Raw genomic sequence first — 57,671 nt, forward strand, 5'->3', positions numbered from 1 at the left:
AATCCGCCCTTTTTAAGGACAACTTATGAATACGAGCGAACGCTTTGCAAGTAGCGAAGATGCATATATCACGCTTCCAAGAAAAGCTTCTAGGGTTAACTATTTGTTTCCAGTACCGAGAACGAACACACGTGGTCAAGGAGAAGATCCTAAGGTTAGCGAGTGAACTATAGCTAAGGAACTCTGCAAATTCATCCCGTAAGTTCGCGAGAAGGGATGCTCAATGTAAAAGTTGAGCCGCAGTGAAGAACGAGGGGGGACTGTTTAACTAAAACACAGCTCTATGCTAAATCGCAAGATGATGTATATGGGGTGACACCTGCCCAGTGCTGGAAGGTTAAAGAAGGGTGTTAGAGCAATCGAAGCTCCCGACTGAAGCCCCAGTGAACGGCGGCCGTAACTATAACGGTCCTAAGGTAGCGAAATTCCTTGTCGGGTAAATTCCGTCCCGCTTGAATGGTGTAACCATCTCTTGACTGTCTCGGCTATAGACTCGGTGAAATCCAGGTACGGGTGAAGACACCCGTTAGGCGCAACGGGACGGAAAGACCCCATGAAGCTTTACTGTAACTTAATATTGGGCAGAGTTTAGACATATAGAGAATAGGTGGGAGACTTTGAAGCAACTTCGCTAGGAGTTGTGGAGTCACCAGTGGAATACCACCTTTGTTTACATTCTTCTCTAACTAGTTGCTGTTATCCAGCAATAGGACAGTGTTAGGCGGGCAGTTTGACTGGGGCGGTCGCCTCCCAAAAGGTAACGGAGGCGTGCAAAGGTACCCTCAGCACGGTTGGAAATCGTGTTAAGAGTGTAATGGTATAAGGGTGCTTGACTGTGAGACTAACAGGTCGAACAGGTAAGAAATTAGGTCATAGTGATCCGGTGGTTCAGTATGGAATGGCCATCGCTCAACGGATAAAAGCTACTCTGGGGATAACAGGCTGATACTGCCCAAGAGTTCACATCGACGGCAGTGTTTGGCACCTCGATGTCGACTCATCTCATCCTCGAGCTGAAGCAGGTTCGAAGGGTTCGGCTGTTCGCCGATTAAAGAGATACGTGAGTTGGGTTCAAACCGTCGCGAGACAGGTTGGTCCCTATCTATTGTGCCCGCAGGAAGATTGAAAAGATTTACTCTTAGTACGAGAGGACCGGAGTGAAGACACCTCTTGTGCTCCAGTTGTAGTGCCAACTGCACCGCTGGGTAGCAACGTGTCGAACGGATAAACGCTGAAAGCATCTAAGTGTGAAACCGACTTTAAGAATAATCTTCCCTTCCAGCAATGGAGTAAGAATCGTTGTAGACTACGACGTTGATAGGCTAAAGGTGTAAGTGCCGCGAGGTATTTAGCTGATTAGTACTAATAATTCGAGGACTTAGATTTGATCAAAAAACATTAGTTGTTTTTTATCTAAAATGATTTGTTGTATTTAGTTTTTCAAAGAGCAATGGTGTGTGTGATATCGATATCGTGATGGAAACACCTGGTCCCATTCCGAACCCAGAAGTTAAGCATCATGGAGCCGAAGGTAGCGCAAGCAAGAATAGGAAAATATCACGCAAACAAAATAATAACACCAGATTCAAACTGGTGTTATTTTTTATTTTCACTAATAAGTAAACAGGTATGAATGGTGATTTTGAAAATAAATAATATTTATTTTACTTATTTTTATTTAATATAACTTGCCAAAATCATTAATTTATGTTTATAATTAAAAGTTAAATTAAAAATGATTATAGCGCTTCTTAAATCGATTTTAAGAAGAATTTTGAAGCAATATTTAATGCGTAAAACTAAACAAATTAAAAAAATCTTAATTTTTGCAGGGATTCCTGCTAGTATGATTTTTGGTTCAGTATTAAATGGTTGCTCGTTAATTGGAATTGTTAAGAAAAGTAGTAGTGCAAATCCAAATATAGATCCTACTCCTGATCCAAAACCAGTTATTCCAGATGAAAAAATGAACCAGTTAATCCTAATGATTTAAATAACGTTAATAATGGTGGAATTTGTACTGGTGATGAGGATCAAACAATCACTCCAAAAGAAGTAAAACCAATCGAATTAAAATACGTTAGTGATCAACCTTGATATAAAACATCAAGCACAGATAATGTTTATTTCGTTGATGAATCAGCAAAAACTAAACGCTTTTATTCACGTGCTAATAAGGTTAATAATAATAACTATGAAACTGAGTTATTAAATACTTATGGTAGTCAAGGTTTTAGATATCCAATTTGGGACTATAATTACGAAACTGGTAGAAACGCCTTTTTAAAATTGGCTGATGGCAGTGAATTAAATATGTCTAATGCTGTGTTTAATGAAACTGTGCTTCCAAAATATACAGGTGGAAATGAAAACGTTAGATTTAGTAATGCCGATTGAATTAAAGAACAAATTAAAGCTAACAGTCTAATGAAACATCCTTCAGCTATGTCTTGGTATCAAACAATGCCAACAGCTGATACATTAGCAGTAGAACAAGAAATAAAGATTAACACCAGAAGAGTTGGTTCGGTAATGACCGGTGTTTATGTTGTACCAGGTGAAGTAGCTAAGATTAAGTTAGGTGAAAAGACCTTCAATTTTTTAAGAGAAAATTACACAGATACAATCCAAGTAGTTAATAAATATTTAGGTGCAATCAATGATAGCGCTAATTACTATGGTTCTTGAATAGTTGAAGATAATAACACTTCATTAGTAAAGGGCAGCTCACTAACTACTGATAAAGTTAATGATTATCTTGAATTTTCTAAAAAGATGAAAGCGTTTGTTCTTTATGGCAACACGTCTAGTCAACCAGTCATTGTAGATATTTATGAAGATGGAAAATTAATTAAACAAAACTATAAGATTTCATCAACCTACACAATGAATGGTGTGAAGTTGTTTGTAAATAGATTTGCTAGTTATGATCAACATACAATTAAGATCGTTAACAAATCATCTACACCATTAACAATTGATTATTTTGGTTACGAGGATAATTAAATAGAACCAAATTTAATACAAAATAAAATGAACATGCAAATTGTTTTTAGCAGTATGCATGTTCATTTTATTAATTTTAACCGATTATTTTGGTTATTTATATGAAATGAATTGCTTAGAAAATTAAGTTAATTTGTGGGTATTGAACATATGGAAGCGCGGTAAAATTGTTTTCAAAATTTCCAATGTCAAAATGAGTTAATTTTTCGGGATTTTTTTCCATAGCATCCAATGTTTCTTGTGGGTCAATATTTCCAACAGCACCCGAGAAAAAAATCGCTTTTGAATCTATAGAAATTTTGTTATCAGTTGAAACATAAAGTTTGAAGATAACATTTGATAAAGATACATACATAACTCTGTATCCTTCTTTTAATTCTGAGTCAACCAACATAGAAGTCTCTAGATCAGTACCAACAATGTTTACGCGAGTGATGCTGCGGTTGTATCTAAAATGGATATGAGCTGTAGGATTATCATTAGCAAATTCGTTGTTAACGTTTAGTGCAAAATGTAGATAACGACCTGAGTGGTTTTCTGAGTTATTTTTAAATGGATCTGTTAATAAAGCATAATCATAAAAATTCATTCTGAAATTATAAATATACTTAAAGAAAGCCATAATATTAGCACTTAATAAAGCTGAGTTTTTATCAAACAAAGCTAAAATTTTTTGATGTTTTTCTAATTTAACTTCAGCTGATATTGATGTGTCAGCAATTTGTTTTTGCAATCGATAGATTTCGTTCGCATTTTTAGTTAACTGGCTGTCTAATTGATTAAACCTTTCAAGATCAAATTTTTCAACATTTTCTTTTTGTTCATAAGAAAAACTTAAATCATATTCAGCCAAAGCAGCTTGTAAATCATCAACATACTCAGCTTTAGGGAAAAATAATCTAGGTAACGGACTATAAGACACTTTATCATCAATTTTCATCTTAACTTTTTCAGAACTATTGTCATTAGTACAAGATACTACAGCCGTAGGTAATAAAGCGGTTAACAAACCTAAATTTAATAGTTTAAATATCTTTTTCATTTAATTAATATCTACTGCAGTGTATTGCAATAAGATTCCTCCATAAAAGTCTTTATATAAAACCTCAGCAGTTCGATTATTAGAACTTAAACCAAATGAAGCATATAAGTTTACATATTTATTTAAATTAAAAATCTCGTTAATTTGATTAGTCTCTAATAATCTTGGATATGTTTTAATATATCCAAATATAATATCTCTAGTTGATTCTTCTGGATCTTTACGTATTTGGATTTGTAAAATATAACCATCCTTATTTAATAGATAAAAAGTAACATTATTATCTGAATCAACTTGTTTAACTTCTTGGATAAAAATGTTGCTTTTTAAAGTTACAAAATTACTGTAAAGTAGTTTGTTTTCGTTATCACGAATCGCAAAAGCTGCAGCAGATTCATTGTTTTGTCTGGTAAAATTAGATTTTTGCATAAAAACTAAATTAGTTAAATTGTAAAGATATCATAACCAATTTTGGTTTTGTGCTTCATCGATAACCTCAATAGCTTGTTTGATTGGATAAGGGTATGAAATACCACTTAAAAAATTGAATTCAGCAGTTGGTGGTCTTGTAATTAAATTTGCATATTTAAGCGCAGATTTTAATTTAATTTTGTATGGTGAATTGATCAGATCAAATTGACTTTTAATGTATTCATCTTTTGCTTGATTGTTATCACCAAACATTTCATCCAAAATATTAGTAATAGCGGTTTGATTTAAAAAATTTCTTCATTTTAAATCAAGATCAGGAGTTAAGTTAATTTGATCTAAGTTTTGACTCACAACTTGACTTTTAATACCATAAGATGGAATTGTGACTAAAGCAAGGCTAACAAAAGCTGAGCTGATAATAAATTTTGAAAAAGCTTTTTTAATTTTCATTAGTTTTATCCTTCTTTAAAAAATTAAAAACAAAAGCCGGATAGCCATATCTTTGTTTTATTGGCATATCAACTTCGTATTGTTGCAATCCTGTCTCATAACCGTGAATAAATCCGCTATGAATAACTGACGAAATTAAATTTAATGAAATGTTTTTTGCTCTTGAAGCTCCAAAATATATTGGTAAATAACTTAGAACAGCTCCACTAACAGGTGCTGAAACGGTACGAATTAAAAATCTAAAGACTAGTTTATCTTTTTTAAGATAATAAACTTCATTATCACCAATTTCAGGACTTTCATCACCAAGTTTAATATCATCTAAATAAGTGTTGATAAAATTCAAACTATTAAATGGTCTTAATCTTTTAACTCTGTTTTGATATTGTTCAGATACTAAGATCTCTTTTGATTCAGGATCATAAGGATTAAGCGCTCAGGTTATAAAGTTTCAATCAAAGATATTTAAGTTGTTAAGAATAAAAAATCAATTTCTTGAAACAAAATCTTTATATTGAACGAAAAAATCAATTGGATTATCATCGTTTTTAGCACTAGCAATTAAGCCCTGAAGTTCTTGAATTCTTGCTCTTATTTCAGCAGCTTTTTCAGGGTTAAATCCGGCAAAAATTAATTCCTCACGTTTTTGTTTTAACTCTTCTTCTCACTGAGTTATTTCTAAAATTTTGAATTGTTTATTAAACTTTTCTTCAATTTGTTTAAATTGCGCTTTTATATTATCAGCATTCGTTTCTTGTTGATGAATATAAACTTCTTTAGCATTTTGAGCTTCAGGGGTATTTTTATAGATTAAATTAAGCAAAGTATCAATAATATTCTTATGAACTAATTCTTCTTTACTTGTTGTTCTTAAAGAAATATCCTTACTGTGATCAATATGTGAACTTAATTTTGATTTTTGGTCATAATCAGCACATGAAGTAGCGCTAAAAGCAAACGGAATAACTAAAGATAAGCTGGTTAATTTAGTTTTTAATTTCATTGATTTCTCCTCACGTATACCTTAAAAGTTTTAATTGATCGTTGTTTACTAGATCTAAAGCCCTATTAAAAATGCTTGCGTAATTGTTTCTTGTGTATAAGCTTAAAAGAACGTTATCAGCATGTTGCTTGTAAGCTAGATCTTCAGGATTTTCTTCTTCTAACACAGTGTAATAATTAGTTATTTGTTTAATTACATTTTCGTAAGCAGAAATAAAACTTGTATTAAAAGCATTAATTAAAGCATCCAGATCTAAATTTTCAACATTTTTAACAAAAACATCTGGAGTAAATAAAATCTCTTCTTTATTATCTTGTTTGTATCTAAAAAACACGATGAAAGCATCTGTTCCTAATTTTAAATAATTAGCTGTTTTTACCGTATAAACATCATGTTTTTGGTTTGATAACTCAAATGTTTTAATCCCTTCAAAAGTTAAGTTTTTTAAGTTATAAGCATACGATTTATATTTTTCTTGAACGTAGTCAAAAAGACTTTTGGTGTTCTTTGGATTATCTGGCGTTTCTTCATTACCTTTGATGTCAGTGTAATCATCGTTAAAGTAATTTAAAACGTATATGTTTTGATTAATATTTCACAAGTATCAAAATCAGTTTTTAGTTAATGTGTTTTTGATTGCATTAATTGAGTTAGTTACTTGTAATGAGTTTTCTGAACCCGATTTTGATAAGACGTTAATGTTTGAAGGACTAGCTGTGATTAATGCTGCTTTTAATTCATCATAAAAAGCATTGGGGATAGTTAATTGAGTTATTTTGTATAGATCAGCTAATTTCTTATCAGGTTGAATTTGATTCAAATAATTTTCAACAAACATTTCATTTGCTATTAAGGGTTGTTTTTGTTTTAGTTTAATAGTTACTTCACTTTGATCTTTTGGCTTTTTTTCATTAACACAACTTGATAAAAGTAAGCCAGGAAAAATACTAAAACTAGCGATAAAAACAACTATTTTATTTATTAATGACTTCTTCATAAAAAATGCTTTCTAATGATTTTTCCTTCTTACCCGATGAAACTATTTTACCCTTATGAATTAAAGTGTAAGAATCAACGTATTTATCAATTTCACTAAGAACGTGTGAAGAGATAAATATCGTCTTACCTTCGTTATGTAATTGGCTTAATAATTTAAATAATTGATATCTAGCGGTGGGGTCTAAGTTAGCTGCTGGTTCGTCCAAAATAATTAATTCAGGATCGTTAATTAATGCTTGCATTAATAATACTTTTTTCTTTTGCCCAGATGAAAAAGAATATGGTTTTAAATTTACTAAATCGATAATATCAAATTTTTCCAATAATTCATTAATTTTAGTTTTAGCTTGAGTTGAACTTAGACCACTTAATTTAGCCAAAGAAAACAAATATTGTCATGTTGTTAGTTCTTTTGGAAAAATTGCATTTTCAGGCACATAACCTAACTTAGCTTTAGAAGCGGCTTCTCGTGAGGAAATGCCATTAATTAAGATCTCACCTTCATATCGACGATATGAACCAATAATTGATTTAATTGTTGTAGTTTTTCCTGCACCATTTTCACCAATAAAAGCGTGAAATGCCCCTTTTTCAACGGTAAAATTTAAATCAAAAACTCCTCTAGAGTTTTTCTTATCTTGATATATTTTATTTAAATGTTTAACTTCCAAGATATACATTATTTGTAATCCTTTCTAATGTATAAGATATTGTTTGCTACTACAAATAATGATGCAATCACAGCTCATAGTAAAATGAATGAGTATTTATTAATAATCTCTTTATTACGCGCCATTTGCATAATTTCTGTCACTGGTTGAAAAACAAAATTGTTAGATTGCTTTAAGTCGTAACGAATGATAACTTTATTATTTTGAACTTCTTGCTTAGTTGAGTAATTTGCATACCCACCAATATGGTAAGTATAAGCACCATAATTAAAACTTAATTGTTTTGGCGTAAAGTTGTTTGAATTATCATCTAGCTTGTTATTAAATAATAAAGCAGTCGTTAATAGATCGTTATTTTGATTAAAGTAAATGTAATAAACTAAAGCAACAGTTAGATAGATCTGTCTTTCAATATTAGATTTAATTGTTTTGTTGGTAATTGATGAATCTTCTAAAACAGTTATATTATCATCTAAATTGTTAAATTTAGATTGTTCATCACTTATCTCGTTTTGAATCTTATTTATAAGAAGATTGTGATAATAAGTTAAATCGCTTGGATCTCCGTTTATATAATCATCTAACTTCATTAAATTACTAATAAATTGTTTAGCATAAGCATTAAAGACTTTTGAGTCTAGTAATTCTTTAATATAAGTCCAGTTCAATTTGCCGACAATATCATTAGCATTAGTATTGTTAAATTCATCTTCAGGAAAAGTGATATCAAAATTATCAGCATCTTGTCGAGCGTAGATAATTTTAGTGTTATTTAGTTCGTCTAAACTTGGATTTAAATTATTTTTTAAAGCTCCTGGAACTAAATAAACGTCTTGATAATTAGGTGTTTTATCATCGCCCATATTAACTAAATATCTTGGTAAAACATTATTCTCATTTAATTGATAAGAATATGTTAGCGCATCCAGATTGTTGTAATATAGGTAGTTATCTAAATTAGTAGTATAGTTATTTGCAAATGTATTAAAAATATTTTGGTTTTTGAAGTTAAAAATATCAATCATTTGATAAGGAGTAACTAGTCAAGAATATATCTGTCATTCAGTAGATGAGTTTTTTACTAAATTATAAGCAGTTCTTAGATATTCGGTTTGTTTTTCACTAAACGTTGGTTCGTCATAACCATTTGGCAAGATATAAAAGTTATCCTGATTATTGTTTAGATAAAATGTTTCGACATTAGCTTCATTTCCAGCTGGTTGTAATAATCTTTCGGTATTAAGATAGAAAGCTAAATTGTTTGCTGATGAAGTAGATTGTGAGCTTACAATACTACCACCAATAATTAAAGGTGAGATGATTGTTAATGGGATTGCTAAAGCAATCTTGCCATTGAACTTATAACCAATGATTGAAGCAAATAACCCAAAGATTAAAAAAGCAAAAAAGAAAACTGTAAATGAAAGTAACACAATCAGTGTTAAGTTTGTTTGCTTTAGATTTAAAGCTAGAATTAGATTGCTAACCATCATTAATATTGCTCAATAACAATCAAAAATAATAAAAACGATAAATTTAGCAATAAAAATATCCCTTCGGTTAATCGGTTTACTATATGTAAGTAATTCTAATCCTTCTTCTTCTAAATCTTTATAAACATTTAATGCTTTTAAACCCGCATAAAAGATTGTTAGAACCATTTCAGCAAAGATAATTGCATAAATAATAAAGTTCTTAAAACGATCTGGAATCGAAACTACTGATAATGTAATGCTAAAGATAATTGCTAAAGCAAAAAAGACAATTGGTAAGACGTAACTGCTTTTCTTTTTTAAGACAATTTTATGTAAAAAATATACATAACTTTTTACTGATTTCATATTAACTACTAAATGATAATAATAAGCGCAATAATCAACGATTGCGTTTGTTTTAAACGATTAATAGTTTAGTGGTTTTAACTACCAAACTATTATCTAAATAAATCCAAATTAAAAAAATTGGATTTTATTAACCCTCACAAAAAATTTTTATTCGGGCTTAGGGGTATAGGATTAACTTTTTTATATTATATATTAATTTATTAATTGGATAAGTTTTTAATTAACTTTTTACTTAACTAAGTAAGTAAATCAACAAAGGTGTTTTTGGTTCTGATTTGTTGTTGCTACAATTTGCATTCAAGTTAGTTGGTCTTCATGCTTAGGTTTTGTGTGTTTTTTATAAATTATTTTTTTGCGTTGTTTTTTGCGAATATTTAAAAGCTAATGCTACTTTCAATAAAAATTATTTTAGTTTTATTTTTTATGTTAATCCTTTTAAATAGGTTGATTTTTAAGTAAAAAAACTAAAGTATAAGCACATTACTTAAAGCATTTTATGGCAAAATAAATTGACAAATATTGGAAATGATATATATATATTAAAGAAGAATATACATACGTATATATCGACTTAGGAATAATATCTACTAACAAGAGGTTTTATGATGGTAAACGAGTTGAAGATGCAAAAGCAAAGTGAGCTAGATTACCAAAACTTGACGGTTTAAAATACACTGATGCAGATTTAGATACAAGACCTCAATACATTGATACTTTTAAAACCGCTGCTGATGTGTATCCTTCAAGTACTTATGCAGTAGTTTATAAAGGTAAAGATCCAAACAGTTACTACGATTCAATATTTAGTAATCAACAAACTATGGCTGTTATCAATAAATATTGAAATAAGTTTGCTGATGAAATAAGAGAGGGTAGAGGGGAATTTGATCCTGAAAAATTGGCTCAAGTAACTTTAGATGATGCTGATATTCCAACGTTAAAACCACTGATTACTTTTTCTGATTTCTATACAAAATCTCAAGTAGCTAAATATAACGCAGTAAGAGCTAAATTAAGTATTCCAACATTAACTGATCTATCAACAGTGTTAACCGAAAGAGAAAAAGCACAACTAATGTTACAAGCTATTTTAGCTGTTGTTAAGGGTCATTTCATTAGACAAAGAATAACTATAAATGGTCATGGTTTATCTGGCCACAGCTATAATATTGAAACTAGAAAATTTGCTCAATCTCGTGGTTGATTCTACACTGAAAACTACTATGGGTTGTACAACGCTCCAGTTGAAGCTCCTAAAACGCTTGGTTTCCCAGCTGATTTTGCCTCATCAATCTTCTTTAAAGCAATTATGGGTGAAAGAAGAGGATTTGAAAAATATCGTGATTCATCAGATTTCACAAGCTCACAAAATGAATGAGGTCATTTATTGGTAAGTGTTGATGCATCTCAAAGTAAATTCTATGGTGGTGTTGTGGTTGTTAAACAACAACCAAAAGATGGCGACCAAGATTCACCATTTAACAGCTATAGATTTAATTCTATCGACATGATGTTTAAAGTTGGCAATAACAATAAAAGTTAATAATTATTAGTTATTTAAAAATTAAAAAAAAATAGATATTTTTTAAAACTTATTCATAAAAGTTTTCTAGCTTATATTTAAAAAATATATTTGTTATAATTTCATTAGACTATAAAAACCTGTGAGGCTATTGATGGATTCTAATAATAAAAAAAGCAAAACTATCCGTTTTAATACATCTTCTAAAGATCTAGAGAAGTTCGAACGTGTTAAGTTAGAAGACACCAAAGTTTTTAACATGGAAGACAAGCTTCTTAAGATTGAATTACAAGAAAAAATTATTAACCTAACAGCTGAGTTAGAGAATTCAACGGATAAGCAAGCTCGTAAAGAACTTAAACAAGAAATCAAAGAATTACAAAAGCAATTGGCTAAATTGAACGAACGTAAATAGTAGATGTTTGTCAATTTAAATACGCGATCTTACTATTCGTTATTAAGTACTAATTTAAGCATTAGTGAGATTATTGATTTCGCCATTAAAAATAAACAAACACACGTTTGTTTAACTGATTTCAATGTTTTATATGGCGCTGTTGAGTTCTATAATTTAGCTAAAAAAAATCATCTAATCCCCATCATCGGATTAGAAATTTTTGATTATCATACAAATTCTGAATTAGTCTTAATCGCTAAAAACAATGATGGATATATTAAGCTGATTAAGATTAGCAGTTTTGCTTCAAGTAATCAAGAATTTAATCTTCATGAATATTTAGACGATAATCTTTTTGTCATCGTTAAATCAGGTAATTTTAAAGGAGATCATGATAACTGTATAGATCAAAAAGATTTAGCCTTTAACTTTGTTAATTGTTATGATTTAGATAAAAAAGTTGGTTTGAATGTGATCAACGCAGTTAGCATGAAGCAAGCTGGCAAAAAATCTAAGTTTGAGATTAATGAGTTATACAACTCTGATGTTGTGTCTGCAAGCTGTTTTTTATCTACTGAGCAAGCTAAAAAACAGTTCTCTAAAAAACAACTAGATAAGTTAGAAGACTTAGTTCAGCAATGTTCAAATTGAGATCTTGATAATTTAAAAAAGAATTCAATTATCAAATACGACGCACCTAAAGGTTTTGGTAGTAATCAATATTTGGTTGAGCTTTGCAAGAATGCATTTAATCAGTTATTAGAGCAAAGATTGGTAAAACCAGCCGATCAGAAACGTTTAATCTACGAATTAGAGATCATTAAAAAACTGAATTTCAGTGATTACTTCTTGTTTGTTTATGATTTTATTAATCACGCTAAAAAACAAGGGATTGTAATTGGTCCTGGAAGAGGTTCGGCTGCGGGATCGTTTATCTCTTATCTTTTAAATATCACTACGATTAATCCAATTACTTACGGATTGATCTTTGAACGGTTCTTAAACCCTGAGCGTAAAAGTATGCCTGATATCGATGTTGATATCATGGATTCACGCCGTGAAGAAGTTGTTGATTATCTATTTAGCAAATATTCTAAAGATAAAGTTGCGCACATCATTACATTTCAACGAATCAAGGTTAAAAATGCGATCAGAGATGTTTGCCGGATTTTAGATCTTAGAACAAGTGAAACAGATGAAGTCATTCGTTTTGTTTCTTATGATGAGATTGCTGATTGAGATAAAAATCAGAATGCAGCAGCACTGAAAAAAGTGCTTAATTGTAGTGAGTGTGATCTTGAACAAAGGAAATGTAAGCGTTCGGGAACAGTAAGTTGTTATATGATTGCTAAGATCTTTGATCTTGCACAAACAATCTTTAATATTCCAAGACAAACAGGTTTACATGCTGCTGGTGTCGTTTGTGGTAATGAGCCTCTTAATGAAACGATCCCATTACAATACCTAAATAATCGTTCGGTTTCCCAATTTTCAATGGAATATCTTGAACAATTTGGGTTAATGAAGATCGATTTATTAGGACTTAAAACCTTAACGATTATTGATGAGATCAACAGTTTAGTTAAACTAAACTACGATCGTAGTTTTGATATAAACAATGTTCCTTTAAATGATAAAAACACCTTTAATTTATTAAAAAAAGCTTACACTAAAGGCGTTTTCCAATTAGAATCATTAGGAATGCAAAACGTACTTAAAAAGGTATTACCAGAAACCTTAGAAGATATTTCAATTATCTCAGCGCTTTATCGACCAGGTCCACAAGACAATATCGATGAGTATGCTAAGCGCAGATTCTCAAATAATGATTTTGACTATTTAAGCGAAGATCTTGTGGATATTTTAAAACCAACACACGGAATTATCATCTATCAAGAACAAGTTATCAACACAGCAATGGTGGTTGCTAATTTTAGTGCTGCACAAGCTGATTCATTTAGAAGAGCGATCTCTAAAAAGGATGAAGCTTTGTTATTAAAAGATAAAAAAGTTTTCATCCAACAAGCAATCAAGAACAATTACTCTGAACAAAAAGCGCTAGAAATCTTTGAATACTTACATAAGTTTGCTGATTATGGTTTTAACCATTCGCATTCGTTATCATATGCTTTTCTAGCTTATCAGATGGCTTATTTAAAAGCCAATTACCCTAAAGAGTTTTATCTTATCTTATTAAAGAATAATATCGACTCTAAAGTTAAATTGACCGATTATTTCATTGAGATTATCGAACGTAATATTGGAATAATTAAACCTAATATCAATCAATCAGATTGATCATTTAGTTTAAGTCATGATAACCAAAAGATTATTTTAGGTTTTAATATGATTAATGGTCTTGGTAATGAAAATGCTAATAAGATCGTTCAAGCGCGAAATAATCAACAATTTGAAACTTTTGCTGATTGTTTAATTAATTTAGCAAAAAACGGCATCACCAAAAGTTTATTTGAAAAATTAATTAACGCGGGTGCTTTTGATCAGTTCAAATTAGATTTATCTAAGAAAGCAATGAGTGCTTTAGTTAAGTCTTATTTTGATAATAATGTTGGTTTTAAAAATGATGATGATTTGATTTCAGATGAAGAGAAAAAAGAAATTATTAATTCAAGTTTGTTCTTTTTAACAAAAGAACAACCAGAATTATTTATCGCTTTATCTAAAGATGAAGTGATAGCCAAAAATGAGTTAGCGGATTCGTTATTAAAGGTTTCATTCGAAGCAATTAAAAAGAAGATATATAAACCAAATATCTTTAAAAAAGAAATTGCTTTTTTAGAAAAACAAATTAAAGATCTAAAAACGATTAAGCAATTAAAAGGATCACTACAAAAAGAAGTGTGTACGATCTTAGTTCAAGTTAAAAAGGTTGAACTAAAAAATAAGATCTGAAGATTCACTTTATTTGATGGTGCATATGAGATTAATGCTAAGGTGAGAATTAAAAAATTAAGTGATTATTTATCTAACTTTATTAATCAAGATGTTAAGCTTTTAATTCGCTTAGAACACGATCTATTCCGAGGACATGATTCGTATACGATTTTAGATCTATTAGACGTACTTAAGTAAATAGATAAAAGATATGAACAACTCAAAAAAAGCGCTAATAATCGACGGCAATTCCTTAGTTTTTCGCGCATTTTATGCAACACTTGGAATGTATAATTATGCGATCGAACATAATATTCGACCAAACAACGGAATTAAGACAAGTTTGATGATGATTGACAAGATTCTTAATTCCCAAAAATTTGATTATGCGCTAGTAGCTTTTGATTCAAAAGAAAAAACTGATCGCGCAAAAGTTTATGAAGGTTATAAAGCAACCAGAAAAAAACCAGCAGAAGGATTAATTGAACAATTAGTTGCGCTACAAGATGGTTTGAAATTTTTAGGTCTAAATGTTTTATCATCACCAGGAATTGAAGCAGATGATTTGGTTGGCTCGTTTAGTGCACTTGCTAACAAGCATGAAATCAATTGCCATATTTACACATCAGACCAAGATATCTTTCAATTAGTTAATCAATATAATGTCGTATATCAATTTGTTAAAGGAGTAAGTGTATTTAACCAAATTGATATTGATAATTTCAAAGAATATTTTCATGATTTAAAACCTTTGGATGTGATCCAATACAAAGCTCTTGTAGGTGATAGTTCAGACAATATCCCAGGCGTTAAGGGGATTGGTCAAAAAACTGCAGTACAATTAATCAAGGATTATCAAAATATTGATAATATCTATAATAATCTTGATCGAATTAAACGAGCAGTTTCAGAAAAACTAATTGCGAACAAGGATAATTGCTATCTTTCAAGAGATTTAGCAACGATCAGAACAGATTGTTTAAATGATCAAGATATTGAAAACTTTAAACTAAAACCAATGGATTCGCAAAACTATTTTGCGTTTTGTGAATACTATAAGATTAGCCATTTAGATTAAAAATAAGATTATGCCAGAATTACCAGAAGTCCAAACAGTCATTAATTATCTAAAAACTAAGATCATTGATCAAAAAATTAATGATGTTGTTGTTAGTGCGCTTAAAGTATTAAAAAACTCAACAGCGCAAAAATTTAAGAAGTTCTTATTGAACGAACGTTTTGTTGACATCAAAAGAATTGGTAAATACATCATTTTTATTTTGTCAAACAACAAAGTGTTAGTTTCGCACTTAAGAATGGAAGGTAAATACAAGATTAACCAATTTAAAGCCAAGTATGACCAACGTCATGTGTTGGTTCGTTTTATCTTGGATGACTTTGAATTACACTACCATGATACGAGAAGATTTGGAACATTCCATATTCATAGTGTTTTAGATTATCAAGATCAAGATTATTTAAAGAAATTAGCAATTGATCCAACCCAAGAAGGCTGGGATTGAAAATATCTTAAAAATAATGCGCAAAAATCTTCACGCGCAATCAAATCAGTGATATTAGATCAATCTGTGGTTGCTGGAATTGGAAATATATATGCTGATGAGATCTTATTTTTATCAAAGATCAATCCTGCTAAAAAAGCTAGTGAGATTACTGATAAGCAGTTTAAAGAAATTGCTAAGAATGCTACAAAAGTCTTATTAAAAGCAATTGAATTAAATGGAACAACGATCTTTTCTTACCAGTTTAAAGAAGGTCATGCTGGTTCATATCAAGATTATTTAAATGTTCATTTACAAAAAGATAAACAATGCAAGGTTTGTGGTTCTATTATTAAGAAAACTAAGGTAAACAACCGAGGTACTTATTATTGTGAAAAATGCCAAAAGTAAGATTCTAGTTTGTTTGTCTGGTAAAGCTTCATCAGGAAAAACAATGCTAATTGATAAACTAAAACAAGATGGATACTATACGATTGTTTTAGATCAATTAATTCATCAATATTATCAAAAAGGCAAGGAAGGTTACCAATTTGTTTTAGATAATTTTGGGTCTGAATATGTTGATGAAAATCAAGTAATTCGTCAAAAATTAGGGCAATTAGTTTTTGGAAATCCTGAGAAACTTAAACTTTTAAGTAATTTTGCTGAAAAAATTGTGAAAAACCACTTAAACAACCTTAATTATAATGGCTTAGTTGTGGTAGAAGGAGCGGCTATTTACAACGCTCAAGAGAAATATTTAAATCTGTTTGATTATTTCATTTTAGTTAAGCGTGATAATAAACTCATCCAGGACTCAATTATGCAGAAATTCGCTTATTTAAAGGATTTTGATTTAAAAAAATGAAATCCAATTAAAGAAAATACGAATTTTAAAGCTGATATTTGCATTGAAAACAATGGAGATATCAACGATGCTTACAAAGAATTAAAAAAATTCCTTGAAAAAATTTCTGGCTAATGTGAATTATAATCCCCAAGTTGGGGAAAACTTTATAAAAATCCCTAATTTTCGGACTCGAAAATGGGGATAATTTTTTATTGTTTTATTATCTTTTTGTTATTATATTTTTTTCATATCAAAAATCTCAATCATCAATTTTTTAGTTGCTTATACTTTTATTGTTAAAAGTATTAAGCTTGCAGCCAAAAGCATATAAAAAAAGGGGAAAGATATGGTTGACTATGAAGAGTTATATGAGATTCACAAAATGAATGGAGGAGTTAGTGATTTTGGTTTGATCACTAACGTGTATATTCATATCTTAGGACCGCAAGCGACGATGTTTTATATTTGGTTATTAAACGATCACCAAGTATATTTAAACGAACGTTGAAAGAAAAATAACTTACCGTTATCTAGAATTCTTACAAGTTTAAATATCTCTAAGAAACAATTAATTGATTTTAGAAATTTACTTGAAGGAATGAGTTTGATTAAAACTTATAAAGAAGAAAAGAAACTAGAAAAACAATTAATTTATAAGTTTTGCTTAGCTAAGATGCTTGACTGAGATAGTTTAGTATCTCAAGAAGAAATTAAAAATCGAATTATTACTAAGATTGGTCATGAAGAATACTTCAGATTAAGTAGTTTATATTCAAATAAAAATATTGGTGGTAGCAACGTTAATGTTTCATCAACTTTTCACCAAGTTTATAAAAATAATAATACAGACGAAATTAATCATATTGTTAAACCAACTAAGACATTAGTTGATATTGACAACTTAAATTTTGGTGATTTTGAATTTTCACCAGAAACTAAAACCGCGCTAATTAATCTGTGTGAAAGATATAATCCAACTGAAGCTGAAATAAAAAAGATTATTAATACAACTGATGATATTAATGATGCTTTTGAATTAACTAGAGCAATTAGTAACTATACTAATGAAGTAGATCAAGTTGAAGATGATTCAATTCCTAAAAATATGGCACGCAATGAAAGTTTTTACAGTTCATTTTGTCCAAGTGATTTAGAGATTAAAATCTTAAGAGAATACCGCACTATGAACAGCGAAAAATATTTAAGAGGAATCTATCGTCGTAATTTATTTGCTAGAGAAGTGGAGTTGGTTGAAAAAATTAAGAAAGAACAAAACAATCGTGAACATATTGTTAATGCGATCTTAGATTTTGCAGCTCACTTTACTTTAACTGATCAAATTCAATTTGAATATGTAGAAAAAATTTCTAATACTTTAAAATTAAAGAACATTTCAAAATTAAATGACGCAGTTAAGTTTTTTAGAAAAACTTATTACAGTAAAAAGAATGCTAGTCTAAAATTTGAACTACAAAAAAATAACTAAAGATCATAACGATCATTATGGATACAATTAAATCTCAAATCGATAAGAATGAACTAAAAGAATTAAAAAAGCAGATATCTAACCACTCTAAAGAGTTGGTTAATTTATATTCTGATTGAGCTAATCAACTTAAAAGAATAAAAGATCTTAAAGAAATTCATAAACTGTCTTTAAAGTTTGGTAAGGAAATAGTTATTTTAAATCAAGAAATCTCAAAACTAACAGTTCCTAACAAGATAAAAAGACCAGATTATTCAAAATATACTAGACCAAGAATTGATAGCATTAATACAATCTTAAAGAAAAAGTTAAATAAAACTAATTACGACTATATTTTTCAAAATAATTCAAGGTTTGCTTTTATTCAAGAAGAACATAAGTTTAATACCGATCGCTCACTTGAAAAATTAGAAAAAAGTATAAATTCTCATTTGATAACTGATGACTATAAAGACAAAAGATGTCATTTGTACTTATTAGATTGGTACGCAAAAACTTTTAAGATAAATTCTAGAGAACTTTTAAAAAATAAAGATTTTATAAAGTGTTTTATTGAATCTTGTATTGATTATGAAAGTTGTTACGACTTACATTTTGATAAAAATAATCAATTGAAAAAATTGGAATATTCAACATGCACAGAGCTTAACCACAAACATAATAAAGTTGAATTTTCTAACCAAGGCTTTAGTTTAACTAACGTCAACTGCATCTTTTATTATCAAAAATCAATTAAGAAATTCTATTGAAATATTCTCTACAAATATTTAATTGAAGATTCATGAATTTTTGGTGAAAATAACGAATCACAATTAATTAAAATTAATCAACTATATAATGGTTATTTAAAAAACCAATCAAATTTAGAAAATTTAAAAATTATCGGTAAAAACGAACAAAAAGTAACCGAATTTAATTTAAATAAAAATAGTTTATTAAACTCAAAACAAGAATCTGAAATACAAGAATTTATTCAGTTCTTTTTGATTCATCAAGCTAAATGACATAAAAAAGTTTCATATTTAAATTTTGAATATATCTTTAAAAAAGAAATGATTGATTTAGTTATTGAAGAAATTGATTTAAAAAAACTTGATTATTTAGTTATTTATTTAGACAACTTAAACGGAATTAACTTTCTATACGAAAAGATTTGACAAATAATTGATTTTTTTAAATCTATTAATAAGAATTTAAATAATGAATCTAAAACTAAGATTGTTTTCTTTAATAATATTCATCCCGATAAGGTAATTTCAAGATTAAAAAGATGAAACCCTCAATACGACTTTAATGAATTAAAACAAGCTATTAACGAATCTTTTTACGATAATAAAAAAATATTTAATTTCGTTTTTAAACACAAGCAAAATAATGAAAAAAACGACTTAATTAATCAAAGTCAAAATAATTTAAATACAGTTGAAAAAAGCGGCAAAAATTATATTTTTCAGTTGAGAGAGTACCTAAATAAACAAGAGGATTTTTTTACTGAATTATCTGATTGAATAGTTAAAATTCAACCATCAAAAATTAATAAAACACAATTAGTTAAATTTGTTAATTATGCAATTAAAATAGTTAACGAAATAAGTAACTTCATGATAAATCAAAAAATCAATCCTAATCATGTGCAAGGAGATGATTTTATTTGAGACAAAATCGAGTTAATTTATCGATTAGCTCTTTTAGATAAAAATGTTAGCAGAAAACTGGGTGAAACATTTGATAACTCACCATTAGGTTGCTATTTTGCTACATTATGAAATCAAATGAAGTAGCAAATTTATTTTTTTTACATATAAAAAAGTAAAATATAGGCATTGTATTTTAAAAATACACTAAATTTAAATATATACATGTCGGACAAAAAAATTGGATTAAGTAGTTCTGAAGCTTTAGAACGATACCAAAAAGATGGCCCAAACACAATTAATATTGAGAAAAAGAAAAACTATTTCTTAGTTTTCTTATCGCAATTTAAGGATTTGATGATCATCATCTTGTTAATTGCTACTGTAGCATCATTTGTTGTAGCAATCCTAACAGGAATCAAGCATAAATGAGATTTTAATGCTGATAACGGAACATTAAAGATTGAGCTTGTTCAACCTTTTATTATTTTGTTTGTTATAGTTATTAACTCACTTATTGGTACTGTTCAAGAGATTAAATCAGATCAAGCAGTAAAATCGCTAAATAAATTAAATCTAACCAAAACAAAGGTTTATCGAGATAATAAATTAGTTCAAGTTGAATCTAGTGAAATCGTTGTTGGTGATGTAATTATGTTAGAAGCAGGTGATGTTATTCCTGCTGATTGTAAGATTATTGAATCGAGTAATTTATATTCAAATCAATCAATTCTTACGGGTGAATCACTTCCGGTTAAGAAGTATGAATACAAAATTAATGACGAATCGAACCTGCCAATAATCGAAAGAAATGATTATTTATTTTCTGGTGCATCAATTACTAATGGTCACGCATTATGTGAAGTTATCGGTATTGGGATTAACACTGAAATTGGTAAGATTTCTTCGTTAGTTAATAAACAAAAGAAACAACTATCGCCATTACAAATAAAGTTAGAAAAACTATCAAAAGTTTTTGGCTACACGGGAATCGCTTTATTTGTTGTTGCATTTATTATCCAAATCGTCTTAAACGGTATCGGAAATATTGGTTCAACTTGACCAGCTGCTTTAGCAGCTGCTATTTCATTAGCTGTAGCAGCTGTTCCAGAAGGATTAAGTACGTTTGTATCAATCATCTTAGCGCTAGGAATTAAAAATATTGCCAAACAAAAGGCAATTGTTAAAAAACTTTCATCAATTGAAACGTTAGGTTCAGCTGCTGTCATCTGTTCAGATAAAACTGGAACAATTACTAAAAACCAGATGACTGTTGTTGGGTTATGAACTAAACAAGTTGACGGAGTCAGGCAATTAACAGATGATCATAAGAAATTACTAATTAATTCAATCTTATGTTCAACCGCTAAGATCAATTTTGATCATGACAATAAGATGATTGAGGTTGGTGATCCTACTGAAACTGCGCTAATCAGATTTGGGATTGAAAATAAATTTTATAATGCTGATGATTTCAGACATTATCAGATTAAGGTTCATCCTTTTGATTCAGTTAAAAAGATGATGTCAGTCCAAATCTTTGATAAAAATACAAACACCGGTATTTTAATTGTTAAAGGTGCGCTTGAATCAATCTTGAATATTTCTAATAAAAAAGATCAAGATATTTTTATTAATCAAACTAAAGCCTATGCTGATCAAAGTTATCGCACTCTAGTAGTTGGTTCAAAACCAATTGATAAGATCTATGATCATTTCGAAGATGTCGAAAAAGATGTCAATCTTGATGGGATTATTGCTCTGATTGATCCACCTCGTGAAGAAGTAATTAATTCAGTAAACTTAGCTAAAGCTGCAGGAATTAAACCAATTATGATTACTGGTGATGATTTAAATACAGCTAAAGCGATTGCTAAACAAGTGAATATCTATGACGAAAAAAACGATTTAGCAATCTCATCAATGGAATTAAGTGAAATTGATGATGCGACCCTTAAAAAAGATATTGAAAAATACTCAGTTTATGCAAGAATGTCGCCTAAAGATAAGATGCGCATTATTGATGCATGGCAAGCAAACAATCAAGTTGTTGCAATGACTGGTGACGGAGTAAATGATGCACCAGCATTAAAGAAAGCTGACGTTGGTTGTGCCATGGGAATTACAGGAACTGATGTTGCTAAAGAAACTGCTGACATGATTATTGTTGATGATAATTTTGCAACAATCATCAACTCGGTTGAAGCAGGACGTAAGATTTATCATACAATTAAAAAAGTGATTCAAAATCTGTTAATTTCATCAGTGGCTGAGCTATTAGTTTTTATTATTGGTTTAATCGTAATGGTGCCTATCTACCGCCATATTATTAGTACAAATCCTGATATTGCTAATAAATTAAAACTGATTAACCAAACTCCGCAAGACTTATTTGCAAAGTTTAGTTTACTATCTGCAGCCCAACTATTGTGGATTAATATCTTAACTCACGGTTTTCCTGCAATTGCTTTAGGAATTCAAAAATCTAAAAACGAAGTAATGAACGTTCGCCCATACTATAAGTATGAAAATATCTTTGCTAGAAGAATGGGAATTGATCTATTATGACAATCGGCATTCATTGCATTAATGTCACTAATCGCTTATAGTATTGGAATTAATTACGCGATTTATTCAGATAATATTAAAGTATTTGAATCTTTTAATCAGATCGGTTCATCAATGGGCTTTATCGTTTTAGGGATAGCGGCTTCAATTCACTGTTTAAACTTAATGTCTGATAAATCTATCTTTTTAAGTTCAATTAAGTATTACTGATTAATTTATGTAAGTACGTTATTTTCAGTTTCATTAATCTTATTAGTAGCACTAGTAGGTCCGATTGCTTCAGTATTTAGAATGGACGATCAATTTATTAATAAGCCTGATTTAATTGGAATCAGTTTAGCGATGGGGGTTGCAATTATTCCTGCAATGGAAGTCTTTAAGTTTTTTGTTCATTTTAGAACTAATCATCGCCCACCAATTAACGAATTCAAAATGATTACCAAATAGGTAATTTCTTAAATAAATAAAGATTTTTAACTTATAAAAATAGCTTAAATTATAATTTAGAATACATTTTAATGATCAAAACATATAAATAAAATTAAAAATTCAAAGAGAAAATTATGCAACTTATTGAAATCAAAGAATTGTTATCATCGCACTCAAAAAGAGAGGATGAACAAGTCGTATTAGTAGGAACATTTAGGTCGATCCGCTCTTCAGCAGCAATTGGTTTTATCGCTTTTAGTGATGGAACTGCACTTGAAACGATTCAGATCGTATTTAAAAAAGAAAATACCCCTAACTTCGAAGAAATTATTAAATTACCATTATCATCAATGATTTTGGTTAAGGGTGTTGTAAGAAATACCCCTGGTAAGAAACAACCATTTGAGATCCAAGCATCTAAAATTGTTGTATTAAAAGAAGCTGATCCTTCTTATCCTTTGCAAAAGAAAGCTCACGGTCCTGAATTCTTACGTGAAAATGCTCACTTAAGAGTGAAAACTAACAAGTTCTACGCAATTATGAAGATTAGAAGTGAGCTAGCTAATGCGTTCTTTGAATTTTTCAAAAATAATGACTTCTTATATGTTCATGCACCAATTATTACTTCAAACGATAGCGAAGGTGCTGGTGAATCATTTGAAGTAAGTAGTCCTAATGATCAGAATTATTTCAACACTAAAGCAAGCTTGACAGTTAGCGGTCAGTTTGCTGCTGAAGCTTACGCTCAAGGATTCAAACGCGTATTTACTTTTGGACCAACTTTTAGAGCTGAAAAATCACACACTTCAAAACACTTATCAGAGTTTTGAATGATTGAACCTGAAGTTTCATTAATGGATCTTGATAAATTAACAATCTTGATGGAACAATGCGTAAAACACGCAATTTACTACTTATTTGATTATGCAAGACCTGAACTTGAATGATGTAATGAAAATCTAGAACCTGGTTTAATCGATAAATTAAATAATGTGATTAATAACGACTTCCCAAGAGTTGAATACCGTGAAGCAATTGAACTACTTAAAAAAGCCGTTGAACAAGGTGTAGAATTTGAAGTTAAAGATATTCATTTTGGTATGGATCTAAAATCTGAACACGAACGTTATTTATGTGAAAAGGTGTTCAAACGTCCAGTATTTATCATTAACTATCCAAAAGATATCAAAGCATTCTACATGAAGCTAAATGATGATAATCAAACAGTTGCAGCTACTGATCTATTAGCACCTGGAATTGGTGAGATCTGTGGTGGTTCACAACGTGAAGATAGTTACAACAAATTACTAAGACGTTGTCTAGATCTTGATATCGATCCAGAGCTAAATAACCTACAATGATATCTAGATCTAAGAAAATATGGATACTACCGTTCAGCTGGTTTTGGTCTAGGTTTCGATCGTTTACTAATGTATGTAACTGGTTGTGATAACATCCGTGACACAATTCCATTCCCACGTTTCCATGGGCAACTTGATTTTTAGAAATATTCCCAACATCCTTACCACAATTCGGATTATTATCTTAATCCCAATTTTGGTATTATTTTATTTTAGTCAATTTGATAAACACACAGTTTATCAAATTAATTTTTTTAAATTAGCAACTCTTAAGATAAATCTGTATTTCTTAATTATTGGGATCTTGTTTGTGATCGCTTCATTCTCTGATTTTTTAGATGGGTATTTAGCAAGAAAATATAAGATTATCTCAAATTATGGAAAAGTGTTTGATCCGATTGCTGATAAGTTATTAATTAACTCTGTATTAATATATTTTGCTTATCTTGGGATCGTTAACTTTTATCTGGTAATTTTATTAATCCTAAGAGATATTTATGTTGACGGATTAAGGGTGTTTGTATCAACTAAAAAGATTGTTGTGCCTGCTAATATTTTTGGCAAACTAAAAACCGTAGTTCAGATGATCGCGATCATCATTACGTTTTTTATTGCAGGTCAATTTGTTATGAAAAACACGATTGCTTATCACGTGTTTAACATTGCTTATTATATAGCAACATTCTTCTCATTATTATCTGGTGGTATTTATTCATATCAAATTTACAAGAAATACCAACAATTGACTAAACAAGAAAATCAAACACAAAAAACCTAACTAGTAAAAATGATTGATTATAAAGATATAATAATTAGCTATTTAAAAAAACATAATTGAACAATTGCTGTAATAGAATCACATAGTAATGGCATGGTTACTAATGCTTTGTTAATTAACAACCAATTAAATCAGTTATTCAAAGGTGCGATCATTTTTAAAAATCCTGATAGTGTTAATAATTTCTTAAAGCTTAATCACTACCAATCAATTGATCAAAATCAACTTTGATCAACAGATGATCACAACCATTTATCTCAAGCTGCTAACAAATATTTTAATGCTGATCTTTTAGTTAATTTTGTTCATTTTGATCAAGATAAAACTAAACAATTAGTTTTTAGTTTGATAATTAAAGATAAGATTATTGAACACACAATTGATCTATCAAAATATCAATTAGATAACTATATTCACCCAGTGAGTATGATCGTTTTAAATAATTTAGTTGAAGAACTAGTTGCATACCATGAAATCAACTAAAGTTGTCGGAATCATCCTAGCTAGTGGATCATCAACAAGATTGAATTTATCCAACCAATTAAAACAGTTTTATCTTGTTAATGACAAGATGGTCTACGAGTACAGTTTAGATCAGTTTGTAGCTTCTAATCTATTTGATCAAATTTATCTGGTAGTAAATGAAGAATATTTAGACAAATTAAAAGCTAAGTATAAGAATATTTCCGTGGTCAAAGTAATCCAAGGATCAAAGATTAACCGCCACCTTTCATTCATTAATGCGGTGAACGATCTGATTGCAAACAATTATGACGATTACACAAAAATCCTTGTTCATGATTCTGCACGAGCTAATATCAACCAAGAAATATTGATTGATTGTATCAATGCATTAGATCAACACAAATGCGTTTCGCTTTATCAAGATATATCATCAGCACTAATTCAATTTAATGATCACAATCAATTTGTTAATCATGTTGATCGTAATCAAATTAAAATGATCTACACTCCTCAAGCAACATGGTTGCATAAGATTAAGAATTTAATCAACGATCAACAAAATCATTTAGATTTAACTGATTTTTTATTAAAATTAAAAGGAGTAAAAGCTCATTGGATCAAAACTAAAATTGATTGTTTTAAGATCACAACAAGTGCTGATTTAGAGCACTTTAAAGCATTAGTTAATAATAGAAAAGATGAATAACGCTTATAAAACCAATTTTGATTTAGTCGTAAGTGAAAATAAGATTTTTCACTACGACAACATAAAAGTTCAAAACAACCAAATTATTGGTAGTTGTTATGTTACTAATTACCAAGAACTATTTGAACTGACGATGAACTGTTCTTATGAAATGGATAATATTAATGCTTATGTTGATCAGTTTTATCTGGTTTTAGAAGATGAAAACCTATATGATGACTTAAAGATGATCTTAGCGATCTGAAAACAAAAAGCGCCATTAATTGATAATATTGGTTTTATGATCCATGATAAGATGATCTATCAAGCAAATAATCATCCTTGTGCTTGATATCATGCTTATATGAAAAATCAGTTAATGAAACTGATCGTAACTCGATCAAGATGAGATGATGAGAATGATCTTACTTATCGTTCTCAATACAAGAATATCGATCAGATCAATCCAAGTTTTGAGCCCGATAAGTTAAAACAAGAATATCAAGCTGCAAAAATGCGTGAAGAATATTCTTCACAACGTAAAGAAGCAAATCAGTTTGATAGTAATAGACTAAGAAGTGAAGAAAAAAATCAACGATCAAATCAAGATGGTTTTAGTTCTATTAGAAACAAAAAAGAAGAATATGCTTCGCCCAAAAAACAATATGATAATCTAAGATCTTTTAACCAACACCAAGTTGATGATTTTGATCTATTTGACGATCGCGATCAAATAGGAGAAATTAAGAACAATTCACTTAACTATCAGCCTAATTTAAAATCTTTTAACAATTCTTTAATTAATGATAATAACAACTTCTATCTAAGTGGTTATGAATCTAAATTTAATGATTCTAATATGGCTGTAGCAAAATTAGGTGCAGTCGGTTTTAATGATTCATTAGCATCATTAAAACAACGAATGGATGACATTGACCAACAGATTGGAAATTATGAAAGTATTACTCGTGAACTAAGCGATTTGGCTAGTGATAGTTTTAGCTTTGATTATGCTAATCAATCAAGTAGCCCAACACTTGAAATTAGCGACTATAGCTTAAATAGCAGTTCAGCCATTACTGATACTAGTGGGTTTAAAGACCTAAATTCATATGAATTTAACGATTCAACAAAAGATCTCTTGCTCAATCACTCAGATGACTTCAACGATTAAAATCGTGCTATAATAAGAGTGTAGATATGATGGTTGATTTTTAAGTTTATCAACAGTTTTTTAACATATGGATATTAACTAAATGTCCCTGACTGTTTATCAAGCTGATATATATATATATATATAGATGAAGCCAAAAAGTCTAAAGAAATATAAGAAAGCCTTAATTTGAATCTTCTCAGCAGTTGGGATAATTTCTGTCCTTCTAGGTGGAATTATCTATACTTCTGTTAAGATTTCATCTTCACAATTTAATAAGCAAATTAGTAATCCGATTGAAGTTCCAAAAAGAAATAATACGCTTATAGGTTTTCAAACGCTTGCAAGATTCAAAATCGAAAATTTAGACTTCGAATTACAAAAAAACATTTACAGTCAAAATGAAAATGCATTAGTTAATAAAGCAGCTGTTGTACAAGACAATTCAATCATTAATCATGACGGCGAACCTACTGGTCAAAATGAACGCCAAGTGCCAGCTCCTGTTAAGATTCTAGCTAAAGAACAAACTGGCCATACTAGTGATTTTATCTCTGGTTATACTGATAACAACAGTTATTACCAATCACCATTTTATTACAATGATCGAGTGTTTATGCCGATCTTAGATTCACATAGCATTTATTTAAAAAATGAACGAACTTCTAAAGAAATTGGTTTAGATAGTTACGAAGGTTGAGATAAAATTGGGTACAGTACTATTAATAGTCGTGTTAGCTTTGTTCAATATCGAGCTACAGATCAATTAATAGCTAAATTTAACCCATCTAATAAGCAAATTTTTGCGATGATGATTAATCTGTATCAAGCAGATCCAGCAGTAATCAACAACACACTTAGGAATTATTTACCCGATTTTGTAATCTTGTCTAATGCTGATAATCAGATTATCAAGCGATTGGTCTTTCCTTCATCAGTTAAAAAGTTAACGATTAAATCAAACTTACTTGATCGTTTTGATTTTAGTTTGGCAAATTCTAATATTCAAGAGTTAGAACTATACACACCAAACCTAACTGAATACAATCCGTTAGCCTTAAATCCAGATACGCACTTAATTTTTGATACTGCTTATTCTAAGCCGTTTACATCAATTAATTTATATGGTGCTAAATTAACAACTCAAGAAACGCAAGAGGCATTTAATGATATTTTTGTAAGACGTTATTACGAACGTTATTTGCAAGGGGCTTTTGTAGGTGGGTATATTAGTTTATTAGATTTATCTAATACTGGAATTAACTCAGTCAACGATTATGTTGTTAAAAACATTAATCCTGCTTATAGTAGTTACACTTTAAGTGTTACTTACAATCCAGGTGATCCTGGTCAAATCTCAATTTTAAGAACAACAACTTCAATTCCATCAGAAACACAGCCAACAAACCCATCAAACAATACACCATCTCAACCAACTGACCCAAATATTACTACTCAGATTGATGCTAAAGAAAAAGATTTGAAATTAGTAGTTTCATCTACGATTCAAGTCGATACTCAGGTTGTAATCAATGTTGTTGGAAAATACCTATTAAACAACCCTAGAGTTAATAATGTTGACATCTCTAGAATTCAATTAAAATCTGGTACTTTAGTAGATATTGCTAACAATTTTAAAACCAAAATGAGTTATTTAAACGTCTCAGTTTAGACTTGGAATTTTTTGGTTTGACTTTAATAATAATAATTGAATTATATTAACTGTTAATTTGGTCGATTCTTTTATAATTCAATTGTAATTATGAAGCTAATCAAAAAATTATCATTTGCACTACTAACAGCAGGGTTATCTGGAGTAGTAGTTACATCATGTGGATCATTTAATAATCCAAATAATAAACCTGAAAAAACAGTTTTGTTTCAAAGCGCGCAAAACAGTAGTTTTCCTTTAGATCGTTTGATGCAATCTCTTGTTGATACGTATAATAATGAACATAAAAACGATTCAGATTTTTTAAAGGTTGTGTATCAAAACTCTGATATTAATCATTCAACATCAGAATTCAATTTAGCAAACTCGGTCATTAATAAAATTAAAAGTAACGCAGATAATATTCCTAACATTATTTTAAGCAGTTTATCAGCTTCTTATTTAATTAATCAATTTGAACGGTTATTAGATGTAACAACTGATAATTTCTTTGCTTCAAAGCCTTTTATTAATCAGGTCAATGAAGTAACTAAAAATATCATTGGTGCTAATCACATAACACAAAACGCATTACCATTTGATTTAACTGATTTAGATGCACTTTATTTCAATAAACCAGTGATGAAAAAGTTGTTTGCTTTATTCAAACTGGGTGGTGGAACGGTTGATGAAAATTCAAAGATTTTCAATAATTTAAAAACAGAAACTACATTACCAGCTGATAATTTCTGGTCTACATTAACCGTAAAAAGTAATGAAGTTTATAATGGTCAAACAATTAATGATCAAACATTTGATAATTTAGAATCAATCTTTAAGTTTACTAAATTGTTATATAGTGGTTTGAATCTAACTAACCTTACTCCAGCGTCTGATAAATCTATTTTCGAGATTGATTATGATCGTAATGTCTTAACAAAATACTTATGAAATAAATTGGGAAACAGTGAAAATGATTTCTTATGAACGTTAAAAGCTGATCCTAATGATCCTAAAGATTTTGCGGTAAATTTTGATAATTTATCAAAGGAATCAACAATTAAAGCAACCAAAGATGCAATTCAATTTTGATATGACAATATTAAAGTAACTAGAACATCAACTAATAAAGATATTCGCTCAATCAAATTAAATAATAGTGGGCGATATGGTTTTAGTTTTAATGATATTAGAAATAACAATGCTGCATTTGCTTTAGGTCCTACTGTAACTTTAGGACAGGCAACAATATCAAAATATACAATCGATACATTTATTGATAAAACTAACAAAACTGATGAACAAATAATCCAAGAAGCAGAACAAAAATTTGTTCATCCAGATGATGTTTATTGATCTGACCAACTTACTAAAATGGATAGTAGCTATAAACATTCATACATAATCGGTGGATCTTATTTAGTTCCAATTTCTTCAAGTGATCAAGCAGTTAATAAAGCTACAATAAACTTTTTGAAGTATTTATATTCAAGCAAAAATGCTGCTACTAACAACTCTAAGCCAGTTATTGAAAAAATTGAAGATGGTAGCGGATATTTCGTTCCGTTAAAAAACAATTTTTCTGAAGTGATAAATTCTCAAAGACAAGATCAGTTAGGTGAGCTAGCTAAACAATACAATTTTTCAATGTTGGATATGACTAGAAAAGTTTTTGTATATAAGAATAAACCAGAAGAGTGAGATAGTTATTACTTTACTCAAGCTGGTTTAATAACTAGAAATGGGCTAGACAGTTTTTTAAAGAATAGTGAAAACTATTCGTTAGTTGATGCAAAAAACGATAGTAAAACTGCAGCAATCTTTAAATTAATAAGTGATAACGTTTTAAATTCAGCAGTATATAACTCAAAAGTTAAAACACCAGATGAAATTATGAGTTTGATTGCTCAGGAATTAGATAATAAGTAAACAATATAAAAATTGGTAAGTAAAAGTGTCTAATACGATTCTAAAGATTGAAAACCTTAATGTCTCTTATAATAAAAAAGTTGTCCTTACTGATATAAATGCTGACATTTATGAGGGTGAGTTGGTTTCTATTTTGGGACCAAGTGGTTGTGGTAAAACCACACTATTAGGCGCTATAGCAGGATTTATCAAGCCTCAAAAAGGATCAATTAAGTTTTCTGGTTTTAGCAATAACGCTGATATCGAATTGGGTTTTGTTTTTCAAAACTCAATTTTATATGATGAAATCAGTGTTTATAAAAATATTTACTTATCACTAATAAATTCATTTAATCAATATTATTTAATCTATTTAGATTGTTATTTACAAACTAAAGTGATTGATCAAAAACAATATGATGAATTAAAATCATTATTAAAATTATCACTAAATAATAAAAAAGAAAAAAGACAGTTTAGATTTAAATTGTTTTTAATCAATTTTGCGCTGTTTTTTAAAAGAAATAAGACTTATTTTGATTTTTTAAAAGCTTTAAAATCAGCAATAAAAAACAGAATTAATGAAGTTGCTAATAAACTAAATATTAAAGATATTTTACACATGAAAGCAGCCAATTTATCGGGCGGTCAAAGACAGCGTGTTGCAATAGCTAAATCATTGATAAAACATGTTAAATTAATCCTATTAGATGAACCGTTCGCTTCATTAGATGCTAAGATTAAAGAAAGTTCAAGAGATTGGTTAAGAAAAATTCAAAAAGACTTCGGAATTTCAATGATTTTAGTAACTCATGATCAAAACGATGCGATGTTAATTAGTGATAGAGTTATGTTTATCCACAATAATACAATTGCTCAATTTGATAAGCCAGAAATCATTTATAATTCACCAATTAATTTAGCTACTGCTAAATTTGTTGGTTTTCCTGAGATTATTAAATTAGCTAATTCTAAAAATAAATACATTAGACCTAGCAAATTAAAGATTGAAAAAGATAAAGATTCATTACTAAAAATCACTAATATTCAAAGTATGGGATCACAGGATATTATTGAATTTTCATCTGATCATCTTGAAGGTTTATCAAAAGTAATTGTTAAAGCTAACGAATTTAATTTAAATGATCATATCAAGATATCATTTGATGAAAAGGATGTGATGACATTAGAATAGTTATGCTGCTTGATAAATTTAATAAAAGTAAGACAAAAATTAAGAGCAATACAATCGGATTATTTTTATTAATTCCGATTATTTTACTTTTAATTTTATTTACGTTTTTACCGATTGTTTTATCATTTATCGAGTCATTCAAGGTGTATGCTAAACACAGCATGATTAACTACAATTTTGGTTTTGAAAACTTTACTAATTTAGTTTCAGATACTGAATTTAAAGATGCATTTTTAAACACTAATTTGATGATTTTTCTAGGTACACCTTTAGTGATTGTTTTAGCTTTTATTTTTTCACTAATTTTTTGTGAAATATCATCAAAAATCTTTAAGAATATTGCTGTTGTATGTTTATTTTCACAATTCTTTACTTCAGCGTTCGCTGTGGGGATTTCATTCATCTACTTTTTTAGTACAAACAACGATGGTTTTAATAGGTTGTTTCATACTAGAATTAGGTTTACAAATGACTTTGAAGGTAGAACAATTTTAATCGTTTATTTTATTTATTATGTGTGAAGATTACTACCATTTAATGTAGTAATGATTAGTTTCAGTTTTTCAAATTCGCTAGAAAAATATAATCGAATTATTAAGATTGATCGTATTAAATTTTGACATAAAGTTTGATATGTTTATTTAAAAAACTTTAATACAGTTTTTTGATTGCTTTTATACGTTAATTTTGCTAATGCTGGATTGTTTTATCCTGGAGCGATCGTGAATGCCAATTTGCGTCTAACAAAAGGTAATACGTTAGCAAGTTATTTATACGATCATATTAATCCAAACGAGAATTCATCAGCCCAGCTAAATTACTCATTAGCAGCAGCTGCTAATATTGTAATCATTGCTTATTTATCACTATTATCAATTAGTTTTTTGATAATTAAAAGATTAAAGTTTAATCGATTGTTTAACAAGATTAGAAAAGTTATGAGTAAGAAGGGAGAGAATTATGAAAATATTTAAAAATATAATTTTCACCTTAATAATCGTCGCGTTAATCATAATTGTTTTATTCCCTTTATATTACTTGATTGTACTGTCTTTAACCTCTAACAATCAGATTACTAGTGGGATTACAAGATTATTACCAGATGGTTTTCATTACAGAAACTATTCAGGATTAATTAACGAGCAATTTGCTTTATCATTTTTATTAACATTCCTATCAGTTTTAATTCTAATTGTTCTTAAGTTAACTGCTACGTTACTAGCCGCTTTTGGATTAAATAAAGTTACTGATAAATTTAGGAAAATTTTATTCTTATTTTTTTTAATAACTTCATTTATTCCTGAAATTTCAATTTATCTTTATTTGTTTAGTACACTGAACCAATTTAGATTCATTAGCACAAACTCCCTAGCTTTTGTTTTAGGTTTACCAATCTTATTCTCATTTTTTATGTTGATGTTGTTTTATAATGCAATCAATAAAGAATATCAACTAAGAAGAAACTTAATGCGAATTGATCGGATTAAACCCCTACAGGCATTTTGATACGTTTATTTACCTAAATTAAAGGTACCAATCTATCTATTAATTATCTTTACTACAATCGAAGCATGAAACTCATTTTTATGACCACAACTAATATTATCAGGTCGAGTTTATGAAAATAATACGCCAATTAATACGATCAGTACATGGTTTTTAAAATTAGGCTTTGTTGACAGACTAGATCTAATTAATGTTAGAGCAGCTGGAGCATTTATCTCGACTTTGATTCCATTATCAATCTACATAATTTGTTCAAGAATTATTAATAAAAGAATGTACAAAATGGTAGGTTAAAAAAATCGCATATGACTAATCTTATGCGATTTTTAGTAACTAAATAATTAATTATCCTTAACGCTGTTAAGAAATTCTTGAATTTCTTTATCTCGATCTTGGTTTAGTTCATACTCTCCAAAGCCATATGAACCTACTACTTCAGCACCAAAAAAAGTTAAAACATCAGTTAAGATCGCTCTTACCATTGGTGCACCTTTAGCTCCAGGTGTTGCTGCAACAATATAAGCTTTTTTATTGCTTAATCATTTCTTATTAATTGAAAGTCAATCTAATATGTTTTTAGCAAAAGCCGGGATATAACCATTAATTTCAGGGGTTACAAAGATCATCTTTTCATATGGTAATAATTTTTCATTAAGTTCGTTGATCTTATCAGGAACTTCATGAGCGGTATCACTTGAAATGTAATCGACATGATAATCAGCTAGATTAACAAAATCAAAAGAACCTAATTTAGCAATCTTAGTTGCTAGTTCGTAATTAATTGATTTGCTAACGTGACTGTTAGAACAAGATAAAACGATAGTGTTATTTTTCATATTACTAATCATTAAATTCAGAAAAATGTTTTCTGTTTATTTCACTAAAATCTTTTTCAAGTTGGTCGCGAATTTCTTTGTACTGTTCTTTGTAACTCTCAACAAACCTGTTGAATACATCATAAAGCGTTCTAAAAATAATATCTGATTGTTGCTCCTCATCAAGAGGTGATACCTCTAAATGAAAATTAGAATCATTATTTCAATCTTGTTTAATGTAACTTGCTAATTTAACTAAACCGTCGTCAAAATTAGGTCTTTCACTTTTTTCTGAAAAAACAAAATTGACATTCTCACGATTATGTTTATCATCACTAATCAAGTTTACATGATAATCATTATCAACTTTTTTAAATACTAGTTTATTCATTGTTATTGTCATCTCCGTTTTGTTTTATAAGAATTTTGTGTCGTTTTTTAAATGCTTGAATACCACCTTCAAGATAGTGAGCTGAAGGGTTTTCATTAACTATTTCATCTTCAATGATATCTAACTGTTCGCCTAAATTTGATTGGCGATAAGAATTTTTAATATCGTTAGTTCTAAACGAACATACTGTTGTTGTGCTTGGATTGGTTAAGATTCCTGTGTTAGAGTTATGAGTAACGATAAATAATTGCTTAATATATGGGTTCTTTTCAATCTCTGGAATCAATGTTTTTGCAATAGTGTAACTATCAATATTATCTTCTGGTTGATCCAGGAATAAGATTGGTGATTTACAATTTCTGATTACGCGACTTACACCATAACTTGATCTAGTTCCTAACGATAGTTTTTCATAATTGGAACCATCTAATAAAACAGTTACTTTATTTTTTAATGCTTTTTGAAAATGCTCTTTTAATTTTTCTAATAGCGGATCGTCATGCTCTTTTTCATATATATCATTCTTAAATGAATTATCTTCTAAAAAACGATTTAGTCAATTTTTTTTGTTGGTAAGATCAGTACCACTAGGTGTGTATAAAAACTTTTTTAAAAATTCGTATAATGGTGTACCATCTTCGCTTGTTCTAAGCAAATCGTATTTGATGTTAATTTCATACCTGATATCGGGATCTATTTTACTTTCGCCTTTATTGCTAATTGGAATTTGTGAAAACTTCTCATCTAAGAAATTATCAAAGTAAGCAAAATTTGTTGCAATTGATTTTGCAATATTTTCAAAGTAATTTTTTAAGCTAGCACTAAAAGACGCAATTCTACGATCGGTATCTTGTGATTCTTGCAATCGTTTAGTGTAATATTCATTTGTTAATTTAGCAGCTTTATACTTAACATTATCTAATGATCTTTCAGTAATTGAACTAGCATGCAATCTCAGTAGTGTTAATACAGCATCAGAAATTTTTTGATATTCTTCTGAACTTATAAATTCAATTTCATTAAACTCATTGTTATATTTTTTTATCTTGTATAGATAAATTTTTAAATGATTATATAGTTCGCTGTGACGCTCAATAAAAGCATCATTTAGTCTTTGTTTTTTTGTATTTAATGAACTGTGTAATAATTTCTGAATTTGCTCTAATAAATGTTTATTTTTAACATTTTTCAGTTTAAACAGATCATTTATATTAAACTCATGTAATGCTTTAAAACTTTCGCTAGTATCATAAAAAGATGTAAAGTAACCTTTAAAAAATTTTTTTAAATCTTCTGCGGCAAATTTGCAACTTTCTAGTAAGAATTTTTGCTTTTCTTTTTCAAAATTTTTAGCAGTATCTAATTGAGTTTTAATTCGATCATTCTGAACGACAATATCATCTCTATGTTCAGTTATGGTATATTTAGTTCTTTTGTCTTTTCAAAGCTTTGTATCGTTATTTGAATATACGATCTTATCAATATTAAAACCAAAAACTTTAGCGGTATCTTCTATATCTTTATCATCATTACTATAATTAGCATGCATCGCGTAGAGAATTTTTAATAACGACGATTTTCCACCACCCTTAGTGCCAATAATCACATTAACACCGGGTTTGAAATTTAATATATGTTCACCAGAACTATTACTTAAAACAAGTTGTTTAATGTATTTCTTATCGTTTTCAACCATACCTAATAATCCTTATTACCATAATAATAGTCAACTATTATTATAATACATCATCGTTATTACAAATATAGTTTTGTTTTTAAATCTTCAAAAGTTATTAACTGATCTTTTGCAATATTAATTTTTGTTTTTGATGCTTTCTCATCATAGTCTTTAATATCATGGCAATCACTAAAAAATACTTGCTGATAATCAACACCTAAACGTTGTTTAATTGCGTTTGCTAAGCGACTTTCGTTTCCTTTTGCTACCTCAACATATTTAACATATTGAAGAACGTTTTCAATGTCTTCATATGAACATTTACCTGATTTGCCAACATCGGGTATAATGAAAAAATCAAAGTTGGCTTCTTTAAATGATTTAACTAATAAATTAATATCAACACCGATATTACGATTTTGTAAGCGTCTTACTAATAAATTTAATTCTCATAACCGATCTTTAGCAAGATTATTGTTAAAAATAAAGTTGCAATCTGCTTTATTATTAGTTGATTTAATCCGAAATTCTACGCCTGGAAAGATCGCAATTTTGCGATCATCAATCCGATCAATCATACTTTTTAGATCAAGATAAAAGTCATAGCTAAAAACATCGTGATCGGTAAAACTAAATGCACCAACATTATTTTGTTTCAAAACGCTTAAATATCGATCAGTACTATAAGGGTTCTTGGGTACTTGTTTTTCGCCTATTTGTCGAGAATGGTGGCTATGAATATGTAAATCTACTAGTTGATAATTATTTTCCATGGTTGATTAAAAAAAAGAAAAAAATTAATAAGTTAATACCTATTAATTCTTATAAAGTTGTTAGATTATTAAATAAACTGAAGTTTATTTTAATAAGAATTGGTTAATAAATTTAGCAACGCCAAGGTTTTCGCAGTTATCAGCTTGGTACTTAGCAAAAGTTTTGTAAACGTCTTTAGCGTTATTTACAGCAACACTAAGATTTGATCATTTAAATAGATCAACGTCGTTATGATTGTCTCCAAAACAAACAGTGTTATCTTTGGTAATCTTATTGTTAAAGTTGTTTTTAACTCAGAAGATACCACTAGCCTTAGATTCATTGGGACGAACTACAACGTCTTGTTTGTACTTGGTAACAGTTACATCACCATAATTATTTAGATCAATAAAGAAGTCAATCTCGCGTTGTGTTAATGGTTTTAATGCAATGGGTTTGGTGCTTACTGTAATTGCAGTAATTTGGTCGTTATAAAAACTACTAACCTTAGATAGATCAATATGTCTTAATTTAAACATCTCATTAGGATATTTCTCATTAAAGAATTCATCTTGTAATGTTCATCAAGATTTGTTCTTAGATACATAAACTCCAAACGGAGTGTTAATGCTATATGAGATGTTTTTAAACTTCTTAGCTAAAACAATCAAGCGATCAACGACTGATTTTTCAACATAAGAAGCTTTAACACACTTATTGTTAATATAAACACAAGCTCCATCATCAGTTATCGTAGGTAAATTAAACATATTAGTTTTACTTAATAGTGGATACACCTTACGATAATCTCTTCCAGTTGCAATTCCAGTATTAATTCCTTGTTGAATTAATTTTTGAAAAGCTTCAACAACTTCATTAGGAACATCAAACAGATCTTTGTATTGTTGGCCCTTGTATAAAAACTTAGCATCCTTTTTAGATGTAATGATCGTATCGTCTAAATCAGTATAAACGAATTTGGTATTTCTTAAACTCATATTTTAAACATTAATATAATTTTAAAATATCTAAAAGCAATAATATTTAAATTTAAAATTAATAATAGTAATAATAATATAAATATAATAGCTTGTTGAGATCAAAAATAAAAAAACTGCTATTTGCCAGTTTGTCATTGTTATTATTTGTTCTTCTATTATTAATCTTTGGATCGAATCGATCTTTAAGCACTAATAATAGTGCTTTTGTATCTAATCAACATCTAAAAAACCAAGCTTTATCTGAGACAATCGATAATAACGGTAGTATTTATCGTAAGAGTGTTGAGCAATTCAATGCAATTCAACAACCGAATTATCAAGATAATAATAACTTCAATGGTTTGAAGTTAACTAATGGTGGGTATATCTTTATCTCGAAAGAGAATGATAATATGATCTATCGAACCGACCTGTTTTATAATACGTTGTGAACTTATCGGTTTGCTAATGATAATCGCATTAGTCGTCACGTTATTGAAGTTGCTCAAGATCAATACGATCCGTCAATTTTTTACGTATTAACTACACCTAAAAATAATGACGACAATGCGATTCGTGCTTATGCTAATGGCGATAAAAGTGGTTATGCAACAATTACGAAATTAAAAGAAAATTTGGATCGTGAGCTAGAAAAGCGAGTCGATTTTCAATCTGAGATTGCGATCGATCCACAATCTTTATTAAGCAACATTCCTTCATCTTGGAATAATAATCCCGATTTTTTAGCTAACACCATTGGTTTTACTAACAATGGTAAATTTATCTTTTCATACAACAACTATTTGGCTAATATGGCCAACCTAATTGTTTATAAACAAAATATCTATATTATTGGCGGAAATGGAAATATTGATCCTGCAATTAGTGATCGATTTCAATCGTTGGGAATCTTTAGAATAGATAAAAATTTAAACTTGGTTACTGCTTGACCTTATGCGGTTTTAATCGGTGGATGGAGTGAAACAAAAGATAACAATATTGCGGTAAATTTACCGATTTTTGAAGATTCGCAATTTACTTATGTAATTAGGGGTGCGATAGCTGGAGCCAAAATTTTAGCTGATACTGAACAACTTCAAATTGGTGGAAGTTTTTCAGTTGGTGATCATAACATTCTTAACTTAAATGGTAACGATATTCAAAGAGTAACTGTTAACAGTTCTGAATTGCAAATCATTGGTACGTTTAGATTAAATTTAATTGTATTAGATTCTTTGGGATCATTTATCTCACCGCAAGAAATTCAACCAACAACTGATTTAAAAAAACTTAACCCGATTTTTTTAACAGTTTCTGGTTATCAAGACTTTAACTTTAATAATAATAGTGATCTATTTAATAACCAAGAAGAATTAAGGGTAATATCAAGACTATATAAACTTGATAATACAAATTTTTATCACAGTGTTGCGAGCTTTTCATTCGGTTTTGAGTTTGGATCATTTACGATGCAATTTAATGATTTAACGATTGTGTTTCATACAAACCGAACATACACAATCGTTCAACCACCAATTCAGTTGCAAAATCTATTTGGTTTTAACAACGATCAATATAATTGATCAAATTATGTTAATTCATTAAGTTCAGCTAATTACAATGTGTTGTCGCAACCACAAGCAGATAACGCAATCATTCTTTTTTGGTCCAAAAAAGAACAAAGCGTAAATAATAAAGTATCAACTGTCTATCTCATTGATAAACAAGATAATACTTATCGCGCTAGAATAATTCCTTCAATTAATCAGAGTTTTTTAGATAAAACTCAACAAATTTCGGATGATTCTAGTTTTGGTGTATATCCAATTACTAATGTTGTTTCATTAAATGGAATTAATAACATCTTAGTGTATCTTAACTCTACTAATGCTAATTTTGAGGCCTTATCACTATTTAAATTAACTAATACTGGTTTGGTTGACCAATTGATTATTGATAATAACTACCAAGATCCATTAGCAACAAGAATAGCATATCTTGGTAGTGGTCAATTGCTAATTAATCCTGATAATGACTCCTTATTTACTTTTACAGTTCAGGAGTTAATTGAACCATACAATGGCAATTTCAAAATTAAAGATCGCTATGTTAATCGGTTTATAAAATACACTCCAGGGGTAAATAATCCTAGACCTGATTTAGTTTTATTAATTAAAAAAGACAATCTAAATCTGCAAAATCAATCGTTTAGGATGGAATCTATCGTTAGAAATCCGCTGGTTAATAATTATTTTGAAACAGTACCAGGCTTGAATTTTAAATACCGTTATTATGGTTTTGGAGCAAATCCAACATGGGTCTTTAGTTTTATTATTATTGCTTCTATCGTCTTCTTTGTTCCATTAGTATGAATGGGCATTATCTTTGTTTTAAGATTTTATGGTTTCTCAGTTAAAGATTACATGGAAATTAAAAAACAAAAACAAACCAATAAGAAGATCTTATCAGCATTCAAAGCAACTTTAGATGATGATGAGGCAAGAGATGTAATTAGTTACAACAAAAAGAATTCATTAGTTGAAAAACAATACAATGAATTGATGGATATGATCAATATTGCCCAACACCGTAATATTAAGCAGCAACAAGTGATCTATATCTATGAATCATCGATTATTTCTAAAGCGATGAAAGATGATTTAGGAATTAGGTTGTTAAAAACTAAATTACAGCTTTTACAACGTTATTTCATTGATAGTGGCATCAGATGTTATCGCTACAACTTAAAAGATCATAAAGAGGTGTTCTTGAAAAATCATAAACTAGTTAACCACTTAAAGAACACCGAATTCAAACTACCCGTTATTATGGATAATAATGATATCTTACACTTTGGTAGCTACCCAACAAATGAGGAGTTGGTAAGTATCTTTGGGATCAACAGTAATGTTTTAAAAAAGATTGACATCTTAACTTGACAGATAGTTCATTCTATGAATAATGTGAATTTCTACAATTCACCTAACTTTAGTAACGCGTATGTTGATCGGATGGCATCAAATAATCTTCCGCCACACCTTCGACCAAAAAAGATAATTAAATAAATTTTTAGATTTTAATTCAAAAATTATTTTGTTTTCGATTGCTTTAAAAACAAAGTTTTTTCTTTAATTAAAGTCTAATTATTACGAGTAATAATTAAAATTTTTTATTTATATCTTTACATTTCATATTTATATGCTATAATTTATATGTTTAAGCCGTTAAAACATCCTGGAGTGGCGGAATGGCAAACGCATCAGACTCAAAATCTGACGGGTTTACACCCTTGTGAGTTCAAGTCTCATCTCCAGGACCAATAAGTAATAACTAATAAACTAACTAACTTGGCGCCCCTGTGGTGCCATTTTTTTGTCTATAAACAAACGATAATAAAAAAACAGGCTTGTTATAAGCCTGCAAGATTATTATTTAACTTAATTAAAACATCTTTTTTGTAAACAGATTGTTTTGAAAAAAGATTAATAAAGGAATAGCGAAAAAAGCAACTAATGAGAATTTAATTAAGTTAAATAATGAGTATAATGAAAAGATTCCAGTTCAATAATCATTGATAAATAATAAAAAGAACCTTAAGTTGCTGTTGGAATTATAATATTTAGCAACTTCAATAAAATTAACAGTTTTAACTGCTCTAAATCATCATCAATACAATGGAGTAATTAAAATCCCGTTGATCGCAGAAAAAATAAACATAAAGATCGGAATGATCAAGATTCAGATTATTAATCACTTAACCTTCTTAGTTTTTAATTTGGTTAGATTTAATAACCAATTAAAAAAGGTGAAGATGATGATTGTAAAAATATTAATTATTGTTAAAAAGATTATTCCGATCCAGTTCGTAGAATTCCATATAAAATGGATTAAAGATAACGATACAGCCAACGTTAAAGCTGAACCGATAGAGCTTATATAGATAACTGGAATTAAAAAGACAATTGAAATATCAATTGTTAAAGATAGCGAACTAAAAAAAGGGATTCGAATTAACGAAGATAAATAAGCAAAAATAATCGCTAATGCTAACATTCCTGCATTAAACGACAATTTAAAATTAAAACTATAAGAGTTTATTCTTTTCTTTTCGGTCTTTCGTAATAGCACTTTTTAATTATAAATATAATTAAATAAATAATATAATAAAGTAATATAGAACGAAAATCAATTAAATAATCAATTAAATAATAATGTCAAATTTATTAGAATTAAAAGTAACGATTGAAATCCCTAAGGGATCAAACATTAAGTACGAATATGATAGAAAAACTGGACAAATTTCTGTTGATCGTATTTTATACGGGTCTGAGGTTTACCCGCACAACTACGGATTTATTAAAGAAGCGCTTGACTGAGATGGCGATGAATTAGATTGTTTGGTGATTTCAAACCAAGCATTCCAACCTGGAGTTGTTGTGCCGGTTAGAATCCTAGGTATGATGGGGATGGTTGATGATGGTGAAACTGATAACAAACTAATAGGTGTTATTTCTTGCGATAAGAGATTTGAAAACATTAAATCACTTAAGGATTTAGGTGCACACACATTAAAAGAAATAAAAGGTTTTTTTGAAACCTACAAGTTACTACAAAACAAAAAAGTTGTAGTTAAAGGTTTCAAGGAATTAGACGCAGCTGTTCACGAATACAAAAACTGTGTAAGCTTAATGAATCAATATGGATCATTACCTAAGGATGAATTCATTGCTAAGATGAAAAAAATGTATCCTGAAAAGTACGAAGAATAGTTTTTAGTAGATCGAACAATAAAAAAAGTCGCTTATGCGACTTATTTTTTTGTATAAGTTATTAAAATAAGTAAAATGGCAAGAAAAATTAAGACAATTAATAAGATTTTAATGATAGCTGGTTTTAAAGTTAATGTAACTAAGAAACAAGGCGTTAAAAATGTTTATCTAAAGGTTAAACCTCCATTAGGTGATATATTCGTTTCTTGCTCTTACAATTCATCTGATCAGGCAATTATTGATTTTGTATTATCTAAGCATAATTTTTTGATAAAAGCTAGAAGAAGCGTTCTTAGTAATTCAAAACAGTTTTATAACAATTTTGAAACCGGAGAAGAAATATATCTTTGAGGAGAAAAATTTAGTTTAATGATTATTGACACTAAAGGTCGTCCAAAGATAGAAATTCAAGATAACTGCATTTTATTTAATGTTGATAAAAATTTACACAAAAATGTTAAAGCGAAAATTTTTGATAATTGATCTAGAAAATCGCTTATGTATGAGATGAATAAATTGATTGATGGATTAGAAGCAACCATAGGTGTAAAAGCTAACGAATATAGAATTAAGAACATGAAAACGAAGTGGGGGACTTGTAACGTTGATAAAAAAAGAATTTGAATTAGTTTAAGACTTGTAAAAAAACCGCTTGTTTGTTTACTATACGTTTTAATTCATGAGATGGTTCATTTGATTGAGCAAAATCATACTAAAAAGTTCTATAAAATAGTCGAACAATTTTTACCGAATTGAAAAGAAATTAATAAGTTGTTAAAAAAGTAAATTATCAAAAAAATAGTTAATTTACCGCATATTTTTAATATTTTTTGTTTAAAAATAAATTAATTTTTACTTCGTTATCAAAGAACGAAAATCGATTTCATAACATTAAAAAATTTAATTTTCGCAACCGCCTAATTTAACAGATTAATAGAGACCGATGTACTAAAGTTGGGGGGTTACTTTGTTAAGTTAATTATAGCACAATAATACACCTTGGTGTAATACGCCCTTTTTAAATTTTTTCAACTGATATCAGAATTTTTTGTTTTTAAACGTAGTCTAACGCGCGAGAGTGACGCTTACACGTACGCGGACAGGATAAAGAGTTGATATCAACGGCCTTTTTTGTGCAGAATTGTATATATTTTATATATACAAAATTCTGATATCATAGTTGGCCCTTTCTGATATCAAACTCGGGTGCTTTTTTCTCCGAAAATAAGCCGTGTTTTAGTATGTTTTTGCGCGTTCTTGGTATAAAAATTAATACCAATTTAGGGACTTAATTTATCATGTTTAGTAGTTAAGAATGTTGAATTAAACTAACTTAAAAGTGCTTTTACAATCTATTATTATACTCATTTTGCTTAATCAAAATGAAGCTTAAAAGAGTTTTTAAACTAAAAGATTTATTCTTATCACCTAGCATTTTTTTGATTTTATGAAAAATGTAAGGTTCTGTTATTGTAGGATAATAATCTCTAGATTTTCAGAATAAAATTCCGTCAAAATTATTCTTTATATAGCTAATTAGTCGCAAAAAACCGCTAGCAATTTCAGAACCTGGATGAGTGTTAATTAGAATTTTTCTAAGTTTTTTTATCTCTGGAATTAGCTTTCTGGGATGATTAACACAAATGTATTTTAGCGTTCTATAAAGCTTAATTCTGGTATTTTTATTAATACCATCATACTCTCTTTTTAGTGGATTAATAATCTTAAAAAGGTATGAATAAAATAAGTGTCATTTATCTAAACTTTGATATATATTTAAGTGTTTTGCCAAAGCACTAAATTGCTTATCACCATCTGAACAAAGCACTAACTTTTTAGCTTTATTCTTATAAAACTTTTCTACTATATTTTTAAGTTGTAAACTATTCTTCTTAACTCTTAAATTGATATCCAGAGGTACAGGATCACACAGACTAACAAAATACCTAGCATTGATTAAATTGTTATTTTTGTCTTTACCTTGATGAAATAAAAAGGACCTTAATCTAGTTTTTACAACTTTATTTTTTCTTCTAACTTTAACAAAACTATCATCGACATTGATGTATAAGTTTTTAGATTTAACTAGCTTTGATTTTTTAATTTTTTCTTGCTGAATCTTATCAATGATCTGATCCAGCAAACGAATAAATTGAGTTCGACTTACTTGATGAAAAAACTGCTTTCTAATTTTTTCAATCACAAAATTATTACTTAGAATCTCTTTTTTGATAGCTTCTAAAAATGAATTTAAATAACACTTAAATTTTGTTAATTTTATTTCTTCGTCTAAAAGATATAAATAGCATTTTTTTAGTTTATCAAAATATCTTCTTCTTTTAATAAAAATCACTCCAAATTGACTAATTAATTTTCTAGTTCGAAGATCCTTAACAACAACATGATTTTTTGATTTATCTAACCTTAAATCTTTGTATAATTTTTGGTCTAACTGTTCATAATCTTCTTTTAATTTTTTAACTAAAAATTCATTGATCTGATTATGAAAATTATTAAAGCTATCAGTTAAATAATTTAGTTTCTGATCATCTAAAATACCATCAGATTTTTTGACATCTGGATACTTAAATTTAACGCATTTTTTATTAACATTTTTTAACTTATTCATTACGACAAAAACAATAAAAAACCACAATAAGGAACGCGTCCTATTGCGGCTTTAGTTTATGAACCATTTAAAAGGATTAACTAAGCAAATTCATGAATAATCATTTACTAAAATTTATAACTTAGAAATGCTTAAGTTATCCCATTTAATTTTAACAAAAATCTTTATATATTCTTTAGGAAAATTTTTAATCAAAAAATTGCGTTTTTACCGACTATTTTTAAAATTTTTAATTTTTATATTGCTTTAATTTATTCTGCAAATCAATCCCTGTTTTTATTTGGCAAAACATTGCCATTACGATCAATAGGAAAACGGTTTTGTTTCCAAAATACCCGTCATTTTTTAATATTATCAACCCATCTAATTGATACGCTATCATTTATCAAATCAACAATTCTTTTGTACTCTTCATTAAGATGATTAAGTTCATTTAATTGTCAGATTAATTCTCTTAACTTAAAACGATTTTTTTGACTGCGGTCTTTTTCATCATACCAACGATCTTTATGCTGTATTAAATACTCTTCAATTCCTTTGATTCAATCTAAAACAACATCGTTATTTTGATTAACTAAACTAGAATGCAAGATCAATTTTTTAGTTAACAAATGCAACTCTGTTTTTAGTTTAAAATACGGTGTTTTTTTAAAAAAATTGAAATAGCCTACACCAAATTTTATTACGTTGTTTTGTAATGTATTAATATCAATTTTCTTAGTTAAATTATTTAATCTAATTCTTTCCTCTAAAAACTGAAATTGTCATAATTTAAGCATTAAATAATGATGCGTAATTAGACTTAAAAACTTATCGGTTTCATGAAGGTATTGTCTAATATTTTCATAATAAAAAAGGATCGATTCTTCATCTAGTTTTTTATCTTTAACTGCTCGTTCAAAATTACTTAAAGTGTGCTCATTATTTTCATCAATTACATCACTTAAGATTGGAAAATATAACTTCGTAGAATCATACTGTATAACTCTAGAATTACTAGGATATTGATAAATAGATTTAGTAATTACAAAATCAACATTATCATCAGCTTTTTCATCAACTTTAAATCTTCGTTTGATCTCATTTAAACTTGTTTCAAGATTTTCTTTTATTTCATTTTCATTCATCATATCAATCTCTTTCTTTGTTTTATAAAACAGTCATCATTTATTTTTATAACTTTCTTCATTTAGGTTTTGTTTTCGGTTACTAGTAGTACCTAAAAACGATGAAAAATTTTTGGTGCTTGCCATCTTATAATTACAAGATGACAACAAAACACTAGGTAACAATAAACCTAAAAAAGATTTAAAAACTTTCTTTTTCTTACATCTCCATCTCATAATCGTTAATTAATCTCATCAGGTATTTTCTTATTTTTAAATACCACTCTTTTTTATTAACCAGTTGCACTCTTTCATCATTTATAACCCGATCTTGTACTGATCAAAAAGCAGGGGCTCCTTCAATCTGATTTTGTAGCATTAACAATTTTTCATCTAGATCATTTAATTCAACTTGTAATTCTTCAAACTTCATTTTTTTTAGCCTTACTTTTTCTTTTTCTAATTCGTTTGAATCACTAGACTCATCAAGATCATTAGTCACAGTTTTAATCTGATTGTTTACGTATTCTTCATCTTGGCAAGATTCCAGAGCTTTGTTTTCGTTCTTACTAGTATTTTCGTTTACATTTTCGCCAGGTAAATTTTGATCTTGCTGTTCTTCTTGGTTTATATAACCAGCAAGTTCTTCTAAATCTTTTTGATCAAATACTCGTTGCTGATTAATACTAAGATTTGCATCATTATTTTCATCGTCAGAATTTTCACCATAAAATTTCATCTCTATATCTTTATTAACTTGACTAGGAGAATCTTCTTCGTTCGATTTACCAAGATTTTCTTCTTTCTTTTTAATAGTTAGATTTTCAACTTTAGAATCATTATGCGTTTTAATACTTTTATCTACATCAATACTCTTAAATCGATCATTTTTCTTTTTGTTGTAGATCACATAAGCTAATACAATACCAGTAAATAAAAGAATTAATGATCCAATTATTACTCCAGCAACTGATGCAGGTGTTTTTAGTATTCCACTACTTAAATCTTGATCATTACTATTAGTATTACCGTTTGAACTAGACCCACTAGGTGTATTAGATGTTGAAGCATCTTCTTCAGTTATTTCACCATCATCACTTACAGCTATAGCTCTATTATTTAATGAATTATTAACAACTAAAAAACCATAACCACTTAATTTTTCACTATTATCAGTAGCATTAATTGTTAACTCTACTTCTTTAGTGTCTTTTTTTTCAGTTAAATTAACTAAATCATTAACAACTTTTTCTAAATCATTTACGATATATCAATCATTAGAATTAATTGGTTTTTTAGAGATAACACTTAATTTGCGATTAATATAATTTCTTATATCTATATTCAATTTATTAGCATCTTTAGTGTTTTCATTTAATAAACCTAAATTAATTTGGTTTAAATCATAGATATTACTATAACTATTGCTGTTTAGAATAGTTATCCTCTTATTACCAGTTAAATACACATTAGGAGAAACTGCTGATAAAACTAAATGTAATCGATTGATCTGATTATTGTTACTAATTAATTTAGATCAATCTAGGTTATCAAAACTAGCGCCATCAGCTCCATTTAATGTATAGTGCTCATTACGAATAAACTTAATTGGTTCATCATCTTTGTTAGTTATTTTTAATTTAGTACTTCATAAATCAAAAGCTTTTTTGATTTCTTCTAGTACTTTATTTTTTATACTTTCAACATTATTAAAACTAGTTTTAATAATACTAATTAAGAACTCTTTTAAATCATAAGTTTTACTAGTAGGATTTTCAGCTTTTAGAATTGCATTCTTAACATAGATGTTTCATCAAGCTTGAACTTGTTCATAGCTTAAGCTTCTTATATCTTCTAGATTCAATTTAACGACTTCTCGTAAATAACTCGCTAAATGAGAACCTTGGACTGATTCTCAAAAAGGAATTACGATGTTCTCTCCTTTATTCAAACCATTAATATACTGACTAAAGGTTTGATTTTTACCAACATCATCTCCAATCACAACATAAGTTGAGCCATATAATTTACTAGTATTATCAAAAGTAGAATACTTATAAATCCCTTTTTTATCTAGATAATTTAAGCGATTATTGTTATTAGAAACATTTACATCAAAGTTATCGATTGATAAATCTTTAAAAGCATTATTACGTATAATTCTTTTAGAATTATCACCAAATATCTGATAGATGCCTTTTGGTGAGATTACTCCTTTTGCAATAAAGCCATTACCGACTTTATTGATGATATCTGCAGTCACATTTAATTTAGATGGATCGATCAGATTATTAGTTCGACTATCAATATAAGCGCTTAGGTCATATAATAATTTACCGTCTGGATCTACAGGATCCGGAAAGGTTAAATTATGATAAACGTTTTGATTTAAATCAAAAGGTGTTACCTTTTTATCACCTTTGTTATATACCCAAACGATTTGTTCAGCTAATCCGCTCTTTTCATTAATATTAGGCATAAAATCAGGATTAGGATCGTCAGTTGCAGGTTTTCTTATTCATGTTGCTTGTCATTGATCCAACGGATATTTAGAAGGATCTCAGTTTCGATAAGCAATATTAGTATTAGGATAAAGCGCTTTAATAATAAACTTAATCTTAAATAAGGTGCTATAAGCACCATTCTTATTACCCTTAATTTCGACTGTGTATTCGTTGCTTTCACCTGTTTGTGCTTTATTCTTAGTCGCAGGATCAAACATTAAGAACGAATAATTACCATCTAATGAATCCAAAGTTTGTCCATTAACGATTACATCTTCATTGATACCAGGTAATGAATGGTATTCTAATCGCGTATTAGAATTAATAATCCAAGTACCAAAATTAGGAAATTGTACTCTTTCATTGCCATTTTGTGGATAAGGTTGTTGATTTAGCCCAACCCAAGGATTATTATTATTTAGATATAGTTGTGGAGTAATAGTTAATCCAGTTCTAGTGTTATAGCTTAATCTAGAGTTATTAATTAATAAGCGTTCTCAAACGTTTTCAGCAAACTTTCTTGTCGTAAATTGCTCAGTTGATGATAGATTAACCCTAACACGTTTTGTATATCGTTCTCATCCATCAGATGAAGTTGTATAAAACGGCTTATACATAAAGTTAATATCAACTGTTTTATTAGTATCATTAAAATTATTTAATGATCATCTGAATCAGTTATTGTAATTACCTTGTAAATAATAACCTAAGATATTAGCTCCTTGATTGATTCTTTCATTAACCAAATTATTAATAGCAGTTTGATTTCTTGTTAAATTAGGCTCATTATTAACTTCACCAGTTATTGCGCTATTAAATACCTGATCAATGTTTGATCTTAGTGTGCTTGCTTCAATAATTGATCAGCCTACAGGTTTTACTTCTATGTTATCTAATCCAAAACTTAGATCAAAACCCCTATAAACATAATCGTTTTGATTCCCGTCATTAGCGGTTGTAACTGTTGGATTTAAAACAATTTTTAATTTATTGTTAGACATTAAAGTTAAGCTATATCTAATATTTAGATTTAACTTATCTCTCTTGCTGTTTTGAAATCCAGTAATTGGTATTCCATAAAAATCTGTATTGATTTTGTTATTAAGGGCAAAGTTTTGTCAATCATCACCCAAAGAATCTGATTCTCCATACATTTTGTTAATTATTAAATTATCACCATCATAAGCATCTATGTTTAATAGATTAATTGATTTAGTACTAGGTGAATTAAGTCTTAAATCATTTGGATTGATTATTATCTGTACTTTAACACCGCTTTGGCTAGATAGACTAGGAGTTCCCTGAAAGGTTAAATTAGCACTTAAATTTAAAACAACCTGATAATTTTTATTAAAGTTCGAATTAGGTAAATTTAGATAATCAGTATAAGAATTAAGATTAGTAATTCTAATTCTACTATCTGACGAAATGTATTGCGTTAAACTAGGTAAATCATACCTAAGATTAGAACTAAAGGGATTTCTCGAATTATAAAACGCATAACCCTTAAATTCTACTGGAAGCGGACTTCTGTCAGGTACATAATAAAAACGACCACCGCCACCTTCTCGAAGTATGCTTATATTACTTAATCCCCTATCATCTCTTTCCGCTATAATTCTTCTGGCAAAAAAAGTGTTGTTATGAGTGTAATAGTAATTACTATTAAGTCTTAGACTATCCACATATCTAGCGTTGAACCTATAACCATCATTACGTCTAGTATTAGGGTTAATAAATCCCACTAATTTTTCAGATTTTAAATCCTGATAATAGTTTTTATTATCAATCGTTTCAGATTGATAAAAATTAAGACTAATACTAATTAAAACAAAACTAGTTATTAGTAATAAAAACAAGCCAAAAATAACCTTTTTTAGTTGATGCATAAATAATCCTTTTTTATAATTAAAATAGCGTAAATAATGAATAAAATAGTGAAAGAAAATAAATAATGAAGGTGTTTAAAAAATATAAATTTGTATTAAATTTAGTAGGATCAACTTTAGCTTTACTGACTCCTGTGATCTTATTGACTAGTTGCGCTAAAGAAGAAAAAGTTCCTGAAACATTTAAAGATCTGAAAAAAGAACCTTTTAGCGTATTAATCAAGCAGACAGATTTACAAAATACAGAATTTGATGGTAAAGAGTTACAAGGTGCAGATAAATCTGATGTAATGATTAATGTAGCAGATAATAAGTTAGTACTAAGAAAGCCTTTTTCAGAAACTGAAATCGATACTTTAAGAAAGTTTATTGCAAGTTTTAGAGATAAAAAGTCTCATGAACGATATACTTTTGATTTTTTTTCTACAAACCAAGATGCTAAAAATGATTGAAAATCAACAATTAACGAAAACCAAATTTATTTATGGGAAGAAAAAACAATAGAAGAAACTACTTTTAAAACATTAAGCATCATTTTTAGAAGTGCAGAATACCAAAACTTTAACAATCTATTTACTATTAACAACAATAAACTAAAAATTGATAAATATAATCCGCTTTCTAATGCAAATATAACTGCTTATGGATCAATTGATCATCAAAACAATCCAATAGGATTTTTAACACGCTCTGGTCAATCACCCGTTAAAATAGATGAGTTATCTCGTTCAATCGTTTTTGAAAATTTAGTTATTAACAAAATTGTCATTACTAATAAAGCCAAAAATGAAGGATTACTTAACTGAACCGCTAATCTAGGTAAATTTACACTACTCAACGCATTCTAACCAAATAAAAACCTTTCTGGATCCAAGTAAGACTATTTAATAGTCTTACTTCTATATTTAACCTTCGTATTGATTGATTTTGTCAATCATTCTTCATTAAGTTCTAATTTTGAGGGCATCATTAAGTTTCTTACTTTTTTATCGACAAGATTATTAATTAAATAAATAATCAATAATTTGTTTGATGCAACTTCAGAATACATTAATTCAATCAGTTCATTAAACTTATCTCAATAAAACTTATTCTGTTCTAATCATAAGCTTTTAAATAGATCAGTTATTGCATCCTGGTTTTCATTTAATCAATCATATTCCAAACGTTTATTCTCATTTAATAAAAAAGTTTTTAAAAATTGATTTAGTTCATCGTTTAGTACAACCCTAGGATTGGTTCTTTTTAGATTCTTCTTTCAATTTTCATAAGCAACATAGGTGTATTGATCACTAATTCGTATTGTGATATCAGGGGCCTTGCTTTTGTATTTTCTTTTTCGAGTTTTGTTTAATTTATTTAATGTTTCATCATCTTTTAAATCTTCTTGATCAAATACTCGTTGCTGATTAATACTAAGATTTGCATCATTATTTTCATCGTCAGAATTTTCACCATAAAATTTCATCTCTATATCTTTATTAACTTGACTAGCATTTAGATCTTGTTGATTATTTAATTGTTTATTTTTTTTCTTTTTCTTTCTTCTACCCATAATCACTCCTATTTTTCATAATGTAAATTAAAAATGTCTCTTTCGAAATCAAATACATTAACATTAACAATCTGTCTTTGATACGTATTAGAGATTAATAACCCATAACCCCGGTTAGCGGTAGCAATAAAATTCTTCTCATTTTCAGTCAATCCTCCCACCGACTCATATAAGCGATTAATACTATCAACGTCTTTTGGGGACAACTTCATAATAAATGAATACTGTGCGTTATTAATAATTGCTGTTGTCTTTTTAACAATTGATTCAGCTCCTAAAATCCATTCAACATTATCGTTCTTTTTGTGTGCATTAAAAAACGGCTCAATCAGGTTATTAATCTCTGCATCGATTTCTGTTTTTAGTTTTAGATATCTTTCTGAACCTTTTTCTGCTTCTAAAAATTTTTTCCACAAACGATAAACACTATTTAAGGGGTTTCATCTGTTGCTTTTGAACGGATCATTTAAATTAATCTCAACAACTTCATAATTGTTTTTTCTAAACTCGTCCCTAAACTTTGCAACGATCTCACCCTTAACATCAGTAACAAATAAGTTTGGCTTATTTTGATAACTTAAAGACAGATTGTAATTAAGCGTAGGATATACAAATCTCTGCGTTTTACCTGATCCCGTTGCACCTAAGACCAAAGTGTGCATTGTATTTTTCTTATTTTCTGCCAATATCGTATTATAAGCAAGTTCGTTATTCTTATCACGATATACGCGTGCAACAAATGCAGGTAATCTTTCATCAGAATACTCTTCATTGAATTTTTTTAATGATTGAAAGGAAACATCTGTTCTTTCATCAATTAAAAACTTAGCATCGCCATGAATCTGTTCACTACTTTCTTTAACAAATTTAGCGTTTTTCTTCATCGCTAAATAAATCAATACAATAGCAACACCTAATCCTAAACCAAAACCAATAGCTCAACTAGAATAACTACCAACTTCATCAAAAAAGCTCTTTTTGTAAATAGTCATTTTTGCAAATGCAACAGCTAAAGATAACAACACACCACTTAGAACAAGGATTGATAAAAAAGCAACAGCTAACACCTTAATCTTTTTTGTGTTTTTCATAAGTTTATTTAAACACCTCTTCATTACCCAAATTTTTTTTCAACAACTCAAAGTCCGAATCGTATCTAAACAGTCTAAAGCTTTTGGATTGCCACAATTTGGCTTTGATATAACTTGCAATAAATGGTCCAATCTCAGTTTTTAAGTGCAAGAAAAAATTGCTTTTCACTTTGTGTGTCATGTTTTTAGTCAGAACAAAGAAAAATTTTTCATGTTCTATGAAAAAATCCAAAATTTGACTGTTAGAAAATTCTTCAACAAATCTTTCACTAAGTTCATTTGCCAGTTTAGTAATCAACTCATAACAGTCCAACAAAATTTTGAAAAATGGTTTTGTAATAATCATTATCAATTCGCTCTGAAAAAAATCAACATAATTTGTTTGTGTGTTTTTGTTCATAAAATTGTGTATCTTTATGTAAGTTTTTGAAATATTTGAGTTTTGTTTTTCTAAAAGAAATTTAAAAGACATTTAAAAGAAATGTATATGAAATTTAAAAGACAAATTTATTCTTTAAAAAGCATATATGTATTACATATATGCAAAAAAGACCGCGTTGGAAAATGGTGGAATGAAAATGGAAATTTATGGAATGAAAATGGAAATTTATGGAATGAAAATGGAAATTTATGGAATGAAAATGGAAATTTATGGAATGAAAAATGCAACCTTTTAATCATATTTAAATGATTTTTTAGACTTAAAACAAGTCGATTTTCAACCCTCAAAACAAAATCAAAAATAACCAATTTTTTAAGTCTGTTTCCACCTATTTTTTACTCATTTTTATCACCCAATTAAAACTTATTTAATTATTCTAAAGATGGTTGTTCATGACTATCATCATCATCTAATGAAGTAGGATCTAACTTAAGATCTCAAGCTAGATTAAACTTTTCAACATAAGTAGATTGATCATTTTCTAGCTCTTTGTTTTGTCGCAATCGTTTTTTGTCATATTTAATGTTATCTTCAAACAAAAACCGATTAACTCAATATTGTTTATACTCACCTCTAGTCTTCACTAAACTAATTAAATCTTTAGTTTTTAGATGTTTTATAGCATCATTTATCGAACGTTTGTCTAATCTAGTTAATGTAAACATTAAACAGTCATTAACAAAACCTTTAAAAGAAAACAGTTTTAATGGACTAAAAACATCGATTGAATATATCGTTGCAAAGACCTGTTTAACAGATGATTTTTTTAAACCTTCAACTTGATGCATCCAAGGTCTTAAAAAATAGAACTTATTTTCTTTTGCAGTTAATCTTTGTTTTAAATCGTCTGATATCAAAAGCTGATATTCTGTTAATCTTTTACAACTCTTTGAAGTAGTTAATAAACCTGATTTAGTTAAATTATTTAAAGCATAATAGACGGCTGATTTTTTAAACCCTGTTAAATACATTAATAAAGATATATCGCTAAAAACGATTCTCTTTTTGTTTTTATAAAAATTAAACAGTACTGCAAAAACGCATAGATCTTTAAATGTGTTCAATTCAGGCATATTTAACATTGTTTCATTAATGTAGATAAAAATTTTAGATGCTTCTGTTTTTTCGTATTTACTTATTAGATCATTCATAACTAAGAATAAAACTTCATTTTTTTCTCTTTATTTAGTTTTTGAGCTAGTTTTTGTTCAGCCTTTTTATGTTTTCTTTCTCAATATCTGACATGTTCTTTTAAAAATTTTTCACTCTCTTTCTCTAAAATCTCTATATATTCAGCATATTTGTCTTTAACGTCTTCATACCTAACAGGTGAAGTTAAGCCTCTTTTCTTCTTAACCATCTGTTTGTTTTTTAATTCTTCTTTCTCTTTTTTCATAACATTTAACAGGACTGTAAGAATCACACTCACAAAAAGCATTAGCATCCTGATATACCTAGCTAATCGCTAGGCTAATAAATTAAAGAATAATCTTTGTAGTTTTGTAAAATTAGTAAATGACTTCAATTTATTATGCTTAGAGTTTGGCGATTTATTTATTTAGAAGACCCCCTTTTGATTTATCAGAACTCTTTTGTTCTTTTCCATCAAAGTCTTTCTTCTTAGACTCATACTTGTTTACTAGTTTAAGCGGCTCTAGATAGATCTCTCTCTTAATATCATGATATTTTGATGTCTTAGTCTTAATCTGATATGTCATTCTGATAAACTCACCATCTTTAAGATCTTTAAAAGCATAAAAAGCCGTTTTATCTTTTTTGTTTTCAAAAAGAACTACATTCAATCCATAACTTGCAGTATTCTTATCACTATCGCGATAAGTCTTATCACCGCTACTAGATTTTTTAAACTCACCATCCTGGTTAGGCACTAAAAAATAGAAAGATAAAAACTCAGTGCCATCTTTAGTTTGATTAAGATTAAAGTTTGACACTCTACCAGAAATCGTCCCAGTACCCAACGAGATATGATTTTTAGGAGTATTTAAACCCTTTTTATTAGATTCTTCAACGGTTTTGATCTCTTCAGTTTTAAATTCTTTAGTTTTACTTATTTTTGTCATATTACTACAAATGCCTTTTATCGACTTGCTGGTCGTCCTATAATTTTGACAGTTTATAGACTTATCGAGGTCTTTTACACAGCTAAAAATTAAGATATCTAGCGATACCGCCCATAATCATTACTTTTATCCTCATTAAGTGCTCTTAAATGTTCAACAATTCTTTGTTGTTGATATTCAAAAATCTTACCATTAAGATAAGCTAATTTATCAAAGCTATCTCTAAAAAATTGATGCATTAAAGCCCTAGTTTTATAATTACGAGCTTTAAACTTTTTAGCCTTATCAAGATCAACATCAAAAGATGTGTTGTTATAAAACGCTTTAGATTTATCATCTAAGCATTTTTTAAACCAAACACTATTAGCTTTTTTAGCTTTATACTTAAGAGATTTGATAAAAGCATTAGCAAATTTAGCATCTAACTCTTCAGTTACATTTTCACGATCAAGATTGTTATAAGCTAAATCATTATAGTTGCTCTTATCGTCTTCTTTAGTAGCAATCTTTTGATTAGTATTAAACTCATTAATCTCGTTTTGCATTCAAAGATTAATAATCTCAGTTTGCTTATAATATTCGTCAACCATCGATATTAATTCAGAATCGTGTTTAAATACAGATCTAACCCCAGCTAAAATAATTTTCTTCTCACAATCGTTTAAATTCTTGAAATAAATCCGCTTGGATGATTGATTGTCTTTAACCCATTGATAAGCATTCGCATAATCTTTATCTTCAAAATGCTTAAACTCATACTCAAGATGATGCTTAAAGTTATTCACCAAGTTTGAAGTATAAAGTTGCTTCTCGTTTTGAACTTCAAGAATTCTTTTAAATACATCCTGCTTAAACTTTAAAAAAGTTTCTTTTTTCAAATTTGCTTTAAAACGAAACGATCGCTCTTGCCCTTTTTTAATTCGTAGCTTATATGTTTTTTCTTTTTCCCAAAAAGCAAAGTGTACATGTGGGTGATCTGTGTTTTGATGGATTGAAAAAATTAGATCAATGTTTTTTGGATTCATTCCATTATATTTTCAAAAATCATACAACGGGCGACTGATCAATTTAGCGATTATTTTTTTATCAGAAAAATCAATCATTTTTTTGGTTATATTATCAAAAGACAAAACATTTTCTCAGATGAATTGACCATCGTCTAATTTAGCCATCTTAGCTTTTGCTAAAGTTAAGCTAAGCTCATTACCAAAAAGATCATACACTTTATTCCTATCATCTTTAGACACAGCTTCTTCTCTAGCTATGTATTCAATATAGTATCCGCCTTTAAAATACTTAGCGCTTTTATTTTGAGTTTTATTTTTAGGAGACGTTACGTCCACAGACGCCTTGAAAAATTGCGAGCCATAAAAAACCGCATTTTTATGAACGCTCCCAAAATCGTTGATTAATACATTTAGCTTATTGATGCTAGCGCCATCCTGATTAATTCTCATCACATTTTACAAAACCCCCAAGATTGTTTAAGCGGTCTTAATAGAAAGCTGAGTCAAATATTTTTTTCAAATCATTTCATGAAATTGAACTTAAATTAT

The 57,671-nt window shown here is 28.7% G+C and carries 47 protein-coding genes, 1 tRNA gene and 2 rRNA genes; 28 read left to right on the plus strand and 22 right to left on the minus strand.

Annotation, left to right across the window (positions count from 1 at the left end):
• The 4 genes from P690_RS0100915 to P690_RS0100930 all read left to right on the plus strand — a co-directional run.
• Positions 1 to 1,386 (plus strand): 23S ribosomal RNA (locus P690_RS0100915); the annotation flags it as partial.
• A 72-nt stretch (positions 1,387 to 1,458) separates the two neighbouring features.
• A 5S ribosomal RNA gene (rrf, locus tag P690_RS0100920) occupies positions 1,459 to 1,563 on the plus strand.
• 226 nt (positions 1,564 to 1,789) lie between these two features.
• Positions 1,790 to 1,993, plus strand: coding sequence for a hypothetical protein (locus P690_RS03940; RefSeq protein WP_027121929.1), 204 nt, complete (start codon positions 1,790 to 1,792; stop codon positions 1,991 to 1,993).
• Between the two features lie 320 nt (positions 1,994 to 2,313).
• The gene (locus P690_RS0100930) at positions 2,314 to 3,006 is read left to right on the plus strand and encodes a hypothetical protein (protein WP_036459481.1); all 693 of its coding nucleotides are present in this window, start codon (positions 2,314 to 2,316) and stop codon (positions 3,004 to 3,006) included.
• Between the two features lie 115 nt (positions 3,007 to 3,121).
• On the opposite strand, the gene P690_RS0100935 is transcribed toward P690_RS0100930, so the two are convergent.
• The 6 genes from P690_RS0100935 to P690_RS0100960 are packed head-to-tail and all read right to left on the minus strand — an operon-like array spanning position 3,122 to position 9,444.
• Positions 3,122 to 4,048, minus strand: coding sequence for a hypothetical protein (locus P690_RS0100935; RefSeq protein WP_027121931.1), 927 nt, complete (start codon positions 4,046 to 4,048; stop codon positions 3,122 to 3,124).
• Positions 4,049 to 4,930, minus strand: coding sequence for an aromatic motif membrane protein (locus tag P690_RS0100940; RefSeq protein ID WP_027121932.1), 882 nt, complete (start codon positions 4,928 to 4,930; stop codon positions 4,049 to 4,051).
• Positions 4,920 to 5,933, minus strand: coding sequence for an aromatic motif membrane protein (locus tag P690_RS0100945; protein ID WP_027121933.1), 1,014 nt, complete (start codon positions 5,931 to 5,933; stop codon positions 4,920 to 4,922). The genes P690_RS0100940 and P690_RS0100945 overlap by 11 nt, the downstream gene beginning before the upstream one ends.
• Positions 5,917 to 6,930 (minus strand): aromatic motif membrane protein, encoded by a 1,014-nt coding sequence (locus tag P690_RS0100950; protein WP_027121934.1) that lies wholly within the window; start codon positions 6,928 to 6,930, stop codon positions 5,917 to 5,919. The genes P690_RS0100945 and P690_RS0100950 overlap by 17 nt, the downstream gene beginning before the upstream one ends.
• Positions 6,908 to 7,612, minus strand: a complete 705-nt coding sequence (locus tag P690_RS0100955; RefSeq protein ID WP_027121935.1) for an ABC transporter ATP-binding protein — start codon at positions 7,610 to 7,612, stop codon at positions 6,908 to 6,910. The genes P690_RS0100950 and P690_RS0100955 overlap by 23 nt, the downstream gene beginning before the upstream one ends.
• Positions 7,612 to 9,444, minus strand: a complete 1,833-nt coding sequence (locus P690_RS0100960) for an ABC transporter permease (RefSeq protein WP_027121936.1) — start codon at positions 9,442 to 9,444, stop codon at positions 7,612 to 7,614. The genes P690_RS0100955 and P690_RS0100960 overlap by 1 nt, the downstream gene beginning before the upstream one ends.
• Before the next feature lie 736 nt (positions 9,445 to 10,180).
• Between P690_RS0100960 and P690_RS0100970 the strand changes: the two genes are divergently transcribed.
• From P690_RS0100970 to P690_RS0101060, 19 genes are all read left to right on the plus strand, one after another.
• A complete protein-coding gene (locus P690_RS0100970) occupies positions 10,181 to 10,990 on the plus strand; it encodes a hypothetical protein (RefSeq protein ID WP_027121937.1) in 810 nt (269 codons plus the stop codon).
• A gap of 133 nt (positions 10,991 to 11,123) precedes the next feature.
• Entirely contained in the window at positions 11,124 to 11,384 is a 261-nt protein-coding gene (locus tag P690_RS0100975; protein WP_036459483.1) for a hypothetical protein, read from the plus strand.
• 3 nt (positions 11,385 to 11,387) lie between these two features.
• On the plus strand, positions 11,388 to 14,459 hold the full coding sequence (locus P690_RS0100980) for a DNA polymerase III subunit alpha (RefSeq protein WP_027121939.1): 3,072 nt from the start codon (positions 11,388 to 11,390) through the stop codon (positions 14,457 to 14,459).
• Between the two features lie 13 nt (positions 14,460 to 14,472).
• Entirely contained in the window at positions 14,473 to 15,339 is an 867-nt protein-coding gene (locus tag P690_RS0100985; RefSeq protein WP_027121940.1) for a 5'-3' exonuclease, read from the plus strand.
• A gap of 10 nt (positions 15,340 to 15,349) precedes the next feature.
• A complete protein-coding gene (gene mutM, locus P690_RS0100990; protein WP_027121941.1) occupies positions 15,350 to 16,174 on the plus strand; it encodes a DNA-formamidopyrimidine glycosylase in 825 nt (274 codons plus the stop codon).
• Positions 16,155 to 16,745, plus strand: coding sequence for a dephospho-CoA kinase (coaE, locus tag P690_RS0100995; protein WP_027121942.1), 591 nt, complete (start codon positions 16,155 to 16,157; stop codon positions 16,743 to 16,745). Before mutM ends, coaE begins: the two co-directional genes overlap by 20 nt.
• A gap of 214 nt (positions 16,746 to 16,959) precedes the next feature.
• The gene (locus tag P690_RS0101000; RefSeq protein ID WP_027121943.1) at positions 16,960 to 18,099 is read left to right on the plus strand and encodes a helicase DnaB; all 1,140 of its coding nucleotides are present in this window, start codon (positions 16,960 to 16,962) and stop codon (positions 18,097 to 18,099) included.
• Between the two features lie 17 nt (positions 18,100 to 18,116).
• Entirely contained in the window at positions 18,117 to 19,880 is a 1,764-nt protein-coding gene (locus P690_RS0101005; RefSeq protein ID WP_027121944.1) for a hypothetical protein, read from the plus strand.
• A gap of 78 nt (positions 19,881 to 19,958) precedes the next feature.
• A complete protein-coding gene (locus P690_RS0101010; RefSeq protein ID WP_027121945.1) occupies positions 19,959 to 22,748 on the plus strand; it encodes a cation-translocating P-type ATPase in 2,790 nt (929 codons plus the stop codon).
• A gap of 116 nt (positions 22,749 to 22,864) precedes the next feature.
• Entirely contained in the window at positions 22,865 to 24,235 is a 1,371-nt protein-coding gene (asnS, locus tag P690_RS0101015) for an asparagine--tRNA ligase (protein ID WP_027121946.1), read from the plus strand.
• Positions 24,216 to 24,869, plus strand: coding sequence for a CDP-diacylglycerol--glycerol-3-phosphate 3-phosphatidyltransferase (pgsA, locus tag P690_RS0101020; protein WP_245576649.1), 654 nt, complete (start codon positions 24,216 to 24,218; stop codon positions 24,867 to 24,869). The genes asnS and pgsA overlap by 20 nt, the downstream gene beginning before the upstream one ends.
• 93 nt (positions 24,870 to 24,962) lie before the next feature.
• Complete coding sequence (locus tag P690_RS0101025) at positions 24,963 to 25,352, plus strand: hypothetical protein (protein WP_245576651.1); 390 nt, start codon at positions 24,963 to 24,965, stop codon at positions 25,350 to 25,352.
• A complete protein-coding gene (locus tag P690_RS0101030) occupies positions 25,339 to 26,040 on the plus strand; it encodes an IspD/TarI family cytidylyltransferase (protein WP_156920492.1) in 702 nt (233 codons plus the stop codon). Before P690_RS0101025 ends, P690_RS0101030 begins: the two co-directional genes overlap by 14 nt.
• Entirely contained in the window at positions 26,033 to 27,193 is a 1,161-nt protein-coding gene (locus P690_RS0101035; RefSeq protein ID WP_027121949.1) for a hypothetical protein, read from the plus strand. The genes P690_RS0101030 and P690_RS0101035 overlap by 8 nt, the downstream gene beginning before the upstream one ends.
• A 127-nt stretch (positions 27,194 to 27,320) precedes the next feature.
• Positions 27,321 to 28,844 (plus strand): IgG-blocking protein M, encoded by a 1,524-nt coding sequence (locus P690_RS0101040; RefSeq protein ID WP_027121950.1) that lies wholly within the window; start codon positions 27,321 to 27,323, stop codon positions 28,842 to 28,844.
• A 90-nt stretch (positions 28,845 to 28,934) separates the two neighbouring features.
• The gene (locus P690_RS0101045) at positions 28,935 to 30,752 is read left to right on the plus strand and encodes a P68 family surface lipoprotein (RefSeq protein ID WP_027121951.1); all 1,818 of its coding nucleotides are present in this window, start codon (positions 28,935 to 28,937) and stop codon (positions 30,750 to 30,752) included.
• Positions 30,753 to 30,777: 25 nt separating this feature from the next.
• A complete protein-coding gene (locus tag P690_RS0101050; RefSeq protein WP_027121952.1) occupies positions 30,778 to 31,926 on the plus strand; it encodes an ABC transporter ATP-binding protein in 1,149 nt (382 codons plus the stop codon).
• A gap of 2 nt (positions 31,927 to 31,928) precedes the next feature.
• Positions 31,929 to 32,900 carry a sugar ABC transporter permease gene (locus P690_RS0101055; protein ID WP_027121953.1) on the plus strand — a complete coding sequence of 324 codons (972 nt, stop codon included), beginning with the start codon at positions 31,929 to 31,931 and terminating at the stop codon, positions 32,898 to 32,900.
• Positions 32,887 to 33,726: an ABC transporter permease subunit gene (locus tag P690_RS0101060; protein WP_027121954.1), complete on the plus strand. Its 840-nt coding sequence runs from the start codon at positions 32,887 to 32,889 to the stop codon at positions 33,724 to 33,726. Before P690_RS0101055 ends, P690_RS0101060 begins: the two co-directional genes overlap by 14 nt.
• Positions 33,727 to 33,773: 47 nt before the next feature.
• Here P690_RS0101060 and P690_RS0101065 read toward each other — a convergent pair whose 3' ends face one another.
• From P690_RS0101065 to P690_RS0101085, 5 genes are all read right to left on the minus strand, one after another.
• The gene (locus tag P690_RS0101065) at positions 33,774 to 34,268 is read right to left on the minus strand and encodes an NADPH-dependent FMN reductase (RefSeq protein ID WP_027121955.1); all 495 of its coding nucleotides are present in this window, start codon (positions 34,266 to 34,268) and stop codon (positions 33,774 to 33,776) included.
• Between the two features lie 4 nt (positions 34,269 to 34,272).
• On the minus strand, positions 34,273 to 34,638 hold the full coding sequence (locus P690_RS0101070) for a hypothetical protein (RefSeq protein ID WP_245576653.1): 366 nt from the start codon (positions 34,636 to 34,638) through the stop codon (positions 34,273 to 34,275).
• Positions 34,631 to 36,334 (minus strand): ATP-binding protein, encoded by a 1,704-nt coding sequence (locus P690_RS03945; RefSeq protein ID WP_245576655.1) that lies wholly within the window; start codon positions 36,332 to 36,334, stop codon positions 34,631 to 34,633. Before P690_RS03945 ends, P690_RS0101070 begins: the two co-directional genes overlap by 8 nt.
• Positions 36,335 to 36,393: 59 nt before the next feature.
• On the minus strand, positions 36,394 to 37,089 hold the full coding sequence (locus tag P690_RS0101080) for a hypothetical protein (protein WP_027121957.1): 696 nt from the start codon (positions 37,087 to 37,089) through the stop codon (positions 36,394 to 36,396).
• Between the two features lie 84 nt (positions 37,090 to 37,173).
• Positions 37,174 to 38,067 carry an HAD-IIB family hydrolase gene (locus P690_RS0101085; protein WP_027121958.1) on the minus strand — a complete coding sequence of 298 codons (894 nt, stop codon included), beginning with the start codon at positions 38,065 to 38,067 and terminating at the stop codon, positions 37,174 to 37,176.
• A gap of 92 nt (positions 38,068 to 38,159) precedes the next feature.
• On the opposite strand from P690_RS0101085, the gene P690_RS0101090 reads away from it, so the two are divergent.
• A complete protein-coding gene (locus P690_RS0101090) occupies positions 38,160 to 41,114 on the plus strand; it encodes an arsenic metallochaperone ArsD family protein (RefSeq protein ID WP_027121959.1) in 2,955 nt (984 codons plus the stop codon).
• A 168-nt stretch (positions 41,115 to 41,282) separates the two neighbouring features.
• A tRNA-Leu gene (locus P690_RS0101095) sits at positions 41,283 to 41,368 on the plus strand.
• A gap of 122 nt (positions 41,369 to 41,490) precedes the next feature.
• Here P690_RS0101095 and P690_RS0101100 read toward each other — a convergent pair.
• Positions 41,491 to 42,177 (minus strand): MPN527 family putative ECF transporter permease subunit, encoded by a 687-nt coding sequence (locus tag P690_RS0101100; RefSeq protein WP_027121960.1) that lies wholly within the window; start codon positions 42,175 to 42,177, stop codon positions 41,491 to 41,493.
• Positions 42,178 to 42,260: 83 nt separating this feature from the next.
• On the opposite strand from P690_RS0101100, the gene P690_RS0101105 reads away from it, so the two are divergent.
• Both P690_RS0101105 and P690_RS0101110 read left to right on the plus strand, forming a co-directional pair.
• The gene (locus P690_RS0101105; protein ID WP_027121961.1) at positions 42,261 to 42,818 is read left to right on the plus strand and encodes an inorganic diphosphatase; all 558 of its coding nucleotides are present in this window, start codon (positions 42,261 to 42,263) and stop codon (positions 42,816 to 42,818) included.
• Positions 42,819 to 42,893: 75 nt separating this feature from the next.
• Positions 42,894 to 43,604 carry a YgjP family zinc-dependent metalloprotease gene (locus P690_RS0101110; protein ID WP_036459485.1) on the plus strand — a complete coding sequence of 237 codons (711 nt, stop codon included), beginning with the start codon at positions 42,894 to 42,896 and terminating at the stop codon, positions 43,602 to 43,604.
• Between the two features lie 559 nt (positions 43,605 to 44,163).
• Here the strand turns inward: P690_RS0101110 and P690_RS0101115 are convergent.
• The 3 genes from P690_RS0101115 to P690_RS0101125 all read right to left on the minus strand — a co-directional run bounded on the left by P690_RS0101115 (position 44,164) and on the right by P690_RS0101125 (position 50,946).
• A complete protein-coding gene (locus tag P690_RS0101115; RefSeq protein WP_027121963.1) occupies positions 44,164 to 45,447 on the minus strand; it encodes an Mbov_0401 family ICE element transposase-like protein in 1,284 nt (427 codons plus the stop codon).
• Positions 45,448 to 45,698: 251 nt separating this feature from the next.
• Positions 45,699 to 46,700 (minus strand): hypothetical protein, encoded by a 1,002-nt coding sequence (locus P690_RS0101120; RefSeq protein ID WP_036459490.1) that lies wholly within the window; start codon positions 46,698 to 46,700, stop codon positions 45,699 to 45,701.
• Positions 46,701 to 46,773: 73 nt separating this feature from the next.
• Positions 46,774 to 50,946: a hypothetical protein gene (locus P690_RS0101125; RefSeq protein WP_027121965.1), complete on the minus strand. Its 4,173-nt coding sequence runs from the start codon at positions 50,944 to 50,946 to the stop codon at positions 46,774 to 46,776.
• A 65-nt stretch (positions 50,947 to 51,011) separates the two neighbouring features.
• Between P690_RS0101125 and P690_RS0101130 the strand changes: the two genes are divergently transcribed.
• Entirely contained in the window at positions 51,012 to 51,794 is a 783-nt protein-coding gene (locus P690_RS0101130; RefSeq protein WP_027121966.1) for a hypothetical protein, read from the plus strand.
• A gap of 32 nt (positions 51,795 to 51,826) precedes the next feature.
• Here P690_RS0101130 and P690_RS0101135 read toward each other — a convergent pair whose 3' ends face one another.
• The 7 genes from P690_RS0101135 to mobL all read right to left on the minus strand — a co-directional run bounded on the left by P690_RS0101135 (position 51,827) and on the right by mobL (position 57,572).
• Positions 51,827 to 52,501 carry a hypothetical protein gene (locus P690_RS0101135; protein ID WP_027121967.1) on the minus strand — a complete coding sequence of 225 codons (675 nt, stop codon included), beginning with the start codon at positions 52,499 to 52,501 and terminating at the stop codon, positions 51,827 to 51,829.
• An 8-nt stretch (positions 52,502 to 52,509) separates the two neighbouring features.
• Positions 52,510 to 53,592 carry a type IV secretory system conjugative DNA transfer family protein gene (locus tag P690_RS0101140; RefSeq protein WP_027121968.1) on the minus strand — a complete coding sequence of 361 codons (1,083 nt, stop codon included), beginning with the start codon at positions 53,590 to 53,592 and terminating at the stop codon, positions 52,510 to 52,512.
• A 4-nt stretch (positions 53,593 to 53,596) separates the two neighbouring features.
• Positions 53,597 to 53,992, minus strand: coding sequence for a hypothetical protein (locus tag P690_RS0101145; RefSeq protein ID WP_027121969.1), 396 nt, complete (start codon positions 53,990 to 53,992; stop codon positions 53,597 to 53,599).
• Between the two features lie 413 nt (positions 53,993 to 54,405).
• A complete protein-coding gene (locus P690_RS0101155) occupies positions 54,406 to 55,185 on the minus strand; it encodes a hypothetical protein (RefSeq protein ID WP_027121970.1) in 780 nt (259 codons plus the stop codon).
• Between the two features lie 2 nt (positions 55,186 to 55,187).
• Entirely contained in the window at positions 55,188 to 55,430 is a 243-nt protein-coding gene (locus P690_RS0101160; protein WP_156920495.1) for a hypothetical protein, read from the minus strand.
• Positions 55,431 to 55,584: 154 nt separating this feature from the next.
• A complete protein-coding gene (locus P690_RS0101165; RefSeq protein WP_027121972.1) occupies positions 55,585 to 56,115 on the minus strand; it encodes a hypothetical protein in 531 nt (176 codons plus the stop codon).
• Positions 56,116 to 56,213: 98 nt separating this feature from the next.
• Positions 56,214 to 57,572 carry a relaxase MobL gene (mobL, locus tag P690_RS0101170; protein ID WP_027121973.1) on the minus strand — a complete coding sequence of 453 codons (1,359 nt, stop codon included), beginning with the start codon at positions 57,570 to 57,572 and terminating at the stop codon, positions 56,214 to 56,216.
• Between the last annotated feature and the right edge of the window lie 99 nt (positions 57,573 to 57,671).

Origin of the sequence: Mycoplasma imitans ATCC 51306, assembly GCF_000518305.1 — a bacterium.
In the GTDB taxonomy this organism is placed as follows: Bacteria; Bacillota_I; Bacilli_A; order Mycoplasmatales; family Mycoplasmoidaceae; genus Mycoplasmoides; species Mycoplasmoides imitans.